This window comes from Streptomyces sp. NRRL S-378 (assembly GCF_000720645.1).
GTDB lineage: Bacteria > Actinomycetota > Actinomycetes > Streptomycetales > Streptomycetaceae > Streptomyces.
In genome coordinates, this window is the sequence record NZ_JOBX01000047.1 from 1 (window position 1) to 54,226 (window position 54,226).

A 54,226-nucleotide genomic window follows, 5' to 3' on the forward strand; every position below is an offset into this window, starting at 1 on the left:
GGCCGGGGCAGGGGGCTGCCCCGGTCCGGCCGGCGGCGGGGCCGGGAGGGTCGGGGTCGGTGACGGCGGTGCCTCGGCGACCGAGACGCTGCCGGAGACCTTGCCGTCCGGGCCGATGAAGACGGGGCTGCCGCCCGGGACCAGGCCCAGTTCGCGCGCTCGGCGCTGGAGTGCGTCGGGGGCCGAGTAGGCGTCCACGTCGCGCTGGAGGGCCTGCTCCTCGTCGGTGAGGGCGGTGGTCTCCTTCTTCAGCCGGCTCAGCTGGAAGGAGCCCTCGTTGAGGGCCGAGTTCAGCAGCAGCAGGCTGATCAGACCGCCGGCGAGCAGCGCCACGACCAGCAGGACGAACGGCATCCGCGCCGCCTGCCCGCCGGGCCGCGGGCGGGCCGGGCGGGCGCCGAGGGCCCGGCCGATGCGGGCCGCCTGCCCGCGGGTCAGCGTGGCGACCTTCCCGGCTTTGGTCACAGTCGCGCCTCCCGGATGCGCTCGACCCCCCGGAACCTCGCCGGGGCGGCCCGCCGGTTCTCGGCGATCTCCTCCTCGGTCGGCAGCTCCGCTCCTCGCGTGAGCAGTTTGAGCTTCGGCTGGTACTTCTCCGGCACCACCGGCAGCCCGGGCGGGGCGGTGGAGGTCGCGCCGGCCGAGAAGACCTGCTTGACCAGGCGGTCCTCCAGCGAGTGGTACGAGAGCACCGCGATCCGGCCGCCCACCGCGATGCGGTCGACCGCTGCCGGGATGGCCCGCTCCAGGCCGGAGAGCTCGCCGTTGACCTCGATCCGCAGCGCCTGGAAGGTGCGCTTCGCCGGATTGCCCCCGGTCCGCTTGGCGGCCTGGGGCAGTGCGTCGCGGATGAGCTCGACCAGCCGGGCGCTGTTGCTGAAGGGGGCCTTCTCGCGCTCCCGGACGATCGCGGACACGATCCGCTTGGCCTGCTTCTCCTCGCCGTACTGGCGCAGGATCCGTACGAGCTCGCCCGGCGCGTAGGTGTTGAGGACCTCGGCGGCGCTGATGCCGGTCGTCTGGTCCATGCGCATGTCCAGCGGGGCGTCCTGCGCGTACGCGAAGCCGCGGTCGGCCTCGTCCAGCTGCATGGAGGAGACGCCCAGGTCGAAGAGGATGCCCTGGACGGTGGGGAGTCCCAGGCCGTCGAGCACCTCGGCGAGGTCCGCGTAGATCGCGTGGACGAGGGTGGCCCGGTCGCCGAAGCGGGCGAGGCGTTCGCCGGAGAGCCGCAGGGCTTCCTTGTCGCGGTCGAGGCCGATCAGGCGCGCCTCGGGGAACCGGGTCAGCAGGGCCTCGCTGTGGCCGCCGAGGCCGAGGGTGCAGTCGACGACGACGGCCCCGGGCCTCTCCAGCGCCGGGGCCAACAGGTCCAGGCACCGCTGGAGCATCACCGGGACATGTCGGGACTCGCTAGTCAAAGCGCCCTCTCAGATAACGGCGCGGCAGGCGTACGCACCGCCCGCTCCCCCGGCCGGTGAGCGGAAGAGGGCCGGGCCGTACGTACGCGCCGCGCACGCGGAGTCTTCATCGGTGGCCGGGAGGCCGGTCAGGGCCGGGCTCCGGCCGGTTCGCGTCACTTTAGTGCAACGGTCGCCGCGGTCAACGAACCGGCCCGCGCGCCGTACGCGGCTCTCGGACCGAAGCCGCACATGGTGCCGAACCACTCGGATGGCAGCCCCTCGCCCACCCCTGTGGGTTAGCTCACAACAAGCCCCGTTGACGTTCTTTGTCCACCCTCACGCAGGGCCGGCACCGCCCGTGACCACTAACGTCGTACCCATGACGACTTCCGCATCCCTGCCTGCCGACTCCGCACCCGAGGCATCCGCCGGCGGATCCGTCACCGACCGGCTGGTCGAGGCGAATCAGCGCTACGCCGCCAAGTTCACCGACCCCGGCATGGACGCCAGCCCGGTCCTCAAGGTCGCCATCGTTGCCTGCATGGACGCCCGGCTCGACCTCCACGCCGCGCTCGGCCTGGAACTCGGCGACTGCCACACCATCCGCAACGCGGGCGGCGTGGTCACCGACGACACCATCCGCTCGCTCACCATCAGCCAGCGCGCCCTCGGCACCCGCACGGTGATACTCATCCACCACACCGGATGCGGTCTCGAACGCCTGACCGAGGACTTCCGGCACGAGCTGGAGGACGAGGTCGGCCAGCGTCCCGCCTGGGCCGTCGAGGCCTTCCGGGACGTCGACCAGGACGTCCGCCAGTCCATGCAGCGCGTCCGCACCAACCCGTTCCTGCCCCACAAGGACGATGTGCGAGGCTTCGTCTTCGACGTGCACACCGGACTCCTCCGGGAGATCGATCCCGGCTCCTGAGTGACACAAGGCCCAGGCGCCGTCAAGAATGCGGGGAGACACCACCCGGGAACCCCCGCATTCGGTGTCCGTGTTTCGGGGTGGGCCGGTCATGCGCCAAGGGCGTCGGCCCTGGGAAATGGCCGAGGAGAACCAGGTGACGACGTATGACGACCGAGCGAGCCTCGCAGATCTGACCAGCACGGCGGAGCGGGTCCGCCAGTCGGTCGAGAACGTGATCGAGGGCAAGCCCGAGGTCGTCCGCCTCGCGCTGACCGTGCTCCTCGCCGAAGGGCACCTGCTGATCGAGGACGTGCCCGGCGTCGGCAAGACGATGCTGGCCAAGACGCTGGCCAAGTCCATCGACTGCTCGGTGCAGCGCATCCAGTTCACGCCCGACCTGCTGCCCTCCGACATCACCGGTGTCAGCATCTACGACCAGCAGCGCCGCGAGTTCGAGTTCAAGCCGGGCGCGATCTTCGCGCAGATCGTCATCGGCGACGAGATCAATCGCGCCTCGCCGAAGACCCAGTCGGCGCTGCTGGAGTCGATGGAGGAACGCCAGGTCACCATCGACGGCACCACCTACACCCTGCCGAGCCCCTTCATGGTCGTCGCCACCCAGAACCCGGTGGAGATGGAGGGCACCTACCCGCTGCCCGAGGCCCAGCGCGACCGCTTCATGGCCCGCGTCTCCGTCGGCTACCCCAGCCCCGAGGCCGAGCTGCAGATGCTCGACGTGCACGGCGCCGTCAACCCGCTCGACGACCTCCAGTCCGTCGCGCACGCCCACGACATCGTCAAGCTCATAGAGGCCGTGCGTGAGGTCTACGTCGCCGAGCCCGTCCGGCGCTACGTCGTCGACCTGGTCTCCGCCACCCGCAGCCACCCCGACCTGCGGCTCGGCGCCTCGCCCCGGGCCACCCTGCACCTCCTGCGCGCCGTGAAGGCCTCCGCCGCGCTCTCCGGCCGGGACTACGTCCTGCCCGACGACGTGCAGTCGCTGGCCGCACCGGTCCTCGCGCACCGGCTGCTGCCCACCGCGCAGGCCCAGCTGAACCGCCGCACCTCCGAGCAGGTCGTCGGCGAGATCCTCCAGCGCACCCCCGTCCCGGCCGCGCACGGCCGCGGCGAGATGCCGCCCGCCGCCGGCGTCCGGGGCTTCTGATGAGCGCCGGTGCCGCACACGGCGCCGGCGGCCCGGGAAACGGCGGCGGGCTGCGCGCCTCGCTGTCCGGGCTGACCACCCGCGGCCGTTCGTTCGTGGCCGCCGGGATCGCCGCGGCCGCCTGCGCCTACGTCCTCGGCCAGGGCGCGCTGCTGCGCGTCGGCCTGCTGCTCGCCCTCCTGCCGCTGATGTGCGTCTACGCCCTGCACCGCACCCGCTACCGGGTCTCCGGCAGCCGCCGGCTGTCCCCCGGCCGGGTCCCCGCGGGCGCCGAGGCCCGCGTGCAGCTGCGCATGGACAACGTCTCCCGGCTGCCCACCGGTCTGCTGATGCTCCAGGACCGGGTGCCCTACGTACTGGGCCCGCGCCCCCGCTTCGTCCTGGACCGGGTCGAGCCCGGCGGCCGCCGCGAGGTGTCCTACCGGGTCCGCTCCGACCTGCGCGGCCGCTATCCGCTGGGCCCGCTCCAGCTGCGGCTCACCGACCCCTTCGGACTGGTCGAGCTGACCCGCTCCTTCAGCACCTACGACACCCTCACCGTCATTCCGCGCACCGAGCCCCTGCCCCCGGTCCGGCTGACCGGCGAGTCGAACGGCTACGGCGACGGCAGCCGCCGCTCCCTGGCCCTGGCCGGTGACGACGACGTCATCCCGCGCGGCTACCGGCGCGGCGACGACCTGCGCCGCGTGCACTGGCGCTCCACCGCCCGCTACGGCGAGCTGATGGTCCGCCGCGAGGAACAGCCCCAGCGCAGCAGGGCCACCGTCCTGCTCGACACCCGCCGCCTCGCCTTCGACGGCGCCGGGCCGGACTCCGCCTTCGAATGGGCCGTCTCCGCGGCCGCCTCCAGCCTCGTGCACGTCCTGGAACAGGGCTTCTCGGCACGGCTGCTCACCGACACGGGGAGCGCGGTGCCCGGCGAGGGCGGCGGGGGGTTCTCCACTGGCGGACAGGAATCCGCTGAGGCCGCCGGGCTGATGATGGACACCCTCGCCGTGGTCGGGCACTCCGACGGCGCCGGGCTCTCCCGGGCCTACGACGCCGTACGCGGCGGCGGCTACGGCGAGGGCGGCGGCGACGGGCTCCTCATCGCCTTCTTCGGCGACCTGGACGACGTACAGACCGAACTGGCGGCCAAGATGCGCCAGCGCACCTCGGGCGCGGTGGCCTTCGTCCTGGACACCGGGGCCTGGGGCGGACGGCCTTCGCCCGGGTACGACGTCGTCCCCCTGGAGGAGCGGCTGCGCAGGCTGCGCGACGCGGGCTGGACGGCACTCGCCGCCACCCCCGGGGTCGCCTTCGGCGAACTGTGGCGTCAGGCCGGGACCGCGCGCGTCGGTACGGGAACGAGCGGAGGCCTGGCATGAGCGGACGGGCGAAACTGACGGTGTTCGCGGCACTGGCGACGCTGCTCACCTCGTGGTCGCTGAGCCCGCTGGTGGAGTCGCAGGCCTGGCTGCTCCAGGCCGCGCTGCTGCTCACCGTGCAGAGCGCGGTGGGCGCGGGGGCCCGGCGGGTGCCGCTGGCGCGGTCGCTGACGGTGGCCGCGCAGCTGCTGGTGTCGCTGCTGCTGCTCGCGCTGTTCTTCGCCGGCAAGGTCGAGTCCACCGGCAGCGGGCCGCTGGCCTACTTCGTGACGGACTTCGGCTCGCTGTTCGCACAGGGCGTCCACGACGTGGGCGAGTTCGCGATACCCGCCCCGCTGACCGACGGCATCCAGCTGCTGCTGGTGTCCGGGGTGCTGGTGATCGGCCTGCTGGTGGACCTGCTGGCGGTGACCGCGCGCACGGCCGCGGCGGCCGGTCTGCCACTGCTCGCGCTGTACTCGGTCGCCGCGGGCCTGTCGGGCGGCGGGGACGCCTCCTGGTTCTCCTTCCTGCTGGCCGGCTGCGGCTACCTGATGCTGCTGCTGTCCGAGGGCCGGGACCGGCTCGCCCAGTGGGGACGGGTCTTCGGCGCCGCACCGCGCGGACGCGCGCCGGCCGACTCCGGCATCAGCAGCGGCGGCGTCCGGGCGACGGCCCCGGTGCGGTTCGGCCGGCGGATCGGCGCCCTGGCCCTGGGCATGGCGCTGGTGGTTCCGGCGGCGCTGCCCGCCCTCGACGACGGTCTGCTGGGCGGCCCGAAGGAGGGCGAGGGCAGCGGCGGGTCCGGCGGCACGATCTCGGCCGTCAACCCGCTGGTCTCCCTGCAGAGCAACCTGAACGCGCAGGACAACCGCGTGGTGCTCCGGTACCGCACGGACAACCCGCAGCAGAGCGACCAGTACCTGCGCATCCTGGCCCTGGACGAGTTCAACGGCGCCAAGTGGGAGGCGTCCGGGCGCGCGCTGACCGACGTACCGCAGCAGATGCCGGTCCCGCCCGGTCTCGGTGACCAGGTCCGCCTCGGCGCGACCGAGGTGACCACGAACATCACGGCCTCGGACGGCTACACCCAGCGCTACCTCCCCATGCCGTATCCGGCGACCGCGGTGGACATCCCCGGCAAGTGGCGGTTCGAGCCCGTCGGCCGGACCCTGGTCGGGGACCAGCTGGGCCGCGACAAGTTCCAGACCGTGCAGGGCGCCGAGTACAAGGTGCGCAGCCTGCTGCTGAAGCCCACTGCTCAGCAGCTCCAGAAGGCCCCGGCACCGGACCCGGCGGTCCGCGAGGAGTACACGAGGGTCCCGGACAGCTTGCCGCAGGTGGTCGGCGACACGGCCCGCCAGGTCACGCAGGGGGCGAAGGACGACTACGCGCGCGCGGTGAAGCTGCAGGACTTCTTCGCCGTGAGCGGCGGTTTCCGCTACGACACGCAGACCGCCTCCGGGACGGGGCCGCAGGCCGTCGCCCGCTTCCTCGCGGACAAGGAGGGCTTCTGCATCCACTTCGCGTTCTCGATGGCGGCGATGTCCCGCACCCTGGGCATCCCGGCGCGCGTCGCGGTGGGCTTCACCCCCGGCGAGAAGCAGTCGGACGGCATCGTGAACGTCTCGATGCGGGACGCGCACGCCTGGCCCGAGCTGTACTTCCAGGGCGTGGGCTGGACCCGGTTCGAGCCGACGCCCCGGTCGGGCCTCAACGTGCCGGACTACTCCCGGGCGCCGGCCCCCACGGTCCAGCCGTCCGCGCCGGCGCCGCTGCCCTCGCAGGGTGCGGTGCAGCCGGCTCCGGCTCCTTCGGCGTCCGCCGAGTGCCCGCCCGCGCTCAAGCGGCTCGGCGAGTGCGGGCCGACCGCCCCGCAGCAGAACGCGGCGGCCGGCGCCGGGCCGTCGGTGACGGCGGTCCTCGGCTGGGCGGCGCTGGTGCTCGCGGTGGTGGGCCTGCCGCTGCTCCCGCTGTTGTGGCGCAACCGGCTGCGGGCCCGCCGCCTGGCGTCCGGCGAGGTCCTGGCGGCCTGGCGGGAGCTGGGCGACGCGGCCTGGGACGTGGGCGTCGCCCCGGACGAGGCGCTCTCCCCGCGCCGGGCGGCGAGCCGGGTCGTGGAACTGGGCCGCCTGGAGCCGGACGCCGCCGCGGCGGTGCACCGGGTGGCGGGTGCCGTGGAACGGGCCCTGTACGCGCCGCCGGCCGCGGAGGTCTCGTACGCGGGCCTGGCGGACGACGTACGGCAGGCCCGGGCGGGCCTGCTTGCCTCGGCGGGGCGCCTGCCCCGGCTGCGCGCCCTGCTGCTGCCGCGGTCGGCGGCCCGGATCTCCTGGGCGGTCTCCGCCCGCCGGTCGGCCCTGGCCTCCGCGGTCTCGGCCCGCCTGACGGCCCTCCGCCTCCGCCTCCCCCTGCGGGGCCGCGGCTGACCGCCGCCCTCCCGTCACGTTCGGGCCCCGGCGGCGTGCGAGGCGCGGGGGGCACGGGGGCTGAGCCCCCGCAACGGCGCCGCACCGGCACCGGAAACCGCAGGACCCGCGGACGCGAGGACGCGGCGAGGCCCGATCCCCCCGGGCCCCGCCGCGTCCTCGCTTCTGCTACCGGGTCCCCCGTACCTTCTCCCGGTTCCGGAAGGAGGTACCCGGTCCGCTCCGCAGCCCCGTGTCGGCGGTGCGGACCGGGTCCCCTGTCCGTTGCTCCCAGTCTGACGTCCTCGCAGGTGGGAGCCCATCCGCGGCCGTACTCATTTCCGCGCCTAGGTACGGATACTCAGCGGCCGCGGCGGGCCCCACCAGTTGTACGGGCCGGCGCGCCCGCGCGGCACCGCCGAGTGGGGGGTGCCGCGCGGTTCAGCGGTTGCCGCTGACCCGGCCGCGCAGCAGCAGCGACAGCGCCGAGTGCACGTCGTCGAGGGACCGCTCCCGCTGGAAGGACTGCCAGTCCAGGGCGGCCACCAGCACCATCCCGACCATCGCGGCCGCGGTGAGCTGCACGTCGATCTCGGAGCTGAGCTCCCCGCGTTCGACGCCCTCGCGCAGCACCTTCTCCACGACGGCCACCGCCTCCTGGCGGACCACCATGAGCGTGGACTGCCAGGTGCGGTTGGTCCGCCACAGCTCGGCGACGTACAGCTGGGTGAAGGCCGGGTAGCGGTCGATGAAGACCAGGCCCGCCCGGATCATCGCGTCGAGCGCCTCGACCCGGCTGCCGCCGCGTGCCTCGGTCTCCTCCGCCGCCGCCCGCAGCGACGCCGTCAGCAGCCCGACGCCGTGCCGCAGCAGCTCCTCGAAGAGCTCGTTCTTGCTCGCGAAGTTGTAGTAGACGGTGCCCTTCGCCACGCCCGCCCGCTCGGCGATCTCATCGACCGTGGTCGCGGAGAAGCCCTTCTCCGCGATCAGGGTGACGGCCGCTTCGTAGAGCTTCTGCCGGGTGGCCGCACGACGGCCCCCGCCGGTACCCGTACCGGTGCTGCTGCTGTCCATGGCGCTGATTGTCACAGGTCAACACGTCCCTACAGGCTCAGTTCGGGGTGCAGTCGGTCCATGGTCCACACCTGCTTGCCGCGGGCGGCGAGCGCGGTCAGGGCGAGGGCGCCGACGGTGAAGGCCACCAGGACCAGGCTGCCCTGCCAGACCGGGGTGAGGTCGCCGCCGGTGATGAGGCGGCGCAGGCTCTCCACGACGTACGACATCGGCAGGTACGGGTGGACGGCGTTGAAGAAGTCCGGACTGGTCTGGACGGGGTAGGTGCCGCCGGCCGAAGTCAGCTGGAGCATCAGGACGGCGAGGACGAGGATCCGCCCGGCGGCGCCGAACTTGGCGTTGAGCCACTGGATGATCGCCGCGAAGCAGCCGGTGACCAGCAGCAGGAAGGCGATGGTGAGGGCGGGGTTGGCCATCTTGAGGCCAAGGTCCGGGGCCCAGTGCAGGACGGACATCAGCAGGGTGACCTGGGCGGCGCCGATCCCCATGACGGGCAGCCAGCCGGCGAGGGCGATCCGCCAGGGCGACGCGCCGGCCGACAGGGCCCGCTTGTTCATCGGGGCGATCAGCATGTAGGCGACCATCGCGCCGACCCAGAGGGACAGCGGGATGAAGTAGGGCGCGAAGCCGGTGCCGTAGTTGGGCGCCTTGTGCAGGGACTGGTTGGCGAGCTTGATCGGGTCGGCCATGACCTCGGTGCGGGCGTCCCGCTGCTGCTGGTCGTAGTCGGGGATCTTGCCCACGCCCTCGTGCAGGCCGCCGGCGAGTTCGCCGGTGCCGTCGACGAGCTTGTACATGCCGCCGTCGAGGCGGTGGGCGCCGTCGCCGAGCTTGCCGACGCCGTCGGTGAGGGCGCCGGAGCCGGTGGTGGCGGTGCCGAGGCCGGTGTGCAGCTGGGACATGCCGGTGGCGACCTTGTGGGCGCCGGTGTTGAGTGCGTTGACCTTGGCGACGGCCGCGTCGAGGTCGCTCGCGAGGTGGGGGGCCTTGTCGGCGAGCTCGCGGGCCTTGTTCTCCAGGTCGGTCAGCTGGCTGCGCAGCTTGGCCACGTCACCGCCGGCGTTCTTGGCCAGGGTGCTGACGTCACCGCTGAGTTCGGCGGCCTCGGCCGCGTCGTCGCGGACCTTCTTCAGGTCGGGGCAGGAGGCGAGGTGCGGTTCGCCGCCGGGGGTGACGCAGTGCTTGGTGTAGTAGGCGTCGGCGCCGGTGGAGGCCCGCTTGGCGACGGCCGCGGCGGCGGGCGCCTTCTCCACGAACTTGTCGAGGTGGTTGTTGACGACCTTCGCGCTGTCGGCGACCAGCTCGGCGGTGGCGGCGAGGCTCTTGGGGTCCTTGACGAAGGGGCGGGCCTTGTCGGCAGCGCCGTTGACCTTGTCGGCGAGGACCTGGGTGCCGTTCGCGACGTCCCTGGTACCGGTCTCCAGTTTGCCGGCGGCCGAGTTGAGCTTCTTCAGGCCGCTGTTGAGTTCGCCGCTCTTCTCGCCGGCGGTGTCGAGGCCGTCGGCGAGCTCCTTGGCGCCCTCCTGGGCCTTGCCGGCGCCGTCCTTGAGCTTGTCGGCGCCGTCGGCGGCCTCCGCGGTCTTGTCGTGCAGGTCGGAGAAGCTGACGAAGATCTTGTCGAGGAAGCCGCGGGAGGCGTTGGCGGACGCCGCCGAGCGGACCTCGGAGAAGACGGTGCGCGAGATCGAGCCGACGACGTAGTTGTTGGCGTCGTTGGTGCGGACCTGGAGGGCGCCGGTGGCGGGGTCCTCGCCCGAGCTGGAGGCGATCTTCTCGCTGAAGTCGGCCGGCATGGTCAGGGTCAGGTAGTACGTACCGTCCTCCAGGCCCTTGGCAGCCTTCTCGGGGCTCACCTCCCGCCAGTCGAAGGTCTTGCTGTCGCGCAGCTTCTTGGTGATCTCACCGCCCGCGTCCAGGCGCTTGCCGTCGACGGTCGCCCCCCGGTCGGAGTTGACGAGGGCGACCGGGACCTTGTCGAGGCGGCTGTAGGGGTCCCAGAAGGACCAGAGGTACAGGGCTCCGTAGAGCAGTGGCAGCAGGAGCAGTGCGACGAGGGCGGCCCGGGGCAGCTTCCCCCGCCCGAACCGCTTCAGCTCAAGCGCGGCCAGCTTCGGCGAGCGCATCGTCCGCCCCCTTCGTGTCGTCGTCGTCGGTGTCTTCGGTGGTGCCGGCGTCGGCCTCGCCGGCGCCGTCGGCGGCCGCGTCCTTCTCCGTGCCGGGCGCCTTCTGCGGGTCCGGCTTCGGGGCCGGCTTCGGATCGGGCTTCGGATCGGGCTTCGGGGCCGTCTTCGCGTCCTTCTGCGGGTCCGGCTTCGGGGCCGGCTTCGGATCGGGCTTCGGATCGGGCTTCGGGGCCGTCTTCGCGTCCGTCTTCGGGTCCTCGGCGGCCCCGGTGGCCTCGCCGGCCCCGGTGGCCTCGTCCTCGTCCTCCGGCCGGGCGCCCCACGTGATCTTCGGGGTGGCGACGGCGGCGCCCGACGGTCCGGCTCCCGGTGCGCCGCCGTCCTCCTTCGGGCCGGTCCGCAGGACCACGGCGTCGGCGGGGGCCTCGCTGCACACCGCCACGACGGTGGTGCCCCGGGCCGCGATCGACCGCAGCAGGCTCCAGACCTCGGTGCGTTCGGTGTCCGAGAGCTTGAGGTCGAGGTCGTCGAGGGCGAGCAGCCGCGGGGAGCCGAGCAGGGCGATGGCGACGGAGAGCCGTACGGCCTCCAGGCGTTCCAGGTCCCGGACGGTGGTGCGTTCTCCCTTGGGCAGCGTGGCGAGGTCCAGCCCGGCGGCGTCCAGGGCGGTCGCGATCCGGGCGGCGGCGCTCGCCCGGCGCTCGGCCCGGGGCCGCAGCAGGGCGCGGATCGGGGCGCCGTAGTGGCGCTGGAGCAGGGCGCCCTCGCGCAGCTGCTCGGCGACGGTGAGGGACTGGTCGAGGTCGTTGACCCCGGGAACCGGGCCGAGGGCGGCGATCCGGCGGACCGCGGCCATCTTCTTCGGCAGCCGGTGCCGGCCGATCTCGGCGTGGCCCTCGGTGGGCTTCATGCGCCCGGTGAGGGCCAGGAGCAGGCAGGTCCGGCCGCTGCCGGAGGGGCCTTCGACCGCGATGAGCGAGCCGGGCGCCGCGTCGAGGCCGACCCCCCGGAAGGCCCAGCCGCGCGGGCCCTTGAGTCCGAAGTTCTCGGCCTTGACGGCCGCGCCGTGCGGGCTGTCCACGCCGTCCCCCTTCTTTTTGAACTGACCGGTCAGTTCAAAAACTACCACCTCATTCCGCACCAGGTGCGCAGGAGCGGGCAGTTGCTGTGCATATGACGGCAAAGGCGCAGGTCAGGACGATTGTCAGTGGGGCCCGTCACGATGGGGGCAACGCATCGACAGGAGGTTCGTCATGGCCACACCGTCCCCGTCCCCTGTCCACCCCGTCCTGCGGAAGTCGGCGGCCCCACCGGCCGCCCTCGACCTCCTCGACAAGGCCCGCAGCGGCCTGGCCGAGGCCGCCCGGCTGACCCGGCCCAACGAGCGCTACGCCACGGCCCACCTCTCCGCGCTGCGCACCGCCGCGGCCGTGCTCGCCGCGCGTGCACGGCCCGAGCCGGTGAGCCCCCGGCGGCGGCCCCGGATCCGCAGCGCGTGGGAGGTGCTGCCGGAGCTGGCACCGGAGCTGGCGGAGTGGAGCGCGCTCTTCGCCTCCGGCGCCGCCCGCCGGGCCCGGGCCGAGGCGGGGATAGCGGACGCGGCCAGCGCCCGGGACGCGGACGACCTGCTGCGCGCCGCCTCGATGTTCCTGCGCCTGGTGGAGCGGATGCTCGCCGTACGGGCACCCGCCCAGACCCCGCCCCGGAGTCCGGGGCAGACCCTGCCGCAGCCACGGCCGGAGCGTCCGGACGCGGGATGACCTGCCCGGCTGCGGAAGGCAATAGGGTGGGGCACAGACCGCTCACCCTTACCGCGCCGAGGAGCCATCAGCCGTGTCGGACACTTCCCGCCCCCGTGCCTCCCTCCGCACCGCCGTGGTGTGGGAGGTCCTCAAGGAGGCGCTCGACCGTCGGGTGAAGGCGACCGGACGGGACGTGCTGGACGTGCTCGACACCGGCGGCGGCACCGGCAAGTTCGCCGTGCCGGTGGCCCACCTGGGCCACCGGGTCACCGTGGTCGACCCCAGCCCGAACGCGCTGTTCGGGCTGGAGCGCCGGGTGTCCGAGGCCGGTGTCGCCGACCTGGTCCGCGGCGTCCAGGGCGACGCCCAGGGCCTGTTGGACGTCGTGGAGCGGGACGCGTACGACGTGGTGCTCTGCCACGGCGTCCTGGAGTACGTGGACGACCCGGCCGAGGGCGTGGCCAACGCGGTGGCGGCCCTGCGCCCCGGCGGCACGCTCAGCCTGCTGGCCGCCGGCCTCGGCGGGGCCGTGCTCGCCCGCGCGCTCGCCGGACACTTCACGGAGGCCCGCAACGCGCTCACCGACCCGGCCGGCCGCTGGGGCTCCGGCGACCCGGTGCCGCGCCGGTTCACCGCCGAGCAGCTCTCGGAGCTGGTCGGCGGGGCCGGCCTGACCGTCGGCGCGGTGCACGGCGTGCGGATCTTCGCCGACCTCGTCCCGGGCGTCCTGGTGGACACCGAGCCGGGCGCGGTGGAGGCGCTGCTGCGTCTGGAGGAGGCCGCGGCGGAGCTGCCGGCCTTCCACGCGGTGGCCACGCAACTTCACGTCCTGGGCGAGAAGCAGGCCTGAACTGCGCTCTTCCGCGCACCGAGTCTGCCGCTCACCCTCCGCTCGGCCGGTCCGCCCCGTATGATCGGAAGCAGCGACCGGCATGGTGAACGGGCCATTGGGGAATAACGGCCTCAGTGACCGCTCCCGCGGCGGTACGGTTTTCGCAGTGGTTTTACCAGCTGTGTCTTTCTGTGCTTTGTCATTTTGGAACGTGTGCGTTGAGGGCGGGTGTCACGGGGGCGATTCCCCGCCTATCCTGAAGGGGACCCCTGGTCGCTACCCCCGCGACCGACGGATGAGGAGGACTCCCGTGCCGCTCTCGGAGCACGAGCAGCGAATGCTCGAGCAGATGGAGCGAGCGCTGTACGCCGAAGACCCCAAGTTCGCGACAGCGCTTGAGGGCAGCGGCCTGCGTACGTACACCCGGCGACGGGTCTACCAGGCAGTCGCAGGCATTGTTGTGGGTATCGCGCTCCTCATGACCGGTGTGATCATTCCGAACGTGCTCTGGATCAGCGTGGTGGGCTTCCTCGTCATGCTGGGATGTACGGTCCTGGTGGTCACCGGTTGGCGCAAGGCACCCAAGCCAGGCGAGCAGCCCGTCTCCGGAAGTACCGGCGGTTCGGCCCGCGGCCACAACCGGCAGCGTCGGTCGATGATGAACCGCATCGAGGACCGGTGGCAGCGCCGGCGTGACGAGCAGGGGCAGTAGCAGTAGCCCCGGGATGACGTGAGTGAGGGGACGGCCGCCGCCGCGCGGCCGTCCCCTCACTGTTCTGCACCGCCCTGCGACTCGCCGGTACACCCGTACGGCATGATGATCCGATGAGTGTGCTCCCCCTGGTCTTCACCAGCGGCTGGGCCAGCGGGATCAACGCCTACGCCGTGGTCCTCCTGCTCGGCATCTTCGGCCGTACCGGCCTGACCGACGAGGTCCCCGCGGCCCTCCAGCGCACGGACGTGCTGATCGCCGCCGCCGTGCTCTTCCTCTGCGAGGCGGTCGCCGACAAGATCCCGTACGTCGACTCGATATGGGACGGCGTCCACACCGTGATCCGCCCGCTGACGGGTGCGGTGATCGGCGCCCTGCTGGCCGGACAGAGCGGCTCGCTCTCCGACATCACCGCCGGGGCGATCGGCGGCTCAACGGCACTGGCCAGCCATTTCGTGAAGGCCGGCACCCGGATGGCGATCAACACCTCGCCCGAGCCGTTCACCAACGTGGCGATGAGCATCGCCGAGGACCTCGGGGTGGCGGGCCTCGTCACCTTCGCGATCTTCTACCCCGTCCCCGCCGCGATCATCGCGGGCTCCCTGCTGGTCGTCGGGCTGGCCGTCGTCGCCTTCCTCTGGAGCCGGATCCGCCGCTTCCTGCGCCGGCGCGCCCAGCGCCGCGAGGAGAAGCGGCTGGCCGCCGAGGCCCGCGCGGTCACCGGGGCGCCACCCCACTGACCGCGGGCGCCCGGACGGGGCCATAGGCTCGGCCGCATGGCACGAATTGCGGTGATCGGCGCCGGCATGGGCGCGATGGCGACGGCGGCCCGGCTGGCCGTGGCGGGGCACCAGGTGACGGTGTACGAACGGGGCGCCACCTACGGCGGGGCCGTCGGGTGGTACGAGCGCGAGGGCTTCGCCTTCGACACCGGGCCCGGGCTGCTGCACCTGCCCGCCGTGTACCGGGACCTCTTCGTGAAGACCGGCAAGCGGCCGCTGGAGGACTGCGTCGACATGGCGCAGGTCGACCCCGCCGTCCGGCACGTCCTGCCCGGTCACGGCATCGACGTCACCCTCCCCGGCGCCTCGCACGGCGGTGTCGCCGCCGCCTTCGACGCCGCTTTCGGCCGGGGCGCCGGCGAGCGCTGGAACGGTGTGCTGGGCCGGGCCCGCGACGCCTGGGACGCCACCCGCCGCCCGCTGCTGGAGGAGCCCCTGCGGGACGGGGCCCGGCGGACGCTGGGCGGCGACCCGTACCCGGCCCTGCGGCGCAGCGGCCTGCTCCGCCGCCGTACGCCGACCCTCGCCGAGGTGGCCGGACGGGAACTGGGCGGCCCGCTCGCGGAGGTGCTGACCGGCGTGGTCCGCGGCTACGGCCTCGACCCCGCCACCGCACCCGGTTCGGCGGCCGTGCTCCCGTACATGGAGCAGACCTTCGGCAGCTGGTACGTGCGCGGCGGGATGCGGGCGCTGGCCACCGCCGTGTACGAGCGCTGCCTGGAGCGGAAGGTCGCCTTCGTCTTCGGTGCGGAGGTGCGGGAGGTGCTGGTCCGGGGCGGCCGGGCGGCCGGCCTGCTGCTGGCCGACGGCACCGAGGCGGCGGCCGACTCCGTCGTCTGCGGGATCGACCCGCGGCGGCTGCCGGCCGGCTCGCTGCCGTGGCCCGCCGAGGCGGTCCCGGCCCGCGGCGACGGCGTGCCCGGCCGGATCACGCTGCTGCTCGCGCTGCGCGGCGCGCGTCCTGCGGGGACCGTCCACCGCACCCTGGTGCACGCCGCCGGGGCCCAGGTCACCGTCATGCGGCCGGACGACCCCGCCACCCGGCCCGACGCGGAGCACGAGGCGGTCACCGTGAGCGCCGTGGACGGCCCGGGGACCTCCGAGCCCGGGGAGCTGCTGAACCTCGCGGAGAAGGCCGTACAGGGGCTGCGGGAGCGGCTGTTGTGGCAGGAGGTGCGCACCCCGGCCGACGTGGAGGCCGCGACCGGTGCGGTCGGCGGCGCGGTGCCGCCGCCCGCCCTCGCCGGCGCGGGGGGCCGGCTGCTGTACCCGGCCAACTCCACGGCCCTGCCCGGGTTGTACCTGGCGGGTGGCTGGGCCCATCCCGGCGGCGGGCTCGCGCACGCCGGGATGACCGGAGCCCTGGTGGCCGGGCTGATCGTGGAGGGCGCGGACTTCCGCGGCTCCCAGTGACCGGGCCGCGGCCCCGGCCGGGGCGGCCCGTGGCCGCGGGACCGCCCGTGGCCGCGCGGCCGGCTCAGTAGCGGTACTGCTCGTACCCGCCCTGCTGGTACGGGTACTGCTGCTGCGGCGGCTCGCCCTGCCCGTCCGCCGGATAGGGCTGGCCGCCCCCCTCGGTGGACCGCTGCTGCGGGACCCAGACGCCACCGGGCGGGGTGTCCGTGGAGTACTGCTGCTGCCCGTAGTCGGTGTACGGGGTGTAGTCGTAGGGCTGGGGCGGGACGACGCCGCCGCCGGTGCCGATGTACGGGTCCGAGTAGGCGGCGTAGACCTGCTGCTGGTCTCCCGTCGGGTAGCCGCCGGAGTAGCCGTAACCGCCCTGGTTCTGCTGGTCGTAGTACGCCGCGTACTGGTGGGCGTCCTGCTCGGCGGTGGTGAACGGCGAGGCGAAGGCCGCGGTCTGGCCGACCTCCGGGGCGGGCGTCGAGAAGCTCTGTATCCCGTAGGACCCGGTGTCCTCGGGCACCGGCTCCGGGCTGTAGACCTCCTCGGCCGCGGGCCGCGACGGCCGCCGCTCGTCCGGGGCCCCGTCCGCGTCGTCGTACTCCAGGGCGGTGACCTGGAGCGCCGGTTCCGCCGTCGCGGTCCCGGACCGGCGGCGTCCCGTCTTCCGTACGGGCTCCCCGCCGCGGCGCAGGGCCCAGCCGGCGACGAAGCCCTTGCGGAAGGAGAGCGTCACCAGGGTCTGGCCCACGGCGAACGCGGCGGCGCCGGCGCCGATGACCGGCACCGAGGGCAGTATCACCCCGGCGACCACGCCGAGGAAGCCGGCGAAGGCGAGCAGGCGCCAGCGAAGCCGGGCCTTGTACTGCATCAGTACCTCGGCAAGCAGCCACAACGCGACGATTCCGAACGCGATGTAGAGGACCGTCATACCCATGCAAGGCCCCTCTCGGTACGGCCGTCACACGGGTACGGCCGGTCAGGCCCGCTGGTGCAGGCCCAGGTTCTCGTAGATCTCGAGAGTCGCCGTGGAGTTGTTCAGCGTGATGAAGTGCAGTCCTGGTACACCTTCGGACAGCAGCCGCGCGCAGAACTCCGTGGCGAACTCGATGCCAATGGAGCGTACAGCGGCCGGGTCGTCCTTGACCGCGAGCATGCGCTCTTTCACGTCCGAGGGGAAGACCGCGGTGCTCAGCTGGGGCAGTCGGTCGAGCTGCTTGATACCCACAACAGGCATGACCTCGGGGATGATCGGGGTCTCGCAGCCCGCCTTCTCGACGCTGTCGCGCAGCCGCAGATAATTCTCGGGATCGAAGAACATCTGGGTGATCGCATAGTCGGCCCCCGCGCGGCACTTGTCCACGAAGTGCCGGATGTCCGTATCCCAGTCCGTCGAGCGCGGGTGCATCTCGGGGAAGGCCGCGACGCCGACGCAGAAGTCCCCGGACTCCTTGAGCAGCCGCACCAGGTCGGCGGCGTAGTGCACGCCCTCGGGGTGCGGCACCCAGTCGGCCATCGGGTCGCCCGGCGGATCGCCGCGCAGGGCGAGCATGTTGCGGATGCCGGCGTCGGCGAACTGGCCGATGACGTGGCGCAGCTCGGCGATGGAGTGGTCCACGGCGGTGAGGTGCGCGACCGGGGTCAGCGTGGTGTCCGCGGCGATCTCCTGGGTGGCCTTGACGGTGCCGCCGCGGGTGGAGCCGCCGGCTCCGTAGGTCACGGAGACGAAGCTCGGGGATACCGCCTCGACCCGGCGCAGGGCGTTCCAGAGGTTGCGTTCGCCCTTCTCGGTCTTGGGGGCCCAGAACTCGAAGGAGTACGAGCGCCCGGACGCGAGGAGGTCACGGACCGTGTGTGCGCGGTCCGACCAGGTGGAAGCGGTACCAGAGGCCATGTGGGCAGGTTAGACGCGGCCCGGCACTCCCCGAAGCGGCGTCCGCCTTTTGGACACGTTTTTGGACACCTGCGGCCTCACCTCTGGCCGGGAAGGGCCTGTACGGGCTTCGACGGCGCGGAATGCCACGGGCGTCCGGTCGGACGGGGCCGGGGGTGGAGCGCGGGGGCCGGGGGCGGGGCCGGCACTCAGCCGAGGCGGGCCCGGACCCGCTTGGCGAGGTCCGCGGCGGCCGCACCGGGGTCGGAGGCCTCGGTGATCGCGCGGACGACCACGACGCGGGTGGCGCCGGCGTCGAGCACCTCGTCCAGGTTCCCGGCGTCGATGCCGCCGATGGCGAACCAGGGCCGGTCCTGTTCCAGGGAGGCCGCGTAGCGGACCAGGTCCAGGCCGGGGGCGTGGCGGCCGGGCTTGGTGGGGGTGGGCCAGCAGGGCCCGGTGCAGAAGTAGTCCACGCCCGGTTCGGCGGCGGCCGCGGCGACCTCGTCCTCCGCGTGGCAGGAGCGGCCGATGAGCACCTGCCCGCCGAGGATGGCGCGGGCCGCGGGAACCGGGATGTCGCCCTGTCCCAGGTGCAGGACGTCGGAGCCGATGGCGTGGGCGACGTCGGCGCGGTCGTTCACGGCGAGGAGCCTGCCGTGGCGGCGCGCGGCCTCGGCGAACACCTGGAGGTGTTCCAGTTCCTCGGCCGCCTCCATGCCCTTGTCGCGGAGCTGGACGATGTCCACGCCCCCGGCCAGGACGGCGTCGAGGAACTCGGGGAGGTCACCCTGGCGCTTGCGGGCGTCCGTGCACAGGTAGAGCCGGGCGTCGGACAGCTGCATGGGTGTACCCCCCGTGATGGAGGCGGTGTACGGGCGCGGGGGCCCGTACACCGCGGTGGAGCTACTGCGGATCAGGTCAGAGGGCGAGCGCCTGAGCGCGGCGCTTCACCTCCGTGCCGCGATTCTCGCTCAGCGCCTGGGCGGGGGTGCCCGGCAGGGTCGGGTCGGGGGTGAAGAGCCACTCCAGCATCTCCTCGTCGGAGAAGCCGTCGTCGCGCAGGACGGTCAGGAGGCCGACGAGGCCCTTGACCACCTTGTCGCCGTCGATGAACGGCGCCGGAACCTGCAGGGCCCGGTTCTCGCCACGGCGGACGGCGATGAGCTGCCCTTCCTTGACCATCTGGCGGACCCGCGTCACCTCGACGTTCAGCATCTCCGCGATGTCGGGGAGGTACAGCCAGTCGGGGACGAGGGAATCGATCTTTGCGTCAATCTCGGTCACGGACCAAGCCTGCCACCTCCCACCGACAGCCGGTAGCCGGGCGGCCCGTCCGTGGCACGCCGCCCGGGCCGGCCGGGCCGGGCGGGCCGGGCGGCTACGCGGTGGCCGATTTCAGCGGGGTGCCCGGGTCGGCGACCCTGGCCGGGTCCACCGGGACGCCGGTCTCGATCAGCTTGCGGCCCTGCGCCAGGTCGCGGGGGCGGCCGACCGCGAGGACCGCGGCCAGGGCGCCGTCCCGCAGCCAGCACACCGACCAGGTCTCCTGGTCCGGGTCGCCGCGCCGGACGAGGGTGTCGGCCCCGCCGTGGTGGCCGGCGTACTGCACGAAGCGCCCGAACTGCTCGGACCAGAAGTACGGCACCGGGTCGTAGACCGCGGTGGGTTCCCCGGCCAGGATGTTCGCCGCGACGGCCCGCGGGCCTTGGAGGGCGTTGTCCCAGTGGTGGACCAGCAGCCGCGCCCCGTACCGCCCGGACGGGAAGGAGGCGCAGTCGCCGACCGCGTAGACCCCCGGCAGGGAGGTCAGCAGGTGGGCGTCCGCGGTGACCGAGCCGTCCGCTCCGCGTTCCACGCCGGATCCGGCCAGCCATTGCGTGGCGGGGCGCGCGCCGATCCCCACGACCACCGCGTCGGCGGGCAGGGTCCTGCCGTCGGCCAGGAGGACCCTGCCCTCCTCCACGGCGGCCACCCTCGCGCCGGTGATCAGTTCGGCGCCGGCCTGCCCGTACCAGCGCGCCATGGGCTCCGCGACCTCGGCGGGCAGGGCGCCCGCCAGCACCCGGTCGGCCGCCTCCACGACGGTCACCGCGCAGCCGGCCTCCCGGGCGGCGGTGGCGAACTCGGCGCCGATCCAGCCCGCGCCGACGACCACGACCCGGGAGGCGGCCGTCAGGACCGGCCGCAGCCGCGCCGCGTCGTCCAGCGTGCGCAGCAGGTGGACGCCCGGTACGCCCTCGGCGCCGGGGAGGGTCAGCGGCTGCGCGCCGGTCGCCAGGACGAGGACCCCGTACGGGACCGGTCCCGCCTCGGTGTCCAGCTCGTGGTCGGCGGCCCGCAGTCCGCTGACCTCGGTACCGAGGCGGAGTTCGATGTCCAGGCCTTCGAAGTCCACGTCGAAGGCGGAGTCCTCGGCCTTGCCGAGCAGGACCGCCTTGGACAGCGGGGGGCGGTCGTAGGGCTGGTGGGGTTCGGCTCCCAGCAGGGTCACGGGGCCGGTGAAGCCCTGCTCGCGCAGGGCGACCGCGGTCTGCACCCCGGCCATTCCGGCGCCGACGATCACGACGCCGCGCTGATTGTGTTCCGTCTGCTCGCTCACCCGGCCACCCTAATCATCTGACGCTCCGTCAGGAACAGGTGCCGCCTTACCCGCCGTCCACGGCCGGGATAGTCTGGCAACCGTACCTATCGCGGGAGTCCGGCGCACCGGGCTGAGAGGGAGGCTGGCCGGCCTCCGACCGTACGAACCTGATCCGGGTCATGCCGGCGAAGGGAGGGGCTGGACGCCCATGCACTCGTCTCGAAAGGGATCCGACGTCCTCGTCATCGGGGGCGGCATCATCGGCCTGGTCACCGCCTGGCGGGCCGCGGCCCGCGGACTGAGCACCGTACTCGCCGACCCGGCACCCGGCGGCGGCGCCGCCCAGGTAGCAGCCGGCATGCTCGCCCCGGTCACCGAACTGCACTACGGCGAGGAAGCCCTCCTCGGCCTCGGCCTCGCCTCCGCCGAACGCTATCCGCAGTTCGCGGCCGAGCTCACCGACACGAGCGGCGGCATGGACATCGGCTACCGCGCCTGCGGCACCCTTGCCGTCGCACTCGATGCAGACGACCGCCTCCACCTGCGCGAACTGCACGCCCTCCAACGCCGCTGCGGCCTGGAGTCCGAATGGCTCACCGGCCGCGAGTGCCGCCGCCTGGAACCCATGCTCGCCCCGGGCGTCCGCGGCGGACTGCGCGTCGACGGCGACCACCAGGTGGACCCGCGCCGCCTCGCCGCCGCGTTGCTGTCCGCCTGCGAGGGCGCCGGGGTGACCGTCCACCGGGCGGCCGCCGAACAGCTGCTCACCGCCGCGGACCGGGCGACCGGCGCCCTCCTCGACGACGGCACGGAGCTGCACGCCGACCAGGTGGTCCTGGCCGCGGGTTCGCTCAGCGGCAGGCTGGCGGGCGTACCCGCCGAGGTGCTGCCGCCCGTGCGGCCGGTCAAGGGGCAGGTGCTGCGGCTCGCCGTGCCCCCCGCCTACGCGCCGTTCCTCTCGCGCACCGTACGGGCGGTCGTCCGCGGCAGCCACGTCTACCTCGTGCCCCGCGAGAACGGCGAACTCGTCATCGGCGCCACCAGCGAGGAACTCGGCTGGGACACCACCGTCACCGCGGGCGGGGTCTACGAACTCCTGCGCGACGCCCACGAACTGGTACCCGGCATCACCGAACTCCCGCTCACCGAGACGCGGGCGGGACTGCGCCCCGGCTCGCCCGACAACGCCCCCCTGCTGGGCCCGACCGACCTGCCCGGCCTGCACCTGGCCACCGGGCACTACCGCAACGGGGTGCTGCTGACCCCGCTCACCGGCGAGGTGATGGCGGAGCTGCTGGTCACCGGCGAACTGCCCGAGATCGCACGCCCCTTCGCCCCCCGCCGCTTCTCCGCCGCACGTCAGGAGTCGTACGCATGACCATCTCCGTCAACGGCGAGCCGCGCGAGGTCGCGGCCGGCGCCACGCTCGACAGCGTCGTGGCCACCCTGACCGCGGCCACCTCCGGGGTGGCCGCCGCGCTCAACGAGACCGTGGTCCCGCGCGGCCAGTGGCCGGCCACCCCCGTGGGCGACGGCGACCGCGTGGAGATCCTCACCGCGGTCCAGGGAGGCTGACCGGCATGGCCGACGACCTCTTCACCCTGGGCGACCGGACCTTCTCCTCCCGCCTGATCATGGGCACGGGGGGCGCCCCGAGCCTGGACGTGCTGGAACGCGCCCTGGTCGCGTCCGGCACCGAACTCACCACCGTGGCCATGCGGCGCCTGGACCCGACGGTGCAGGGCTCCGTCCTCTCCGTCCTGACCGGGCTCGGCATCTCGGTCCTGCCGAACACCGCGGGCTGCTTCACCGCGGGCGAGGCCGTCCTCACGGCCCGGCTCGCACGGGAGGCCCTCGGCACCGACTGGATCAAGCTGGAGGTGGTCGCGGACGAGCGGACCCTCCTGCCCGACGGCGTCGAACTGCTGGACGCCGCCGAGGTCCTGGTGGACGAGGGCTTCACCGTCCTCCCGTACACCAACGACGACCCCGTGCTCGCGCGCAAGCTGGAGGACGTGGGCTGTGCGGCGATCATGCCGCTCGGCTCCCCCATCGGATCCGGGATGGGCATCCGCAACCCGCACAACTTCGAGCTCATCACGGAGCGGGCGGGGGTCCCGGTGATCCTGGACGCGGGAGCGGGCACCGCCTCGGACGCCGCACTGGCGATGGAACTGGGCTGCGCGGCGGTGATGCTGGCCTCGGCCGTGACCCGGGCGCAGGAGCCGGTCCTGATGGCGTCCGCCATGCGGGACGCCGTCTCGGCGGGCCGCCTGGCCTTCCGGGCGGGCCGCATCCCCCAGCGCCGCTTCGCCGAGGCCTCCTCCCCCGCGGAGGGCCGGGCCGCCCTGGACCCGGAACGCCCGGCGTTCTGAGGACGCGGGCCGGGGTTTCCGGCGGTCCTCGTAGTTCCGGGGCGGGACGGGCGGTCAAGGGTGGCCGAAGGCCATCGCGCAGCGACGCGAGGAACGAGCGCCCTTGAGGGACCGGCACGCACCGGAAAACGATCGGAGGGACGGGAAAACCCCCTACGCGTCACTGACTACCGAATGCTCGGATTCCGATCCCCGGAACGCCCTACCCCTTCACCCCCCGCCCTCCGGGAATTCGGCTTTTCCGGACCCTCGCCGCCCCTTCCGCCACCGCTGCCCCAGGACTCCGCTCCCCCACCCCGCCGCCGCACCCTCCACCCCCGACCGTGCTGGTCACGGCCGGTTTTCGATGGGTGGGCAACCGCCGGGTCGGTGCGGGGGCGCCGAGGGGCGGAGGCCCCGCCCCGCCCCCTCCCCACGTCACAGCTGCGCTGCAAGGCGACCCGCCCCCGCCGGGGTCCCGGCGTCGGCTCGTAGAATCGGCGGGTGGATACGACCCTGGAAGACCCGCTCGTCGGGCGCGTGCTCGACGACCGCTACCGCATCGATGCCCGCATCGCGGCCGGCGGCATGGCCACGGTCTACCGGGCCGTCGACACCCGCCTGGACCGGATCCTCGCCCTGAAGGTGATGCATCCGGCGCTCGCCTCCGACGCCGCCTTCGTCGACCGGTTCATCCGCGAGGCGAAGTCCGTGGCGCGGCTCGCGCACCCCAACGTGGTCGCCGTGTTCGACCAGGGCACGGACGGACCGTACGTCTACCTGGCCATGGAGTACGTTTCCGGCTGCACCCTGCGCGACGTGCTGCGCGAGCGCGGCGCGCTCCAGCCCCGGGCGGCCCTCGACATCCTCGAACCCGTCCTCGCCGCCCTCGGCGCCGCCCACCGGGCCGGCTTCGTGCACCGCGACATGAAGCCCGAGAACGTCCTGATCGGCGACGACGGCCGGGTCAAGGTCGCCGACTTCGGCCTGGTCCGGTCCGTCGACTCGGTCACCAACACCACCGGATCGGTCCTCGGCACCGTCTCCTACCTGGCCCCCGAGCAGATCGAGAGCGGGATCGCCGACACCCGCGCGGACGTCTACGCCTGCGGTGTCGTCCTGTACGAGATGCTCACCGGCTCCAAGCCCCACCTGGGCGACTCCCCCGCGCAGGTGCTCTACCAGCACTTGCACGAGGACGTCCCGCCCCCGTCCTTCGCCGTCCCCGGACTGCCGGCCGGTCTCGACGGGCTCGTGGCGTCCGCCACCGCCCGCAATCCCGACCAGCGCCCCTACGACGCGGCCGCCCTGCTCGGCCTCACCCGTGAGGCCCGCGGCGGACTCACCGCCGTCGAGCTGGACGCCGTGCCGCCGCAGGCGCACGCCGTGGAGCGGTCGTCCGCCGAGGACCGCACCGGCGTGATCCCGCGCCCGGTGACCGCGGAGCCCGTGAACCTCACCTCGCGGTTCGAGACGCCCCCGCTGGACCCGCCCAGCCCGCCCGTGCGCCGCGCGGCGCCCGCCCGGCGGCCTCGCCGCGGCGTGCTGCTGGTGGTCGTCGGCGTGCTGCTGGCACTGGGGATCGGTACGGGTGTCTGGTACATCAATTCCGGCCAGTTCACCAAGGTCCCCAATCTGCTCGGCAAGACCGAGGAGCAGGCCCGCACCCAGCTGTCCGAGGCCGGGCTCGGCGTGAAGGGCGTCGACCGCAAGTTCAGCGACGCCTTCGAGCGCGGGACGGTGATGAACACCGATCCCGCGGGCGGCCGCCGGATCCGCGGCAACGGCGCTGTGACGATCACGATCTCCCGCGGCCCCGAGGTCGTGTCCGTGCCGAACCTCAAGGGCAGGCCCCTGGAGGAGGCCAAGGAGGAGCTCACCAGGACCGGGCTGGCCCCCGGGATCGTCACGCAGGCCTTCAGCCAGGACGTCGCCCAGGGCTCGGTGATCAGCACCAACCCGGCGGGCGGTGAGAAGCGGGCCCCCGACACGGCGGTCTCGTTCGTCGTCAGCAAGGGCCGGCCGGTGCCGGTGCCCGGTGTGACGGGTCTGCCCTTCGAGCAGGCGAAGGCCACTCTGGAGGGTCTGGGCCTCAAGGTGGCGACGGCCCCCGAGCAGGTGAACGCGCCGTCGGACCCCGGTACGGTCGCCAACCAGTCGATCGGCGCCGGGACCCAGGCGGCGGCCGGGGACACGGTCACGCTGACCGTGTCGAAGGGCCCGCGCCAGCTCCCGGTCCCCAACGTGGTCGGCCAGGACGTGGACACGGCCCGCAGGAACCTGGAGGCGGCGGGCTTCAAGGTGAAGGTGGACCGCCCGCTGATCTCCTTCAGCAGGACCGTGGACGCGCAGTCGGTGCTGGGGGGGCAGACCGCGGCCGAGGGCCTGACGATCACCATCCGGATCAAGGGGCTGTAAGCGCACGTGGTACGCAATCCGGTGGGCGGGCACGTCCCCGTCGCGGGCGGGCTGGCCTCGGTCGGGCTGACGTACGCCCGGGAGATGGGCGCCGAGGCCGTCCAGGTCTTCGTCGCCAATCCGCGCGGCTGGGCCACCCCGGTCGGCAGTCCGGCGCAGGACGAGCGGTTCCGCGAGGAGTGCGCGCGGGAGGACATCCCGGCGTACGTGCACGCGCCGTACCTGATCAACTTCGGCTCGCACACCGCCGCCACCGTGGAGAAGTCGGTGGAGTCCCTGCGCCACTCGCTGCGCCGGGCGCGGCAGATCGGTGCGCTCGGGGTGGTCGTCCACACCGGCTCGGCGACCGGCGGGCGCCCGCGGGAGGTGGCGTACGCGCAGGTCAGGGAGTACATGCTGCCGCTGCTGGACGAGCTGACGCATGACGACGACCCGTTCCTGCTGCTGGAGTCGACGGCCGGGCAGGGCTCCTCGCTGTGCTCGCTCGCCGAGGACTTCGGCCCGTACTTCGATGCGCTGGACCACCATCCGAAGCTGGGGATCTGCCTGGACACGTGCCACATCTTCGCGGCCGGTCACGACCTGGCGGAGCCGGGCGGGACGAAGGTGACGCTGGACCTGCTGGTGGACACGGTGGGCGAGGGCCGGCTGAAGCTGGTCCACGCGAACGACTCCAAGGAGGGCGTGGGCGCGCACAAGGACCGGCACGCGAACGTCGGGCAGGGCCACATCGGCCGGGACGCCTTCGCCGAGCTGTTCACGCATCCGGCGATGGACGGCGTTCCGCTGGTCATCGAGACGCCCGGCGGCAAGGAGGGGCACGCGGCGGACGTGGCGCTGCTGAAGGAGCTGCGCGGCCAGCAGTGATCGACCGGCCCTGGCCGTCGGCGCCGGTCCGCACACGGCCGTCCGGGTGACTGTCGCCGCGGGCACTCTTCCGGTCGCCGTCACGGAGCCGGCGGGCAGGCAGCCCTACAACTCGGGGCCCTCCCCCGGCTCCTCCTGGTACGAGTAGCGCTGCTCGCGCCAGGGGTCGCCGATGTTGTGGTAGCCGCGCTCCTCCCAGAAGCCGCGGCGGTCGGCGGTCATGTACTCGATGCCGCGGACCCACTTGGGGCCCTTCCAGGCGTACAGGTGCGGGACCACGAGCCGGACCGGGAAACCGTGCTCGGCGGTGAGCAGTTCGCCGCCCTGGTGGGTGGCGAAGACGGTCCGGTCGGAGGCGAAGTCGGCCAGCCGCAGGTTGGAGCTGAAGCCGTACTCGGCCCACACCATCACGTGCGTGACCTGCGGAGCGGGAGGCGCCAGGGCGAGCACTTCGCGGGCGAGCACACCGCCCCATTCGGCGCCCTGCATGCTGAACTTCGTGACGCAGTGCAGGTCCGCCACGACGGAGGAGAACGGCAGGGCCGTGAACTCCTCGTGGTTCCAGCAGTGCTTGTCGCCGTCGGCGGTCGCGCCGAAGACGCGGAACTCCCAGCGGTCCGGCTTGAACTTGGGCACGGGACCGTAGTGGGTGACGGGCCAGCCCTTCTGCAGCCTCTGCCCCGGTGGAAGCTCCAGCTGCTCTGCTCCCGGAGATTCCCGGCTTTCCGGCTGACCCATGACTCCATGGTGACAGACTGGGCAGGGTGGTCATGACCAGGTCTGGGCCGATTCGGGCAAGTCACGGCAACTCCCACTAAGGAGGCACTTACTGGACGGCCCCCAGTGGCGGTGCAAGGATGCGCGCAACTGCCCCGTCACATAGCTGACATTGCCTGGAAGGAGCCTCTGCGATGCAGGGCGACCCCGAGGTCCTTGAGTTTCTGAACGAGCAGCTGACCGGCGAGCTGACGGCCATCAACCAGTACTGGCTGCACTACCGCATCCAGGACAACAAGGGCTGGACCAAGCTCGCCAAGTACACGCGTGAAGAGTCCATCGACGAGATGAAGCACGCGGACAAGATCACCGAGCGGATCCTGATGCTCGACGGTCTGCCGAACTACCAGCGTCTCTTCCACGTGCGCGTCGGGCAGACGATCACCGAGATGTTCCAGGCGGACCGCCAGGTCGAGGTCGAGGCCATCGACCGGCTGAAGCGGGGTATCGAGGTCATGCGCGGGAAGGGCGACATCACGTCGGCCCGGCTCTTCGAGGAGATCCTGGAGGACGAGGAGCACCACATCGACTACCTCGACACCCAGCTGGAGCTCATCGAGTCCCTGGGCGAGGCGCTCTACATCGCGCAGCTCATCGAGCAGCCGAGCTGACCTCTCCGGCGAGCCGCTGCGGGGCCGCCTGCGGTCCCCGGACAGCCCGCGGGCCGCTTCTACGCCGCTTCCGCCAGCTCGGGCGAGCGTTCCGGCTGCGGGTCCGCGGCGAGCACGGACACCGCGTCGCCCTTCTCCAGAAGCTCCCTGCGCGGACAGGCCCCGCGGCCGAGGATGCCCTGGATGGTGCGCACGCAGGAACCGCAGTCGGTGCCGGCCTTGGTGGCCGAGGCGATCTGGCGGGGCGTGCAGGCCCCGGCAGCCGCGTGTTCCTTGACCTGCTTGTCGGTGATCCCGAAGCAAGAGCAGACGTACACGCGGTTCACCTCCTGGCGCTGAGTGGTCCTGAGTGGTGCGGCGAGCCATCCCCTATTCGGTGAGGCTTACCTAACCGTACCCAAAGTTAGGGTGGCCTAAAAGCCCCGGGTACGACAGTGGGGCGCGGATCACATCGATCCGCGCCCCACGGTCGTAGGAACGCACCTACTGATCGCGACGACTAGTCGCGGTAGAGCTCCGCGACCAGGAAGGCCAGGTCCAGCGACTGGCTGCGGTTGAGCCGCGGGTCGCAGGCCGTCTCGTAGCGCTGGTGCAGGTCGTCGACGAAGATCTCGTCGCCGCCGCCCACGCACTCGGTGACGTCGTCACCGGTGAGCTCGACGTGGATGCCGCCCGGGTGGGTGCCGAGGCCCTTGTGGACCTCGAAGAAGCCCTTGACCTCGTCGAGCACGTCGTCGAAACGGCGCGTCTTGTGGCCCGAGGCCGCCTCGAAGGTGTTGCCGTGCATCGGGTCGGTGACCCAGCCGACGATCGCACCGGAGGCGGTGACCTTCTCGACCAGCTCGGGGAGCTTGTCGCGGACCTTGTCGGCGCCCATGCGGACGACGAAGGTCAGCCGGCCCGGCTCGCGCTCGGGGTCCAGGCGGTCGATGTACGTCAGCGCCTCGTCCACCGTGGTGGTGGGGCCGAGCTTGATGCCGATCGGATTGGCGATCTGCGAGCAGAACTCGATGTGCGCGTGGTCCAGCTGGCGGGTGCGCTCACCGATCCACACCATGTGGCCTGAGGTGTCGTACAGCTTGCCGGTGCGCGAGTCCGTGCGCGTCAGCGCGCCCTCGTAGTCGAGCAGCAGCGCCTCGTGGGAGGCGTAGAACTCGACCGCCTTGAACTCGGCCGGGTCGGTGCCACAGGCCTTCATGAAGTTCAGCGCGTTGTCGATCTCCCGGGCCAGCTGCTCGTACCGCTGACCGGACGGGGAGGACTTCACGAAGTCCTGGTTCCAGGCGTGCACCTGGCGCAGGTCGGCGTAACCACCGGTGGTGAAGGCGCGCACCAGGTTGAGCGTGGAGGCGGAGGCGTTGTACATGCGCTTCAGCCGCTCGGGGTCCGGGACGCGGGCCTCTTCGGTGAAGGCGAAGCCGTTGACGGAGTCACCGCGGTAGGTCGGCAGGGTGACGCCGTCGCGGGTCTCGGTGTCCTTGGAGCGCGGCTTGGAGTACTGGCCGGCGATGCGGCCGACCTTGACGACCGGCACGGAGGCCGCGTACGTCAGTACGGCGCTCATCTGGAGGAGCGTCTTCAGCTTGGCTCGGATGTGGTCGGCGGAGACACCGTCGAAGGCCTCGGCGCAGTCGCCGCCCTGGAGCAGGAACGCCTCGCCCTTGGCGACGGCTCCCAGACGGGCGCGCAGCTGGTCGCACTCACCCGCGAAAACGAGGGGAGGATACGACTCGAGGTCCGCGACGACAGCGCGCAGAGCCTCGGCATCGGGGTACGAAGGCTGCTGCGCCGCGGGAAGGTCTCGCCAGGTCGCCTTGACGGCGGGGGCTTGGTTTTCAGCGTTCACGGTCACCTCGTACACATTACGGCGTAACGGGGGGCATCCGGCCCCCCGCCCACAACGTGAGACGGATTTCTCGAAGGCCGTGGACGTCCGACGGAACGGAATCGATGGTTCGGCCCCGGGTCCGGGACGGATCCGGCGCCGCGGCACCGGACTGGGCTATGGTTCACCGCATGTACGCGCACACGAACCAGAACTGGTGGTGGCCCGCTCCCGGCGGCCCACTTCCTGCGCGTACCTGACGACACCTACACGCGAAGGCCGCCCCGAGGGGCGGCCTTCCGCGTTCCCGGCCCCGGCGCCGGCAGCGAGAGCCGCTCCTCCCCCGACGGAAGGACGCTCCGCCCATGGACACCAGCCGACCGAACCGACCCGACGCACCCGGCCCGCTGGGCCGGCTGCTCGACGGCTCCTGCCCGCCGTTCGCCCTGCTGCGCCGCCGGACCCCCGGCCGCGACCACGACACCGTCGAGGTGCTCCTCGGCCCGGTCCACGAGGCCGCGCGTCTCGCCGACCTGCCCGTCGGCCCGCTGCCCACCCTCGCGCTCGTGCCCTTCCGGCAGATCCGGGAGCGCGGGTTCGACGTGCGCGACGACGGCACGCCGCTGATCGCGCTGGTCGCCGAGGAGGTCTACGAGATCCCGCTCGCCGAGGCGCTGGCCGCGCTGCCGGAACACGCGGTACGGGTCGACGACGGCGGTTTCGACGTCTCCGACGAGGAGTACGCGGACACGGTGGAGCGGGTGATCCGGGACGAGATCGGCCGGGGCGAGGGCGCGAACTTCGTCATCCGGCGCACGTTCGGGGGCCGGATCGACGGCTTCGGCCGGGCGGACGCGCTGGCCCTGTTCCGGCGGCTGCTGGAGGGCGAGCGGGGCGCGTACTGGACGTACGTCGTCCACACCGGCGAGCGCACGCTGGTCGGGGCCAGCCCCGAGGTCCACGTGCGGATGGCCGGGGGCACGGTCGTGATGAACCCGATCAGCGGGACGTACCGCCATCCCGCCACGGGACCGACCGCCGACGCGCTCCTCGCCTTCCTCGGCGACCGCAAGGAGACCGAGGAGCTGTCGATGGTGGTCGACGAGGAACTGAAGATGATGTGCACGGTCGGGGACCGGGGCGGGGTGGTCGTCGGGCCACGGCTGAAGGAGATGTCCCACCTCACGCACACCGAGTACGAGCTGCGCGGACGCTCCTCGCTGGACGTGCGGGAGGTGTTGCGGGAGACGATGTTCGCGGCGACGGTGACGGGCTCGCCGGTGCAGAACGCCTGCCGGGTGATCGAGCGGTACGAGAGCGGTGGGCGCGGTTACTACGCGGGCGCGCTGGCCCTGCTGGGCCTGGACCCCGCGGGGTCGCAGACGCTCGACTCCCCGATCCTGATCCGGACGGCCGACATCGCCCGGGACGGGCGGCTGCGGGTACCGGTGGGCGCCACGCTGGTGCGCCACTCCGATCCGGCGGGCGAGGTCGCGGAGACGCACGCGAAGGCGGCGGGGGTGCTGGCCGCGCTGGGGGTGCGGCCGGCGGCGCCGCGGCCGTCGTCCGGGGGCGCGCGGCTGGCCGACGACCCCCGGGTGCGGGCGGCCCTGGCCGCCCGGCGGGCCGACCTGGCCCCCTTCTGGCTGCGGATGCAGGAGCGGCCCACCGCTCCGACGGGCCGTGCGCTGGTGGTGGACGGCGAGGACACCTTCACGGCGATGCTGGCGCACGTGCTGCGGGTGGCCGGGCCGGAAGTGACCGTACGGCGCTTCGACGAGCCGGGGCTGCGGGAGGCCGCCCTGGCCTGGGAGGGCCCGGTCGTGCTGGGCCCCGGGCCGGGCGACCCGACGGACTCCGCCGACCCGAAGATGCGTCTGCTGCGCGGGCTGGCCGCCGAACTGCTGGCCGGACACCGCCACGGCCTGCTGGGGGTGTGCCTCGGGCACGAGCTGATCGCCGCCGAGCTGGGCCTGCCCCTGGTCCGCAAGGCGGAGCCGGCGCAGGGCGCGCAGACCCGGATCGCACTGTTCGGGGCCGAGGAGGTGGTCGGCTTCTACAACACCTACACCGCGCACTGCGACGACGCTGGGGCGGCCCGGCTGGTGCAGGCGGGCGTGGAGGTGTCCCGCGACCCGGTGACCGGCGAGGTCCACGCGCTCCGCTCGGCCGGCGGCGGCTTCGCGGGCGTGCAGTTCCACCCGGAGTCGGTCCTCACCCTGCACGGCCCGGACCTGCTGCGCGACCTGCTCACCGCCGTCCGCACACCGACCCCGGCCTAGGGGGTGTCCTGTCGGTCGCTGCCCGGGCCCGGCCGACCGACCGGATCAGCTGCCAGGTCAGGACCGGGCCCAGGACCGCCATCCCGTACAGGAAGGCGGTGAGGTGGTCGGCGGCCAGTGCCACTGACACCGGCGCGCCGACGGCGGGGTCGGCGAACGCCAGCCATGGGTCCACCCGCTCTCCCGGCACGGCCCGGAGAGCGGGCCGCAGGGCCCGGACCGCATACACGAGCTGCACCGCGGCCATGGCGAGCAGGAACCACCGGCCCGCAGAAGGAACGTCCACGTACCGAAGCTAGTCCACCGCTCACGCCTCTCGTGCGGCCGTCCGGTGAAGCGCAGGTCAACTCGCGGTGCAGCAGCGGCGTTCAGCCGAAGAAGACGCCGACCTCCTGGTAGAGGGCGGGGTCGACGGTCTTCAGCTTCGCCGTGGCGTCCGCGATCGGCACCCGGACGATGTCCGTGCCCTTCAGCGCGACCATCTTCCCGAAGTCCCCTTCGTGCACGGCGTCGATCGCGTGCAGCCCGAACCGGGTCGCCAGCCACCGGTCGAAGGCGCTCGGGGTGCCGCCGCGCTGGATGTGCCCGAGGACGGTCGTACGGGCTTCCTTGCCGGTGCGCTCCTCGATCTCCTTGGCCAGCCATTCGCCCACGCCGGACAGCCGGACGTGCCCGAAGGAGTCCTTGGTGCCGTCCTTCAGCACCATGTCGCCGTCCTTGGGCATCGCGCCCTCGGCGACCACGACGATCGGGGCGTAGCTCGCCTTGAACCGGGAGGTCACCCAGGCGCACACCTGGTCCACGTCGAAGCGCTGCTCGGGAATGAGGATGACGTTGGCGCCGCCGGCGAGCCCCGAGTGCAGGGCGATCCAGCCGGCGTGCCGGCCCATGACCTCGACGACGAGGACCCGCATGTGCGATTCGGCCGTGGTGTGCAGGCGGTCGATGGCCTCGGTCGCGATGCCGACGGCGGTGTCGAAGCCGAAGGTGTAGTCGGTCGCGGACAGGTCGTTGTCGATGGTCTTCGGCACGCCGACGCAGGGGATGCCGTACTCGTCGTGGAGGCGGGCGGCGACCCCGAGGGTGTCCTCGCCGCCGATCGCGATGAGCGCGTCCACCTCGTACTTGGCCAGGTTGTCCTTGATGTCGCGCACCCCGTTCTCCGTCTTGAACGGGTTGGTGCGCGAGGAACCGAGGATGGTGCCGCCGCGGGGCAGGATGCCGCGGACGGCGGGGATGCCCAGGGGGACCGTGCGCCCCTCGACCACTCCCCGCCAGCCGTCCTTGAACCCGACGAACGCACAGCCGTACTCCTGCTCGCCCTTGCGGACGACGGCCCTGATCACCGCGTTGAGCCCGGGGCAGTCGCCGCCACCGGTCAGCACTCCGACCTTCATTGCATCTCCCTTCGCCATGACGGTCACGCTAGTGGTGACGCAGGTCACAGCAGGGGATCTGAAGGGGGCAATTCCGGTGGATTCGCGGGGCGTTGTGTACGCCCGTTCACTCGTACGGGGACGTAAGTACGATCGACGCCCGCGTGAGCGGCGGTCAGGCGTCGTCGAGGCCCGCCTCTATGGCGTACCGGACGAGCTCCACACGGTTGTGCAACTGCAGCTTGCCCAGGGTGTTCTGGACGTGGTTCTGCACGGTGCGGTGGGAGATGACGAGCCGTTCCGCGATCTGCTTGTACGAGAGCCCCTTGGCCACAAGCCGCAGCACTTCGGTCTCGCGGTCGGTCAGCTGCGGCGCCTTCGGCTCGTCGGAGGCCGTCGGTGCCGGGTCGGTGGCCAGGCGCCGGTACTCGCCGAGGACCAGCCCGGCCAGGCCCGGGGTGAAGACCGGGTCTCCGACGGCGGTGCGGCGGACGGCGTCGATCAGTTCCCCGGCGCCGGCGGACTTCAGCAGGTAGCCGGTAGCGCCGGACTTCACCGCCTCCAGGACGTCCGCGTGCTCACCGCTGGCCGACAGGACCAGGACCCGCAGCGCCGGGTTGGCGCCGACCAGCTCCTTGCAGACCTGCACGCCCGGCATGCCGGGCAGGTTGAGGTCGAGGACCAGGACGTCGGGGTTGACGGCGCGGGCCCGGCGTACCGCTTCGGGGCCGTCGCCGGCCGTGGCCACCACGTCGAGGCCGGCGGCCGCCAGGTCGCGGGCGACCGCGTCGCGCCACATCGGGTGGTCGTCGACGACCATCACCCTCGGCTCGCTCCGGTCCTGCGGCTGCTGCGGGTCGTTCACTTCGGTGTGCTCGCTCACTTCTTGTCCGTCCTGCCCCTGGGTACCTTCAGTTCCACTTCGGTGCCCTGCCCGGGGACGGACACCAGATCGGCGCTGCCGCCGAGGTCGCGCAGCCGGCCGCGGATCGACAGGGCCACGCCCATCCGGCCCTCGCCCTCCGCCTGGTCCAGGCGGCCCGCCGGGATGCCGGGGCCGTCGTCGCGGACGGTCACGATCACCTCGTCGCCCCAGTCCTCGACGAGGATCCACGCCCTGGCTCCGTCCCCGGCGTGCTTGCGCACGTTGTCGAGGGCGGCGCCGACCGCGGCCGCCAGCTCCTTCGCGGCGGGCACGGGCAGCGGTACCGGAGTACCGGGCTCGGCGAAGCTCACCCGGGACCCGGCGTGCGGGGCGAGGAGCGTGCGCAGGTCCAGCTCGCCGTCCTCCGCACCGGGCCCGTCGTCCTCGTAGGCGTCCACCAGCGCGCCGCGCGACTCGTCGCGGGAGATCCGGGAGGGCTGCACCAGGCCGCTGGAGACGAGCGTACGCAGGGCCACCTCCTGCTCCCCCGCCAGCCTGCCGAGCTCCTCCGCCTCGCCGCCCAGTTCGGTGCCGCGGCGCTGGACCATGGCGAGGACCTGGAGGACGCCGTCGTGGATGTCGCGGGCGAGGCGCTCGCGCTCGCGGGTGGCGGCCTCGATCTCCAGGGCGCGGGCGAGGGTGTTCTCGCTGGCCCGGGCGACCTCGACGACGTAGCCGATGGCGACGGAGGCGACCCAGACCAGCAGGACGTTGTGCAGGGTGTCCCGGGTGGGCTGGCCGGTGTGGATCACCATGTTGGCCATGGCCACGAAGGTGGAGGCGAAGCAGGCCCAGCGCCAGCCGCCCTTGATGGCGAAGCCGAGGACCGCGCCCGCCGTCCAGATGGTGGGGAGGGTGGGGCCGCCGGCGGTGATCCGCTCCTGGGTGTCGACGATCGGCGTGAGCAGGATCCCGACGATCGCGACGGTGAGGTCCGCGACCAGGAACCCCTTGGTGCAGCTGGCGGCGTTCGACACCTTGCGGTAGGTGGCGAGGGTCCACACGGCGAGCACGGCGAGGTAGCCGGCCGCGGGCCAGGGGTGCGGGAACTGCTGGTACGCCGAGGCGAACAGCAGCACCGCGTAGACCATGGTCAGCAGCCGGTACGCGGTCAGGGCGCGCCAGAGCGGCTGCTCGACCGACATGCGTACGACGCGTTCGCGTTTCGCCATCTCCCCCACCCCCCCCGACGGGCGGTCCCGCCGCCCGCCGCTACTCGCCCTTGTCCGCCTTGTCGCCCTTGTCGGCCTTCTCCGCCCGGGCCGCCTTCTCGGCGTCCTTGGCCGCCTTCTCGGCGTCGGCGATCTGGCGCTTGGCCGCCGTCGCGTAGATGTCGACGTACTCCTGGCCGGAAAGCTTCATGATCTCGTACATGACCTCGTCGGTCACCGAGCGGAGGATGAAGCGGTCGTTGTCCATGCCGTGGTAGCGGCTGAAGTCCAGCGGCTTGCCGATCCGGATGCCCGGGCGCATGAGCTTGGGGATGACCTTGCCGGGCGGCTGGATCTTCTCCGTGTCGATCATCGCGACGGGGATCACGGGCGCGCCGGTGGCCAGTGCCACGCGGGCGAGGCCGCCGGGCTTGCCGCGGTAGAGGCGGCCGTCGGGTGAACGCGTGCCCTCGGGGTAGATACCGAACAGCTCACCGCGTTCGATGACCTCGATGCCGCTCTTGATGGCGGCCTCGCCGGCGCCGCGGGCGCCGGAGCGGTCCACCGGGAGCTGTCCGACGCCCTTGAAGAACGCGGCGGTCAGCTTGCCCTTGACTCCGGGGGAGGTGAAGTACTCCGCCTTCGCGATGAAGGTCACCTTCCGGTCCAGCACGGCCGGCAGGAAGAAGGAGTCGGAGAAGGACAGGTGGTTGCTCGCGAGGATCGCCGGCCCCTCCGCGGGAATGTTCTCGAGGCCCTCCACCCACGGCCTGAAAGCGAGTTTCAGGGAACCGCCGACGGAGAACTTCATTGCGCCGTAGATCAACTCGAAAGCCTTCCTGTGTCTGTCGAACAGACCTTATCCCGTGCCCCCGCCTGCAGGGGCCCGACGACCCTGGCCGGTGCCACCCCGGTCGCGTACGGTGAAGTCACACAGAGCAACGCACCCGCCCGACGTACGTCATGATCAAGGAGACCCTGGTGCCCGTCCTCCCTGGAGCCGAGCCGTTCCGCCACGAGGGCGGAGAGGTCGGCGTCCTCCTCTGCCACGGCTTCACCGGTTCCCCGCAGTCCCTCCGCCCCTGGGCCGAGTACCTCGCCGGGCGGGGCCTGACGGTGTCGCTGCCGCTGCTGCCCGGGCACGGGACGCGCTGGCAGGACATGCAGCTCACGGGCTGGCAGGACTGGTACGCCGAGGTCGACCGCGCCCTGCGCGAGCTGCTGGACCGGTGCGCGCAGGTGTTCGTCTTCGGGCTGTCGATGGGTGGCGCGCTGACCTTGCGGCTGGCGGCCAAGCACGGGGACGCCATCAGCGGCATCGTGCTGGTCAACCCGGCCAACAAGGTGCACGACCCGCTGGCCTTCGCCCTGCCGGTCGCCCAGCACTTCATCCGCTCGACCCCCGGCATCGCCAGTGACATCGCGAAGCCCGGCTCGGTGGAGGTCGGCTACGACCGGGTCCCGACGCGGGCCGCGCACTCGCTGCGGAAGTTCCTGCAGCTGGTGGACGCCGAGCTGCCGCAGGTGACGCAGCCGCTGCTGCTCCTGCACAGCCCGCAGGACCACGTGGTGCCGCCCGTCGACTCGGCGCGGGTGCTGGCCCGGGTCTCGTCGACGGACGTGACGGAGACCCTGCTGGAACAGAGCTACCACGTCGCGACGTTGGACCATGACGCGGAGCGGATCTTCGCGGACAGTTTTGCGTTCGTCGGCCGACTGGCGGAGAGCGTGGGCAGGGAGGGGGCGGAGGCCGGTGGCTGAGCACGAGGAGCAGTCGGGCGGTATCCCGCCGCTGGACGAGGAAGCGGCGTGGGCCGCGATCGTGGCCGGGTACGGGCAGGAGCCGCCGGACCCGCCGGGGTCCCGGCCGTTCCGGCCCGTCGAGAACCTCCTGCTGCCCGAGGAGGACGTCAAGCCGCTGCCCGCGGAGCCGGGCCGGGACGCCGAGCCCGAGCCCACGTCCGAGCCCGAGCCGCCTGCCGCGCCGGCGCCCGCACTGGGCAGCTCGGTGGTCTTCGCCCCGGGCGTGGGCATGGCGGGCCCGCGTGACCACTCGCTGGCGGAGCCGGACGACGACGACCTGACGCCGGCGGACGAGGGCCATTTCGTCCAGCCCGAGCCGGAGCTCCCGCCGGCGGACACGACGGCGAAGTTCGCGTGGCTCGCGGTGGTCGGCGGCCCGGTGCTCCTGCTGCTGGCGGTGCTGCTGCAGTGGGACATGACCTGGTGGCTGACGACCCTGGGCATCGGCGGCTTCCTGGGCGGCTTCGCGACGCTCGTCGCCCGCATGCAGCACGGCGACGACGAGGACGACGACCCGGGCCGCGGCGCGGTCGTCTGACCGAACCCGGCGGGGCTGCCCTGCGGTCCCGCCCCGTCGGCGCCCGAGACGCGGGGGCCGGGGCAGCGCCCCCGCAACGGCGACGCACCCGGACCCCGGAACTATGCGACGGCCGGCAGCCGCAGCGCCGCCAGCACCGGCAGGTGGTCCGTCGCCGACCGCAGGTCCGCCCCGGACACCCCCGCCAGCCCCGCGGGGACCCCGCAGGCCAGCACCTCCACCCCGGCCGTGGCGAAGACCGCGTCGATCCGCCGGTCGGGCGCCGTCGCCGGGAAGGTCCGCTCCCCGCCCCACGGCGCCACCGACCAGCAGTCCTGCAGCACGGAGGCGAGCCGTCCGAAGGCGGGGCCGTCCGGACCCTCGTTCACGTCCCCCGCGACGATCCCGTACGGGGTGTCCAGCGCGGCCACCCCGTCGAGGACGAGGTCCGCCTGGGCCCGCCGCTGCGCCCGGTCCAGGGACAGGTGCGCCGAGACCACCCCCACGCGCACGCCCCCGATGCGCACGACCGCGGTGGCCAGGCCCCGTCGGTGCAGTCCGGGTGTGTGCGGGAGCAGTACGTCCTGTGTCCGCTCCACGAAGACCCGCAGCGAGCACAACAGGAGCGGTCCGGTCGCCGTCGCACCCCCGCCCAGCACCACCAGGTCGCACTTCCTGGCCAGCCTCGCCGCGTGTTTGCGCCACCGGAAGAACCGCGGCGCCTCCTGTACGAACACCAGGTCCGGCTCACAGGCGCGGATGACCCGGACCAGTGCCTCCTCGTCGTCGCGCAGCGAGCGGATGTTGTAGCCGAGCACCCGGATCACGGCGGAACCGTCCGGCTCCGTACGGGACTTCGGCAGCGAGGGCAGCGACAGCGACTGGTCCATGTACCGCAAGATACGCAGCCGCCCGCCGCTCCCCCAAGGGGCGCGGCGGGCGGTCCGGGTGGAAGGCGTCAGCCCTGGCGGGCCAGGTCGGCCGCGCCGACGAGTCCGGCTTTGCCGCCGAGCTGCGCGGCGAGCACCTGGGCGTGCGGACGCCAGGCGCCGCCCACCAGCCAGCGCTTGAAGGACTTGCGGATCGGGTCGAGGACGAGGTCGCCCTCGTCGGAGACGCCGCCGCCGACGATGAACGCCGACGGGTCGAACAGGGACGCCAGGTCTGCGAGTCCCGCACCGGCCCAGCGGGCCAGTTCACGGAAGGCGTCGATGGCCACCAGGTCGCCCTGACGGGCGGCCTCGCTGATGTGCTTGCCCTCGATGCCCTCGGGGGTGCCGTCGCCGAGCGCGAGCAGGATCGCCGCGTTCTCGGGGGTGGCGTTGGCGCGCTGCTTGGCGTAGCGGACGAGCGCGCGGCCGGAGGCGTACTGCTCCCAGCAGCCCTGGCTGCCGCAGCCGCACAGCAGGCCGTCCGGGACGACCCGGATGTGGCCGAACTCGGCGGCGACGCCGAAGCGTCCGCGCCGCAGCTTGTTGCCGATGATGATGCCGCCGCCCAGGCCGGTGCCGAGCGTGATGCAGATGACGTCGTCGTGGCCCTGGCCGGCGCCGAAGCGGTACTCGCCCCAGGCTGCGCAGTTCGCGTCGTTCTCGACGACGACGGGCAGGCCGATGCGCTGCTCGACCTTGTCCTTGAGCGGCTCGTGGCGCCAGTTGATGTTCGGCGCGAAGAGTACGGTCGCGCGCTTGTCGTCCACGTATCCGGCGGCGCCGATGCCGACGGCTTCGATGGTGTGGTTGCTGCTGACCTCGGAGACGGCGGCGCAGATGGCCTCCGTCACTCCGTCCGCGGTCGGCGGGGTGGGCACCTTGTACGTGTCAAGGATCGTGCCCTCTTCGTCGACCACGCCGGCCGCGATCTTCGTGCCGCCGATGTCGACGCCGATGGTGAGTCCCATTAGTCCCTCGGTTTCCGGTCAAACCCCGCCACGGCCAACGGTACCCGAGGGCGCCGTGGGTTCAGTCGAGATCGATCCGCTCAGCCGGGCCGTCGTCGGGGCCGTCGCGGCGGGGGTCGTGGTCCGCGGGCGCCTGCCGGGGGGTTCCGGTCTCGCCGCGGGTCCAGCGGCCCTCGTGGCCCTCGACGGCGGTGCGGTAGGCGGCGAGGAGCTCGGAGCCGGCGGCCGCGAGGTGGTCGAAGACCTCGGGGTTGCGTTCGATGACTGGCTTCGCCGCGCTCTTGGCCTGGTCGACGATCTGGCGCACCGCGCCCTGGGCGGCGGCGCCGAACAGCGGGTTGTTCAGTCCGGAGACCTTGTCGGCGACGGCCTCGAAGAGCTTGAAGAGCTCCTCGGCGGCGGTCCCGGTGGTGCCGGGGCCCGCCTGGCCCTGCCCGCGCAGGCGCTCCTTCTCGGCGGCGAGGTCCTCGGCACAGGCCTTGGCCCAGGCGTCGTCGGTGGGGCGGTCGGTGGCCTCGCTCATCGCGGACTCTCCTGAGGCGGCTGCTGGGCGTGTGTGCTGTCTACCTTCGACGGTACCCGAACGGGGGTATCCGGTTCAGCGCGTACGGGGCCACAGGCCGGGGTCCGGGGTGAAGCGGATGCGGAGCTCGCCGTCGGTGAGGGCGGCGCCGGAGACGGTGCACCGGCGCAGCGCCGAGGGGAGCGGAACGATCCTCCGGTGCGGGCCCGCGGTGAGCAGCAGCTCGTCGCCGCGGCGGACGAGGTCGAGGTCGCGCTTGTGCGCGCCGGGCAGCGGAACCACCCAGACGAGGACCCCGTCGTCGGCGAGCCGGTCCTCGACGGGCCAGGCCCGGCGCGGGGCGGGCCGGTCCGGGACGAGTCCGCCGGGGGCGGCGAGCCGGTCGAGGTCGTCCTGGCCCTGGGGGTCGGGTCCGAGGTGGGCGAGGGCGACGACGGGGCCGTCGCCGGCCCACTGGGCGGCGTACTTCTCCTGCTGGGCGGCGAGCCCGGCGAGCCAGGGGTCGGCGGAGCCGGGCGGGACCGTCCGGTTGGCGACGACGTCGCGGACGGGCAGCTGCTGGAGGGCGAGGCCCAGCCGTCCCGTCCGGAGCGCGTCGGCGGCGGCCGGTCCGGGCTCGGCGACCAGGCGCACTTCGGTGGTGTCGGCCTCGACGACGGCCTGGACGGCGGCGAGCTCCTCGTCCCAGCGCGCGGCGGCCTCGTAGAGCCACTGCGCGGGCATGGGCACCCCGGCCAGCTGGGCCAGTACGGGCCGCAGGGCGCGGGCGGCCTGCTTCTCGGCGGGGAGCAGACGGGCGAGGTAGCGGCGCAGCTGGGCGGGCAGGGCGAGGGTGGCGACGGCCTGGTGGAGCGGGGGCAGGTCGACGACGACGAGGTCGGTGGCGGGTGCGGCGGCGGCCCGTCGCAGGGCGCGGAGCAGGGCGAACTGTTCGGAGCCGGGCAGTTCGGTGAGTTCCTCGGCGCCCAGCGGCCGGGCTCCGACCAGGGAGAGCAGGGCGGATCCGCGTTCCTGGAGGGCGACGAGTTCGTCGCGGAACTCCTGGCCGGAGTCCACTGCGGCGACCCTCAGGCCGGGCGGGAGCGGGTCGCCGAGGAGTTCGGCGAGCGGGTCGCCCGGGTCGCCGGAGAGCAGCAGCACCTGCCTGCCCCGGCGGGCCGCGGCGAGGGCGGTGGCCGCCGCCACGGTGGTCCGCCCGGCCCCGCCGGGGCCGGTGATGAGCAAGGTGTGCATGTGCGGGTGCTCCGGGTCGGTGGGGTGCGCCGCCGTGCGGGGTCCGCGGCGGGATCCCGTGGGGAGGGGCCGTGTCCGGCGGCCGGGCACGGTACCTCCCCGGGGTCGGTCAGACGGACTCGACGCGCTTCTTCAGGCCCGCCAGTGCGCGGTCGATGATGACCTTCTCGGCCTTGCGCTTGATCATGCCGAGCATGGGGATCTTGACGTCGACGGTCAGCTGGTAGGTGACCTCGGTGCGCTTGCCGCCGTCCACCGGGGCGAGCCGGTAGGAGCCGTCGAGCTGGCGCAGCATCTGGGACTTGTCCAGGGTCCAGCTGACCTCGTCGGTGCCCTTCCAGGTGTAGGCGAGGGTGTGGTCGTCCTTGATCGCGCCCGCGTCGAGCAGCAGCCTGACCTTCTCGGCCCGGCCGTCGGCGTCGGTGGCGAGGACCTCGGCCTCCTTCACCTCGCCGGTCCACTCGGGGTAGCGGGCGAAGTCGGCGATCACGGCCATCACGTCGCCGGGCGCGGCGTCGATCGTGATGCTTGAGCTGGTGTGTTCCGCCATCGCGGTCGCTCCTCCGGAGATTGTTCGAGGATGTGTACGGCCTCCGGCCGCCGCGTGAAGGCTACCGCGCGTGTGGACGCCGCCACTCCAGTGGCTCCCCGGGTCCGCTGCGAGCCGTCCGGAACCGGCCGGTTCCCGGCGCTGTCACCACTCCATGACCCAGGGGCGGCCGGTCGAGGCGAAGTGTCCGACGTTCACGCACTCGGTGGCGCCGATCCGCATGCGGCGGGCGAGCGGCTGGTGGACGTGGCCGAAGAGGGCGTAGCGGGGCCGGGTGCGGCGGATGGCGGCCAGCAGGGCCTCACTGCCGCGTTCGAAGCGGCGTGCGACGGTGTCGTAGCAGAGCTCGGGGACCTCCGGCGGGATGTGCGAGCACAGTACGTCGACCTCGCCGAGGGCCTCGACCTTGGCGGCGTACTCCTCCACGTCCACTTCGTAGGGGGTGCGCATGGGGGAGGGGAGTCCGCCGCCGACGAAGCCGAAGACGCGGCCGGCGATCTCGACCCGCTGTCCGTCGAGGACGGTGAGGCCGTGGCGGTCGGCGTACTCGGGCCACAGGGCCGGGATGTCGACGTTGCCGTAGGTGGCGTAGGTGGGGCGGGGGAAGGCGGCGAACATCTCCGCGTACTGGCGGCGTACCGCGTCCTCGATCATGCGCTCGCGGTCCAGGCCCGCCCACAGGCGCCGGCCGAGGGCGTGGGCCTCCTCGAAACGGCGCTGGGTGCGCAGCTCGACGATGAGGTCGGCGTTGTCGACGCCGAAGAGATCGGGGAAGATCCCGCGCGAGTGGTCGGCGTAGTCGAGGAAGAGGACGAGGTCGCCGAGGCAGATCAGGGCGTCCGCGCCGTCGCCGGCGCGGGCGAGGGCCTCGGTGTTGCCGTGCACGTCGCTCACGACGTGGACCCGTGTGCGGCTCGATCCGCTCGTGCCGTTCTTCCCGTCCCGCATGCTGCCAGCCATGCGGCCAACCCTAGGGGGGCTGGTGAGGACCTGGTAGTGGGCTTGTGAAAGCGGGGCCTACCTGCGGTTACTTCCGAGTCTCCGAGGGGGTCGACTACTGTCGGCGCGTCGGGGCCGGACCGTGCGAGTGCAGAATGTGACGCACGGAACATCTGGCCGGTTCCCTCTATCGGGAACCCACTACCGGTGGGTAACGTCCGGTCGGTCCACATGGTGGCGATGGCGCCCAGAGGAGCAGCAGTCTTGCGCGAGTTCAGCCTTCCGGCCCTGTATGAGGTCCCGTCGGACGGGAATCTGACGGATCTCATCCGCCGCAACGCCGCCCAGCACCCAGACACCGCCGTCATGAGCCGGAAGGCCGACGGCCGGTGGCAGGACGTGACGGCGACCGAGTTCCTGGCCGAGGTGCGCGCCACGGCCAAGGGCCTGATCGCGGCCGGCGTCCGGCCCGGCGACCGGGTCGCCCTGATCTCCCGCACCCGCTACGAGTGGGTGCTGATCGACTTCGCGATCTGGAGCGCGGGCGGCGTCACCGTCCCCGTGTACGAGACCAGCTCCCCCGAGCAGATCCAGTGGATCCTCGGCGACTCCGGCGCGGTGGCCGCCGTCGTGGAGAACGCCGGGCACGGCAAGGCCGTGGCCTCGCTGCGCGACCGCCTGCCGGAGCTGCGCGACGTCTGGGAGATCGAGCAGGGCGCCGTGGAGGCGCTGAAGGCCGCGGGCGCGGCCGTCACCGACGCCGAGGTCGACGAGCGCAGCAGCCTCGCGAACGCCGACGACCCGGCCACCATCGTCTACACCTCGGGCACCACCGGCCGCCCCAAGGGCTGCGTGCTGAGCCACCGCAACTTCTTCGCGGAGTGCGGCAACGCGGTGGAGCGCCTGAAGCCGCTGTTCAAGACCGGCGAGTGCTCGGTGCTGCTGTTCCTGCCGGCCGCGCACGTCTTCGGGCGCCTGGTGGAGGTGGCGGCCGTGCTGGCGCCGATCCGCCTGGGCTGCGTACCGGACATCAAGAACCTCACCGACGAGCTGCAGTCCTTCCGGCCCACGCTGATCCTCGGCGTCCCCAGGGTCTTCGAGAAGGTCTACAACTCGGCGCGCGCCAAGGCGCAGGCCGAGGGCAAGGGCAGGATCTTCGACGCGGCGGCCGACACGGCCATCGCCTACAGCCGGGCGCTGGACACCCCGCGCGGCCCGTCCTTCGGGCTGAAGCTCAAGCACAAGGTCTTCTCGAAGCTCGTCTACAGCAAGCTGCACGCGGTCCTCGGCGGCCGCGGCGAGTTCGCGATCTCCGGCGGTGCCCCGCTGGGCGAGCGGCTGGGCCACTTCTTCCGCGGCATCGGCTTCACGGTCCTGGAGGGCTACGGCCTGACGGAGTCCTGTGCGGCGACGACCTTCAACCCGTGGGACAAGCAGAAGATCGGTACGGTCGGCCAGCCCATGCCGGGCTCCGTGGTGCGCATCGCGGACGACGGCGAGGTGCTGCTGCACGGCGAGCAGATCTTCACGGGGTACTGGAAGAACGAGACGGCGACCGCCGAGGCGCTGACCGACGGCTGGTTCCACACCGGCGACGTCGGCACCCTCGACGAGGACGGCTACCTCACGATCACGGGCCGCAAGAAGGAGCTCATCGTCACGGCGGGCGGCAAGAACGTGGCCCCCGCGGTGATCGAGGACCGGATCCGGGCGCACGCGCTGGTCGCGGAGTGCATGGTGGTCGGCGACGGGCGGCCGTTCGTGGCGGCGCTGGTCACGATCGACGAGGAGTTCCTCGGCCGTTGGGCGGCGGAGAACGGCAAGCCGGCGGGTGTGACGGCGGCGGAGCTGCGCGAGGACGCGGAGCTGATCGCCGCCGTCCAGCAGGCCGTCGACGACGGCAACGCGGCGGTTTCCAAGGCGGAATCGGTGCGGAAATTCCGCATTCTGCCCTCCCAGTTCACGGAGGAGTCCGGTCACATCACGCCGTCGCTGAAGCTCAAGCGCAACGTGGTGGCGAAGGACTACGCGGACGAGATCGAGGCGCTCTACCGCGGCTGACCGCGGCCCCGGCTAGCGGAGGTCCTCGGCGAGGATCCGTGCCATGTTCCGCTCGGCGAGGGCGGTGATGGTGACGAACGGGTTCACGCCGAGCGACCCCGGGACCAGGGAGCCGTCCACCACGTACAGCCCCTGGTACCCCTTGGCCCGCCCGTAGGCGTCGGTCGCGTCCCCGAGGACGCAGCCGCCGAGCGGGTGGTAGGTGAAGTCGTCGGCGAAGGCCCTGTTCCCGCCGAACAGGTCGTAGCGGTAGATGGTGAAGTTGCGCCGGTTGATGCGGTCGAAGAGGTTCTTCGCCGCGTCGACCGCGGGCGTGTTCTGCTCCCGCCGCCAGTTGAGGCGGGCGGAGTCGGTGGCCGCGTCGTAGGTGAAGTGCCCGCGCTCCGGATTCCTGGTGATGGCCAGGTACATCGAGATCCAGTGTTCGAGGCCCATGGGGAGCGGGGCGATCTCGGCGAAGACCGGGTTCGCGGCGTTGTCCCAGTCGTCGATGCCGAGGGCGGGCATGGTGGCCTGGTGGGCGCCGACCGTGTCCCAGAGGTGGTTGGCGCGTGCGGTCATGACGTTGCCGTTGGGTCCCCAGCCGCGCCCGACCTGCTCGCTGAGCGCGGGCAGCGCGCCGGTCTCGCGGGCCCGCAGCAGGATCTCGGTGGTACCGAGGCTGCCGGCGCCGAGGAAGAGTTGCCGGCAGCCGAGTTCGCGGACCTGGGTGACCCTTCCGGTCACGTCGCTGGTCCGTACCGTCAGGACGTACCCCCCGGCCGGGTCGGGCCGTACGCCGACCACGCGCTGCATGGTCTCGATGGTGACGTTGCCGGTGCCGACGGCGGCGGCGAGGTAGGTCTTGTCGAGGCTCTTCTTGCCGTGGTTGTTTCCGTAGATGACCTCCCCGGCCAGTGCCGAGCGGGGCGCGGTGCCCGCCGCCTCGCGCTTCATGTGGCCGAAGTCGTAGACGTTGGGGACGAAGACGGTCTTCAGGCCGGTGTTGTGGGCGTGCTTGCGGGAGATCCGGGCGAACCGGTACCACTCGGTGGACTCGAACCAGGCGGGGTCGATGTCGTTCACGCCGAGCATGGCGCGGGCGCGGGGGTAGTAGGTGCCGTACATCTCGTCGGCGTCGACGCCCGGGAAGACCTCGGTGAAGTACGAGCGCCGGGGGGTGGGCGCCATACCGCCGTTGACGAGCGAACCGCCGCCGACGCCGCGTCCCACGTAGACGGACATGGCGCCGTGGTTGACCCGGTCCAGGACGCCGGGGTACGGGCTGATGTCGCGGTTGACCACGTCGAGCCAGAGGAACTGCGCGAGCGGGGCCTCGGTGCGGGTGCGGAACCACATGGAGCGGTGGTCGGGGGCGGAGGTGGAGGGGAAGACCTTGCCGTCCGGTCCGGGGGTGTCCCAGAGCCGGCCCATTTCGAGGACGACGGTCCGCACGCCCGCCTGCCCCAGCCGCAGGGCGGCGACGGCGGAGCCGTAGCCCGAGCCGACGACGACGGCGGGGGCGTAGGGGGCGGCGGCGGGCTCGACGGCGGCGGCGGAGGCCGCCCCGATCCGGGTGAAACCGAGGGCGGCGGCGGTCGAAAGGGCGCCGAGACCCAGCATGTGACGGCGCGTCAGGTTGGGTGTCATGGCCGCATCATGAGCGGAATCCGGCCGTCCGCCCAGACGCGGTATTGACAGACATCCGAGGAACAGTCAGACATGGCGGCGCCCGCCGGACCGCCCCGCTACAGCAGCTCGCGCAGGCGGTCCGCCAGGAGGTCCCAGCGCCACTTCTCCTCGACCCAGGCGCGGCCGCGTTCGCCCATCCTGGCGCGCAGGTCCGGGTCCTGCAGCAGGGCCGCGATCCGGTCCGCGGCCTCCTCGGGCTCACCGCCCCGCACGACCCAGCCGGTCTCGCCGTCCAGCACCGCGTCCGGCGCTCCGCCCGAGTCGCCCGCGACCACCGGCAGACCCGTCGCCGAGGCCTCCAGGTAGACGATGCCGAGCCCTTCCACGTCGAGGCCACCGCGCCGGGTCCGGCAGGGCATGGCGAAGACGTCGCCCGCGCCGTAGTGCGCGGGCAGCTCGGACCACGGGACCGCCCCGGTGAAGACCACCGACGACGCCACGCCCGTGGCCGCGGCCAGCGCGCGCAGGTCCGCCTCGTACGGGCCGCCGCCGACGATCAGCAGCACGGCGTCGGGGACCGCGGCCAGGATCCGCGGCATGGCCTCGATCAGCGTGTCCTGGCCCTTGCGCGGGACCAGCCGCGACACGCACACCACCACGGGCCGGTCCGTCAGGCCGAGCCGGGCCCGCACCTCGTCGCCGCCCGACGCGGGGTGGAAGGTCTTCTCGTCCACCCCCGGCGGGAGTTGGACCATCCGCGCCGCCGCCCGGTCGGTGACCGCCGAGGCGATCCGGGAGCGCGTGTACTCCCCCAGGTACGTCAGCGTGTCCGTGCCCTCGCCGATCCGCCGCAGCAGTTGCCGCGCGGCCGGCAGCTGGGCCCAGCCCGCCTCGTGCCCGTGGGTGGTCGCCACGATCCGCCGGGCGCCCGCCCGCCGCAGCGCCGGACCCATCAGCCCGAGCGGGGCGGCGGCCCCGAACCACACCGACTCGCAGCCGTGTTCACGCAGCAGGCCCACGGCCCGCCGTGTCACGCGCGGGGTCGGCAGCAGCATCGTCGTACGGTCGCGGACCACCTGGAACGGCTGTTCCGCGTCGAAGGCCGCGGTGGCCTCGCGGCCCTCCGCACTGTGCTTCCACGTGGAGGCGTAGACGACGACCCGGTCGGGATCCAGCCGTAGCGCCATGTTGTGGAGGAAGGCCTGGATGCCGCCCGGACGCGGCGGGAAGTCGTTGGTCACGATCAGGGTCTTGTGCATCGCCTGCCGACAGTACCCGCTCAGCGCAGCTCCTCGCGAAGGGACTCCTGCCAGGCCTTCGTCAGCCCGGCCCCGTCCACCCCGAGGGTCGCCCGCAGCGCGGTCTCCAGCGGTTCGCGGCCGGCCCGCCCGTACAGCTCCACCAGGGCCTCCTCGCCCCACTTCGCCGCGATCAGCCGGCAGGCCAGCCATGCGCCCTCGTACGCCCGCGCCGTCGCCTCCGGGTCACCGCCGAAGGCGAAGTCCTCCGTCCGGGGCAGCTCCCCGGGCAGCGCACCGCGCCGCACCGCCCGGGCGAGCGCCGGGGCGGCCCGTTCGGGGGCCGTGGCGGCGCCCCGGTAGGCCGCCCAGTCCGCGAAGCCCTCGGAGAGCCACAGCGGGGTGGTGGCGGAGGTCGCCGAGCGCGTGGCCACGTGCGTGACCTCGTGGGTCAGGATGATCCGGCGGCCCTCCGCGCCCAGCCCGGCGTACCCCTCAGGATTGACCACGACCCGGTCCGCGGGAGCCGGGCCGGTGCCCACCCGGCCGGTGGTGACGGCGCCCAGCCCCCGGTAGGTGTCGGCGGGGCGGCCCAGCAGCCGTGCCATCGCGTCCAGGGAGCCGGGGACCAGGACGACCACCCGCCCCGCCCAGGGCCCGGGCCAGGCCGCGCTCGCCGCGGGAACCGCCCGGTCGGCCTCGGCCGCGATGTCCCGCAGCGTCCCGGCGCTCTGCCCGGCCCCGCCGAGGACCAGGGAACGCGTACCGGCGGCCACCTGCACCGGGCCCAGGTCCCACAGCTGCGGCAGGGCGCCCGGCGCGGGCCGGTCGCCGGTGACCCGCCAGACCCCGCCCTCCCGGACGAGGTCCACCTCGCGCGCGGACTCCTCGGGCGCCGTGTCGTAGCCGGCCAGCCGGTGGCGCAGCCGGGCCGTGGCGACGGCCCGCGCGCCGTCCCGCCGCACCGAGGAGACCTCGTACGACCGCTCGGCGAAGGGAATCCCGGCGAGCCCCTCGGGGGTCGCCCGCGACCAGTCGGCGACGGCCTTCCGGACGTCGCGCCCGACGGTGTCGGCGGGGCCGGCCGGCCCCGGACCGCATCCGGCGAGCAGCGCGCACAGCAGGAGCACCACGAGCGGCAGGGCGCGCGTCGGACGGCGGACGGGGAGCATCCGCCGATCGTACGCAGGGTGCCGCGGACGGCGGGGGCGGCGGGGGCCGGTCCGCCGCCGGCCGGGTCAGGGGCGGGTCACCGCCGACACCGGCATCATCCCGACCGGGTCGTAGCGCACCCGGGCTCCGGGGTAGGGGGCGTGGACCACCTGGCCGTTGCCCACGTACATGCCGACGTGGCTGGCGTCGGAGCGGTACGTCACCAGGTCGCCCGGGCGGGCCTGCGAGAGCGGCACCTGGCGCCCGGCGTGCCGCTGGGCCTGCGAGGTGCGCGGCAGCGAGACGCCCGCCTGCCGGTAGGACCAGACCATCAGCCCGGAGCAGTCGAAGCCGGAAGGGCCCGTGGAGCCCCACACGTACGGGCGGCCGACGGCGGCCCGGGCCGCCATCACGGCCGCTGCGGCGCGGCCGGAGGAGGGGCCGTCACCGCCCAGCGGACCCAGGTCGGGCAGGGCTTCGTGGCGCCCGCCGGAACGCGAGGAGCGCTCGAAGTCGGCCCGCTCCTCGGACGGCATGGAGTTGAGGAGCCGCTGGGCGGCGGCGAGTTTGGCGGTGACGGCGCGCTTGTGGCGGGCGACGTCGGAGCGCAGGGCGTCGAGTTCGGCGAGTTTGCGGGAGGCCTCCGCACGCACCTGGCCGAGCCGGCGCTGCTCGTGGCGCAGTTCGTCGAGCCGGCGGGCCTGGCGCTCGGTCAGCCGGTCCAGGGCGGCAGCCTGTTCCAGGTAGGAGTCGGGGTCCTGGGCGAGCATCAGTGCGACGGCGGGGTCGATGCCGCCGCTGCGGTACTGGGCCCCGGCGAAGGTGCCGAGGACGCCGCGCATGGTGTTGATGCGCTCCTGGCCGCGGGCGACCGCGTCCTGGGCCCGGTTGACCTCGGTGCGGAGCCTGTCGGCCTTCTCGCCCGCCTCGTTGAAGTGCTCGGTGGCCTGCTCGGCCTCCTCGAAGAGCCGGTCGACCTGGGCGCTCACGCCGGATCTCGTGCCGCCACCGGGCTCGTGCGGGAGGCCGGGGGCCGCGCCCGCGGGTGCGCCCGCCATGGCGACCGCGGCGGTGGCCGCGGCGGCGGTGAGGACGGTGACCTTGGTGTTCCGGTCGAGGCCGCCGAGCCCGGGCCGACGATGGGACGCCATGTGAACCCGCTCCCTTCCGCTGGGCGGGCCCGGGTCCGCCCCCGTGGACGGCCGTGTGCCGGGTTCCGCGCTGGCAGACAGTAGCCGTGCGGCCACGCACCGACCAACGACCGGTGGCGGGGGCACATGCCGACGCCCCGCCGGAGACGCAGGTCACCGGCGGGGCGTGTGGTCGGAGCGGGGCCGTGGAATTCGCCCGGATGGGCGGCGTACGGCGCGTCCGTCGGCCGTCAGCCGATGCGGACGCCGAACTGGAACGGCATGTTGTCCATCGACTCGTACTTGACGCCGCCGCGCGGGTTCGAGGCGTGCAGCGTCATGTTGTTGCCGGCGTAGAGGCCGACGTGGTGCAGGTCCCCGTAGAAGAAGACCAGGTCACCGGGCTGGAGCTGGCTGCGGCCGATGCGGGTGCCGTCGTTGGCCTGGGTGTAGGTGACGCGGCTGATGTTGACGCCGGCCTGCTTGTACGCCCACTGCGTCAGCCCGGAGCAGTCGAAGGAGCTGGGGCCCTCGTGGCCCGAGATGTACGCGCTGCCGACCTTGGTCTTGGCGGCCGCGAGGGCGGCTCCGGCGCGGCCGGAGGCCTTGACGTCGCCGAGGTCGACGCGCTGGCCGTCGGCGCGGCTGGCGCGCGTCTCCTCGTCCTTCAGCGCGGCACGCTCCTGCGCCGTGAGGGTGTTGAGGAGGGCCTGGGCGGCGGCGAGCTTCTCGGACGAGACCTTCTTCTTCTCGGCGAGCTCCTTGCGGGTGGCGTCGAGGTCGGTGAGCTTGCCGGAAGCCTCCTGACGCTGCTGCGCGAGGGTGCGCTGCTTCGCCTGGATCTTCTGGACCGCTTCGACCTGCTTGCCGCTCAGGTGCTCCAGGGAGGAGGCCTTGTCGAGGTAGCTGTCGGGGTCCTCGGAGAGGAGGAGGGCGAGGGAGGGGTCGATGCCGCCGTTGCGGTACTGGGCGCTCGCCATCGAACCGAGCACGCTGCGCAGCTCGTTGAGCTCGCTCTGGCCGCGCGCGACCTGGTCCTGGATCTGCCCGATCTCCTTCTCGAGCGTCGCCTGGCGCTCCTTGGCCCCGTTGAACTTCTCGGTGGCCTGCTCCGCCTCTTCGTAGAGGGCGTCGACCTGGCTCTTGACCTCGTCCTTGCTCGGCTTCGCCGGCGCGGCGGAGGCGCTCTGCGCCGTGAGGGCGACGGCTGCGGCCGCGACGGAGGTGAGCACGGTCACACGAGCGCGGGTCGGCTGCTTGGGTCGACGGTGGGACGCCACGAAGGCGATCTCCTTCTTCCTGGAGCCGCCGAAGAACGCAACTCGGCAGCACCTTCGCTGCCACCCCGAATGAGTGATCCACCGCACGAAGGTTTGAGCAGACCCTAGTGACCCGGCTGTGATCAGTTCAAATCCTGTCGGGAAAAAACTCGGGCCCCGACCAGGTTCTTTACCTTCAGCGCACGCTCCGTGCCGGGTACTTGACGGTGCGTCCTCCACAGAACCCACCAATTCCGGCATTCGCCGCGGGAGTTAGGAAACGCGCGAAAGCCGCTTCAGCAACAAAGCGGACGTTACGGGCCGCGCTCCGGCCTTGGCCACCCCGTCGGCGACCTCCCGGTCCGTGGACACCACGACCACCGGCCGGCCCGGCGGCTCCGCCCGCACCAGCTGCCGGATCAGCTCGTCGGCCGTCACCCCGGCCTTGGAGAACAGCACCCGCACGCCGCGCGGCGGCGCGAGCAGCACCGGGGCCGCCAGCTCCGCACCGTCGAAGACACAGGTCATCTCCGCGCCCGTCTGCGCGGCCAGCATCGACAGCCCGCCCAGCAGTCGCAGCCGCTGCTTCTCCAGCGGCATCGTCGGATAGCCGGTCTTGGTCACGTTGTAGCCGTCGACCACCAGATGGGCCTGGGGCAGCGCCAACAACTGGTCCAGCAGCGCCGGATCGGTCTCCGACAGGGCGCGCGCCGCGATGTCCTTCGGCGTCATCCGGCCCGGCTCCACCGCGTCCACCGTGTCGGCCGGGCGGGTGTTCACCGGCGGCAGCGCCAGCTCGCGGCGCAGCCCCTGCGCCGCGTCCAGCACGGTGTCGAGCAGCAGCCGCAGCCGCATGTCCTCGATGCTGCGCCCCTCGCGGGTGGCCCGGCGCGAGGTCTCCAGCGCCGTCTCCACCTCCGAGAGACGGGACTTGAGCCGCCGGTTCTCGCTCTCGGCGGCCGCCACGCGGGTCGCGGCCTCGCCGCGGATCCCGTCGATCTCGGCGGTCACCTTGCGCAGGGCCGCCTCGCCGCGCTTGACGTCGCTGAGGGCACTGCGCAGCCGGCGCTGAAGCGATTCCGCTTCCTTGCGCGCCGCCTCCAGCTCGGCCCGTACCTGCTCACCGCCCGTGCGCTGCAGCTCCCGTACGTGCTCCAGCTCCTCGCGCAGCCGCTCCAGCTCGCGCCGGCTCTCCTCACCGACCCGCTCGGCGTCGGCGCGCTGCGCCTCCTCGCCCGCGGCGGCCACCAGCTTGACCCATCCCGCGGGCCGCAGGACGAAAGCGGCGGCCGCCACGTCCAGCGGGTCCGCGGCGGCCGGCGGCGCGCCGGACTCCAGCGCGCCGGCCAGGTCCGACTGCGCCTCGCGCAGCTTCTCGGCGACCCTGCTGCGGAACACCGGGTCGGTCTCGACCGCGGCGGCCATGGCGTTGCCCGCGAACTTGGCGCGCCGGGTCGGGGTGAACCGGGCGTACTGGCGCAGCTGCGCCGGCAGGTCCGCGACCGTCAGCGCGCCGAAGGCGTCCGAGACGAGCGCGACGACCCGGCGCCGCACGCCTTCCGGCAGCGGGCGGTCGAGCGCCTCCGCGGCGTCGTCGGCCGCGTCGGCCGGCCCGGCGCCGCTTGCTGGCTCCACAATCCGTCACCCCTACCGTGATGGTCTGCCTGCGGGCGGGGCTCCGTCAGGAGTCCGCGCCCGGCCTGTCCACGAGTTCGATCTGGTCCACCGCGTTGCACCAGCGACAGCGGACAGACTCGATGGTCTCATTGACCACCTCGCGCTCCTCGACCTTGGGCTCCCCGGCAAGGTCCAGGTGGATGTACTCGACGACCTTCGACGAACGGGTGACGTCGAAGCGCGTGAGGTTGCCGCACAGGGTGCAGCGCCACCGCGTGGAGTCGGTCGGCAGGGGAACCGTCATCTGGCTGCTCTCTCCTTCGTAGCTGATTCAATTAAAGCGGTCCGTTCGGCCGTCCGCGTCGGCCTGAGCACCGCAGCTCGTAACCCTACGGCCTGCCACCGCTCCAGGGGGGTCGCGTTGCGTCATGCTCTGTCACATGATCGTAAGGTGGCGGACCGTGCGCGAAACTGCCCGGGGACCGGTGGTCACCCATGCGCTGATCGCGGGCTGTGCGGTGGTGTTCGTCCTGAGTCCCGCGTCGGGGCTCAATCCCGTCTACGGAACCGGCGACGGGCTGCTGGCCGCGGGCACCGCGTACTTCCGGCGCTGGGGCGTGGTCCCGGACGAGCTCTTCACGGACACCCCTCGCGCCTGGCTGACGCCACTGACCGCGCTGTTCGTCCACGGCAGCTGGCTGCACCTGCTCGGGAACATGCTCTTCCTCTTCGTCTTCGGCGCGATGGCCGAGGAGCGGATGGGCCGTACGGCGTTCCTCGTCTTCTACCTCTGTACGGGCTACCTGGCGCTGGCGGCGTACGCGGCGGCCAACGCGGAGTCCGCGCAGACGCTGGTCGGCGCGTCCGGCGCGATCTCGGCCGTCCTGGGCGCCTTCCTCTTCCTGCTCCCGCGGGCGAGGGTGACGAGCCTGTTCCCGTTCCTCTTCTTCCTTCCGCTGCGCTTCCCCGCGTGGATCGTGCTGCTGTTCTGGTTCGCCCTCCAATGGGTTGCGGCGCACCGCGCCGACAGCGGGCCGGGGGTCGCCTATCTGGCCCATCTGGTGGGGTTCTCGCTCGGCTTCCTCTCCGCATGGGCCCGCTATCGGGGTACGACTAGAGTGAGGCGACCAGCGACGGCCACCGAGGGAGACAGCCAGCCGTGATCACCGCGATCGTGCTCATCAAGACCAGCGTGGACCGCATCCCCGAGATCGCCGAGTCCATCGCCGCGCTGGACAGCGTCAGCGAGGTCTACTCCGTCACGGGGACGTACGACCTGATCGCGCTGGTCCGCGTGAACCGCCACGAGAACCTGGCCGACATCATCCCCGGCCGCATCAGCAAGATCCCGGGCGTCGAGGCGACGGACACGCACGTGGCGTTCCGCACGTACTCCCAGCACGACCTGGAAGCGGCGTTCGCCATCGGCCTGGACGCCTAGGCCCCTGCGGTCGGCTCGGCGGTCCGGCCCCGGCGTGGCGCCCTGCGGGCGGCTCGGCGGTCGGCTCTGGCTCCGGCCGGGCGGGCTCGGCGGTCCGGCCTCGGCTCCGGCGCGGTGCCCTGCAGGCGGCTCGGGGGGTCCGGCCTCGGCTCCGGCGTGGTGCCTTGCGGGCGGGCTCGGCGGTCCGGCTCCGGCTCCGGCTCCGGCCGGGCGTGGTCGGTCTGAGTCGGGGAGCGGCTTGCCCTGCGGGCGGCTCGGTGGTGGGGGTCGGGGAGCGGTGCCGGCCCGGGGTGTCTCCTCGGCTC

The 54,226-nt window shown here is 72.9% G+C and carries 52 protein-coding genes and 1 riboswitch; of the genes, 21 read left to right on the forward strand and 31 right to left on the reverse strand.

All coding sequences use genetic code 11. From position 1 onward, the window contains the following. A partial coding sequence (locus tag IH80_RS0127430; RefSeq protein ID WP_030964060.1) for a hypothetical protein occupies positions 1–465 on the reverse strand: 465 nt, incomplete at its 3' end. After that, positions 462–1,391 (reverse strand): 16S rRNA (cytosine(1402)-N(4))-methyltransferase RsmH, encoded by a 930-nt coding sequence (rsmH, locus tag IH80_RS0127435; protein WP_030964061.1) that lies wholly within the window; start codon positions 1,389–1,391, stop codon positions 462–464. The genes rsmH and IH80_RS0127430, both read right to left, overlap by 4 nt. Positions 1,392–1,782: 391 nt before the next feature. Between rsmH and IH80_RS0127440 the strand changes: the two genes are divergently transcribed. From IH80_RS0127440 to IH80_RS0127455, 4 genes are all read left to right on the forward strand, one after another. Next, on the forward strand, positions 1,783–2,334 hold the full coding sequence (locus IH80_RS0127440) for a beta-class carbonic anhydrase (RefSeq protein ID WP_030964062.1): 552 nt from the start codon (positions 1,783–1,785) through the stop codon (positions 2,332–2,334). A gap of 136 nt (positions 2,335–2,470) precedes the next feature. Next, positions 2,471–3,481 carry an AAA family ATPase gene (locus IH80_RS0127445; RefSeq protein WP_037881272.1) on the forward strand — a complete coding sequence of 337 codons (1,011 nt, stop codon included), beginning with the start codon at positions 2,471–2,473 and terminating at the stop codon, positions 3,479–3,481. Then, on the forward strand, positions 3,481–4,848 hold the full coding sequence (locus tag IH80_RS0127450; protein ID WP_037881263.1) for a DUF58 domain-containing protein: 1,368 nt from the start codon (positions 3,481–3,483) through the stop codon (positions 4,846–4,848). Before IH80_RS0127445 ends, IH80_RS0127450 begins: the two co-directional genes overlap by 1 nt. Beyond that, positions 4,845–7,256, forward strand: a complete 2,412-nt coding sequence (locus IH80_RS0127455; RefSeq protein WP_030964066.1) for a DUF3488 and transglutaminase-like domain-containing protein — start codon at positions 4,845–4,847, stop codon at positions 7,254–7,256. The genes IH80_RS0127450 and IH80_RS0127455 overlap by 4 nt, the downstream gene beginning before the upstream one ends. 420 nt (positions 7,257–7,676) lie before the next feature. On the opposite strand, the gene IH80_RS0127460 is transcribed toward IH80_RS0127455, so the two are convergent. The 3 genes from IH80_RS0127460 to IH80_RS47435 are packed head-to-tail and all read right to left on the reverse strand — an operon-like array spanning position 7,677 to position 11,513. Next, entirely contained in the window at positions 7,677–8,309 is a 633-nt protein-coding gene (locus IH80_RS0127460; protein WP_030964068.1) for a TetR/AcrR family transcriptional regulator, read from the reverse strand. Between the two features lie 29 nt (positions 8,310–8,338). Next, positions 8,339–10,432 carry a YhgE/Pip domain-containing protein gene (locus IH80_RS0127465; protein ID WP_030964069.1) on the reverse strand — a complete coding sequence of 698 codons (2,094 nt, stop codon included), beginning with the start codon at positions 10,430–10,432 and terminating at the stop codon, positions 8,339–8,341. After that, positions 10,404–11,513 (reverse strand): ATP-binding cassette domain-containing protein, encoded by a 1,110-nt coding sequence (locus tag IH80_RS47435; RefSeq protein WP_030964070.1) that lies wholly within the window; start codon positions 11,511–11,513, stop codon positions 10,404–10,406. Before IH80_RS47435 ends, IH80_RS0127465 begins: the two co-directional genes overlap by 29 nt. 172 nt (positions 11,514–11,685) lie before the next feature. Between IH80_RS47435 and IH80_RS0127475 the strand changes: the two genes are divergently transcribed. From IH80_RS0127475 to IH80_RS0127495, 5 genes are all read left to right on the forward strand, one after another. Then, the gene (locus tag IH80_RS0127475) at positions 11,686–12,192 is read left to right on the forward strand and encodes an SAV_6107 family HEPN domain-containing protein (protein ID WP_051810020.1); all 507 of its coding nucleotides are present in this window, start codon (positions 11,686–11,688) and stop codon (positions 12,190–12,192) included. Between the two features lie 73 nt (positions 12,193–12,265). Then, positions 12,266–13,024 carry a methyltransferase gene (locus IH80_RS0127480; RefSeq protein WP_030964074.1) on the forward strand — a complete coding sequence of 253 codons (759 nt, stop codon included), beginning with the start codon at positions 12,266–12,268 and terminating at the stop codon, positions 13,022–13,024. 292 nt (positions 13,025–13,316) lie between these two features. Continuing rightward, on the forward strand, positions 13,317–13,718 hold the full coding sequence (locus IH80_RS0127485) for a DUF3040 domain-containing protein (RefSeq protein WP_030663992.1): 402 nt from the start codon (positions 13,317–13,319) through the stop codon (positions 13,716–13,718). Positions 13,719–13,831: 113 nt separating this feature from the next. Next, positions 13,832–14,458 carry a DUF4126 domain-containing protein gene (locus IH80_RS0127490; protein ID WP_030964075.1) on the forward strand — a complete coding sequence of 209 codons (627 nt, stop codon included), beginning with the start codon at positions 13,832–13,834 and terminating at the stop codon, positions 14,456–14,458. A 36-nt stretch (positions 14,459–14,494) separates the two neighbouring features. Beyond that, positions 14,495–15,913 carry a phytoene desaturase family protein gene (locus tag IH80_RS0127495; protein ID WP_199819314.1) on the forward strand — a complete coding sequence of 473 codons (1,419 nt, stop codon included), beginning with the start codon at positions 14,495–14,497 and terminating at the stop codon, positions 15,911–15,913. Between the two features lie 64 nt (positions 15,914–15,977). Here the strand turns inward: IH80_RS0127495 and IH80_RS0127500 are convergent, their stop codons facing one another. The 5 genes from IH80_RS0127500 to IH80_RS0127520 form a co-directional block, all read right to left on the reverse strand. Next, positions 15,978–16,841 (reverse strand): hypothetical protein, encoded by an 864-nt coding sequence (locus tag IH80_RS0127500; protein WP_030964077.1) that lies wholly within the window; start codon positions 16,839–16,841, stop codon positions 15,978–15,980. A gap of 42 nt (positions 16,842–16,883) precedes the next feature. Beyond that, positions 16,884–17,798, reverse strand: coding sequence for a methylenetetrahydrofolate reductase [NAD(P)H] (metF, locus tag IH80_RS0127505; RefSeq protein WP_030964079.1), 915 nt, complete (start codon positions 17,796–17,798; stop codon positions 16,884–16,886). A gap of 188 nt (positions 17,799–17,986) precedes the next feature. Then, positions 17,987–18,622: a thiamine phosphate synthase gene (thiE, locus tag IH80_RS0127510; protein WP_030964080.1), complete on the reverse strand. Its 636-nt coding sequence runs from the start codon at positions 18,620–18,622 to the stop codon at positions 17,987–17,989. 76 nt (positions 18,623–18,698) lie between these two features. After that, positions 18,699–19,064, reverse strand: coding sequence for an Rv2175c family DNA-binding protein (locus IH80_RS0127515; protein WP_030964081.1), 366 nt, complete (start codon positions 19,062–19,064; stop codon positions 18,699–18,701). A 94-nt stretch (positions 19,065–19,158) separates the two neighbouring features. Continuing rightward, on the reverse strand, positions 19,159–20,379 hold the full coding sequence (locus IH80_RS0127520) for an NAD(P)/FAD-dependent oxidoreductase (protein WP_030964082.1): 1,221 nt from the start codon (positions 20,377–20,379) through the stop codon (positions 19,159–19,161). 81 nt (positions 20,380–20,460) lie between these two features. Beyond that, a riboswitch (TPP riboswitch) is annotated at positions 20,461–20,572 on the forward strand. Between IH80_RS0127520 and thiO the strand changes: the two genes are divergently transcribed. The 5 genes from thiO to IH80_RS0127545 all read left to right on the forward strand — a co-directional run bounded on the left by thiO (position 20,570) and on the right by IH80_RS0127545 (position 26,000). Beyond that, positions 20,570–21,739 carry a glycine oxidase ThiO gene (thiO, locus tag IH80_RS0127525; protein ID WP_030964083.1) on the forward strand — a complete coding sequence of 390 codons (1,170 nt, stop codon included), beginning with the start codon at positions 20,570–20,572 and terminating at the stop codon, positions 21,737–21,739. (Overlaps the previous riboswitch by 3 nt.) Further along, entirely contained in the window at positions 21,736–21,936 is a 201-nt protein-coding gene (thiS, locus tag IH80_RS0127530; protein WP_030964085.1) for a sulfur carrier protein ThiS, read from the forward strand. The genes thiO and thiS overlap by 4 nt, the downstream gene beginning before the upstream one ends. Before the next feature lie 5 nt (positions 21,937–21,941). Next, positions 21,942–22,736, forward strand: coding sequence for a thiazole synthase (locus tag IH80_RS0127535; protein ID WP_030964086.1), 795 nt, complete (start codon positions 21,942–21,944; stop codon positions 22,734–22,736). 483 nt (positions 22,737–23,219) lie between these two features. Next, a complete protein-coding gene (gene pknB / locus IH80_RS0127540; protein WP_030964087.1) occupies positions 23,220–25,133 on the forward strand; it encodes a Stk1 family PASTA domain-containing Ser/Thr kinase in 1,914 nt (637 codons plus the stop codon). A 6-nt stretch (positions 25,134–25,139) separates the two neighbouring features. Next, positions 25,140–26,000, forward strand: coding sequence for a deoxyribonuclease IV (locus tag IH80_RS0127545; protein ID WP_030964088.1), 861 nt, complete (start codon positions 25,140–25,142; stop codon positions 25,998–26,000). A 105-nt stretch (positions 26,001–26,105) separates the two neighbouring features. Here the strand turns inward: IH80_RS0127545 and IH80_RS0127550 are convergent, their stop codons facing one another. Then, positions 26,106–26,738 (reverse strand): sulfite oxidase-like oxidoreductase, encoded by a 633-nt coding sequence (locus tag IH80_RS0127550; protein ID WP_030964089.1) that lies wholly within the window; start codon positions 26,736–26,738, stop codon positions 26,106–26,108. 173 nt (positions 26,739–26,911) lie between these two features. On the opposite strand from IH80_RS0127550, the gene bfr reads away from it, so the two are divergent. Further along, positions 26,912–27,388, forward strand: a complete 477-nt coding sequence (gene bfr, locus IH80_RS0127555) for a bacterioferritin (protein WP_030037303.1) — start codon at positions 26,912–26,914, stop codon at positions 27,386–27,388. A 59-nt stretch (positions 27,389–27,447) separates the two neighbouring features. On the opposite strand, the gene IH80_RS0127560 is transcribed toward bfr, so the two are convergent. After that, complete coding sequence (locus tag IH80_RS0127560; protein ID WP_199819315.1) at positions 27,448–27,705, reverse strand: (2Fe-2S)-binding protein; 258 nt, start codon at positions 27,703–27,705, stop codon at positions 27,448–27,450. Positions 27,706–27,887: 182 nt separating this feature from the next. After that, on the reverse strand, positions 27,888–29,249 hold the full coding sequence (locus IH80_RS0127565) for a class II 3-deoxy-7-phosphoheptulonate synthase (RefSeq protein WP_199819316.1): 1,362 nt from the start codon (positions 29,247–29,249) through the stop codon (positions 27,888–27,890). Between the two features lie 329 nt (positions 29,250–29,578). On the opposite strand from IH80_RS0127565, the gene IH80_RS0127570 reads away from it, so the two are divergent. Then, positions 29,579–31,495 carry an anthranilate synthase family protein gene (locus IH80_RS0127570; RefSeq protein WP_051810022.1) on the forward strand — a complete coding sequence of 639 codons (1,917 nt, stop codon included), beginning with the start codon at positions 29,579–29,581 and terminating at the stop codon, positions 31,493–31,495. Here the strand turns inward: IH80_RS0127570 and IH80_RS0127575 are convergent. The 5 genes from IH80_RS0127575 to IH80_RS0127595 form a co-directional block, all read right to left on the reverse strand. Beyond that, complete coding sequence (locus IH80_RS0127575) at positions 31,464–31,781, reverse strand: hypothetical protein (RefSeq protein ID WP_030964094.1); 318 nt, start codon at positions 31,779–31,781, stop codon at positions 31,464–31,466. The two genes, IH80_RS0127570 and IH80_RS0127575, sit on opposite strands and share 32 nt — an antisense overlap. A gap of 82 nt (positions 31,782–31,863) precedes the next feature. Then, positions 31,864–32,892, reverse strand: coding sequence for a 6-phosphofructokinase (locus IH80_RS0127580; protein ID WP_030964095.1), 1,029 nt, complete (start codon positions 32,890–32,892; stop codon positions 31,864–31,866). Positions 32,893–33,046: 154 nt separating this feature from the next. Continuing rightward, positions 33,047–33,691 carry a response regulator gene (locus tag IH80_RS0127585; RefSeq protein WP_051810026.1) on the reverse strand — a complete coding sequence of 215 codons (645 nt, stop codon included), beginning with the start codon at positions 33,689–33,691 and terminating at the stop codon, positions 33,047–33,049. A 59-nt stretch (positions 33,692–33,750) separates the two neighbouring features. After that, positions 33,751–34,968: a MacS family sensor histidine kinase gene (gene macS / locus IH80_RS0127590; RefSeq protein WP_030964098.1), complete on the reverse strand. Its 1,218-nt coding sequence runs from the start codon at positions 34,966–34,968 to the stop codon at positions 33,751–33,753. Between the two features lie 40 nt (positions 34,969–35,008). Further along, positions 35,009–35,758, reverse strand: coding sequence for a lysophospholipid acyltransferase family protein (locus IH80_RS0127595; RefSeq protein ID WP_030964099.1), 750 nt, complete (start codon positions 35,756–35,758; stop codon positions 35,009–35,011). 170 nt (positions 35,759–35,928) lie between these two features. Between IH80_RS0127595 and IH80_RS0127600 the strand changes: the two genes are divergently transcribed. Further along, entirely contained in the window at positions 35,929–36,708 is a 780-nt protein-coding gene (locus tag IH80_RS0127600; RefSeq protein ID WP_030964101.1) for an alpha/beta hydrolase, read from the forward strand. Then, positions 36,701–37,288, forward strand: coding sequence for a hypothetical protein (locus IH80_RS0127605; RefSeq protein ID WP_051810024.1), 588 nt, complete (start codon positions 36,701–36,703; stop codon positions 37,286–37,288). The genes IH80_RS0127600 and IH80_RS0127605 overlap by 8 nt, the downstream gene beginning before the upstream one ends. A gap of 101 nt (positions 37,289–37,389) precedes the next feature. Here IH80_RS0127605 and IH80_RS0127610 read toward each other — a convergent pair whose 3' ends face one another. The 6 genes from IH80_RS0127610 to IH80_RS0127635 all read right to left on the reverse strand — a co-directional run bounded on the left by IH80_RS0127610 (position 37,390) and on the right by IH80_RS0127635 (position 42,433). Further along, positions 37,390–38,157 carry an endonuclease/exonuclease/phosphatase family protein gene (locus IH80_RS0127610; RefSeq protein ID WP_030964103.1) on the reverse strand — a complete coding sequence of 256 codons (768 nt, stop codon included), beginning with the start codon at positions 38,155–38,157 and terminating at the stop codon, positions 37,390–37,392. Positions 38,158–38,225: 68 nt separating this feature from the next. After that, on the reverse strand, positions 38,226–39,167 hold the full coding sequence (locus IH80_RS0127615; RefSeq protein ID WP_030964104.1) for an ROK family glucokinase: 942 nt from the start codon (positions 39,165–39,167) through the stop codon (positions 38,226–38,228). A gap of 61 nt (positions 39,168–39,228) precedes the next feature. Continuing rightward, positions 39,229–39,690: a DUF5304 domain-containing protein gene (locus IH80_RS0127620; protein WP_030964106.1), complete on the reverse strand. Its 462-nt coding sequence runs from the start codon at positions 39,688–39,690 to the stop codon at positions 39,229–39,231. 75 nt (positions 39,691–39,765) lie between these two features. After that, positions 39,766–40,923: an ArsA-related P-loop ATPase gene (locus IH80_RS0127625; protein WP_030964107.1), complete on the reverse strand. Its 1,158-nt coding sequence runs from the start codon at positions 40,921–40,923 to the stop codon at positions 39,766–39,768. Between the two features lie 109 nt (positions 40,924–41,032). Next, complete coding sequence (locus tag IH80_RS0127630; RefSeq protein WP_030765795.1) at positions 41,033–41,473, reverse strand: SRPBCC family protein; 441 nt, start codon at positions 41,471–41,473, stop codon at positions 41,033–41,035. Positions 41,474–41,617: 144 nt separating this feature from the next. Next, a complete protein-coding gene (locus IH80_RS0127635; RefSeq protein ID WP_234432401.1) occupies positions 41,618–42,433 on the reverse strand; it encodes a metallophosphoesterase family protein in 816 nt (271 codons plus the stop codon). Between the two features lie 243 nt (positions 42,434–42,676). On the opposite strand from IH80_RS0127635, the gene IH80_RS0127640 reads away from it, so the two are divergent. Beyond that, positions 42,677–44,473: an AMP-dependent synthetase/ligase gene (locus tag IH80_RS0127640; protein WP_030964113.1), complete on the forward strand. Its 1,797-nt coding sequence runs from the start codon at positions 42,677–42,679 to the stop codon at positions 44,471–44,473. Positions 44,474–44,485: 12 nt separating this feature from the next. Here IH80_RS0127640 and IH80_RS0127645 read toward each other — a convergent pair whose 3' ends face one another. The 7 genes from IH80_RS0127645 to IH80_RS0127675 form a co-directional block, all read right to left on the reverse strand. Next, a complete protein-coding gene (locus IH80_RS0127645; protein WP_030964114.1) occupies positions 44,486–46,102 on the reverse strand; it encodes a GMC oxidoreductase in 1,617 nt (538 codons plus the stop codon). A 98-nt stretch (positions 46,103–46,200) separates the two neighbouring features. Then, positions 46,201–47,343 (reverse strand): glycosyltransferase family 4 protein, encoded by a 1,143-nt coding sequence (locus tag IH80_RS0127650; protein WP_030964115.1) that lies wholly within the window; start codon positions 47,341–47,343, stop codon positions 46,201–46,203. 20 nt (positions 47,344–47,363) lie between these two features. Further along, positions 47,364–48,494, reverse strand: a complete 1,131-nt coding sequence (locus tag IH80_RS0127655) for a hypothetical protein (protein ID WP_030964116.1) — start codon at positions 48,492–48,494, stop codon at positions 47,364–47,366. Between the two features lie 66 nt (positions 48,495–48,560). Beyond that, positions 48,561–49,625: an NlpC/P60 family protein gene (locus IH80_RS0127660; protein ID WP_030964117.1), complete on the reverse strand. Its 1,065-nt coding sequence runs from the start codon at positions 49,623–49,625 to the stop codon at positions 48,561–48,563. 230 nt (positions 49,626–49,855) lie between these two features. Then, positions 49,856–50,884, reverse strand: coding sequence for a C40 family peptidase (locus tag IH80_RS0127665; protein ID WP_030964118.1), 1,029 nt, complete (start codon positions 50,882–50,884; stop codon positions 49,856–49,858). A 252-nt stretch (positions 50,885–51,136) separates the two neighbouring features. Beyond that, on the reverse strand, positions 51,137–52,501 hold the full coding sequence (locus IH80_RS0127670) for an NYN domain-containing protein (RefSeq protein ID WP_030964119.1): 1,365 nt from the start codon (positions 52,499–52,501) through the stop codon (positions 51,137–51,139). A 43-nt stretch (positions 52,502–52,544) separates the two neighbouring features. Then, a complete protein-coding gene (locus IH80_RS0127675) occupies positions 52,545–52,784 on the reverse strand; it encodes a hypothetical protein (RefSeq protein WP_030964121.1) in 240 nt (79 codons plus the stop codon). 124 nt (positions 52,785–52,908) lie between these two features. Here IH80_RS0127675 and IH80_RS0127680 point away from each other — a divergent pair, with 124 nt between their 5' ends. Further along, positions 52,909–53,643, forward strand: a complete 735-nt coding sequence (locus IH80_RS0127680; RefSeq protein WP_030964123.1) for a rhomboid family intramembrane serine protease — start codon at positions 52,909–52,911, stop codon at positions 53,641–53,643. Continuing rightward, on the forward strand, positions 53,640–53,921 hold the full coding sequence (locus tag IH80_RS0127685) for an Lrp/AsnC family transcriptional regulator (RefSeq protein ID WP_030036325.1): 282 nt from the start codon (positions 53,640–53,642) through the stop codon (positions 53,919–53,921). The genes IH80_RS0127680 and IH80_RS0127685 overlap by 4 nt, the downstream gene beginning before the upstream one ends. The last annotated feature ends 305 nt before the right edge of the window (positions 53,922–54,226 follow it).

Coding starts and splice junctions, on each gene's coding strand:
- rsmH (WP_030964061.1), bottom strand. CDS start 1,391: ATGCTCCAGCGGTGCCTGGACCTGTTGGCCCCGGCGCTGGAGAGGCCC.
- IH80_RS0127440 (WP_030964062.1), top strand. CDS start 1,783: ATGACGACTTCCGCATCCCTGCCTGCCGACTCCGCACCCGAGGCATCC.
- IH80_RS0127450 (WP_037881263.1), top strand. CDS start 3,481: ATGAGCGCCGGTGCCGCACACGGCGCCGGCGGCCCGGGAAACGGCGGC.
- IH80_RS0127455 (WP_030964066.1), top strand. CDS start 4,845: ATGAGCGGACGGGCGAAACTGACGGTGTTCGCGGCACTGGCGACGCTG.
- IH80_RS0127460 (WP_030964068.1), bottom strand. CDS start 8,309: ATGGACAGCAGCAGCACCGGTACGGGTACCGGCGGGGGCCGTCGTGCG.
- IH80_RS0127465 (WP_030964069.1), bottom strand. CDS start 10,432: ATGCGCTCGCCGAAGCTGGCCGCGCTTGAGCTGAAGCGGTTCGGGCGG.
- IH80_RS0127475 (WP_051810020.1), top strand. CDS start 11,686: ATGGCCACACCGTCCCCGTCCCCTGTCCACCCCGTCCTGCGGAAGTCG.
- IH80_RS0127490 (WP_030964075.1), top strand. CDS start 13,832: ATGAGTGTGCTCCCCCTGGTCTTCACCAGCGGCTGGGCCAGCGGGATC.
- IH80_RS0127495 (WP_199819314.1), top strand. CDS start 14,495: ATGGCACGAATTGCGGTGATCGGCGCCGGCATGGGCGCGATGGCGACG.
- IH80_RS0127500 (WP_030964077.1), bottom strand. CDS start 16,841: ATGGGTATGACGGTCCTCTACATCGCGTTCGGAATCGTCGCGTTGTGG.
- metF (WP_030964079.1), bottom strand. CDS start 17,798: ATGGCCTCTGGTACCGCTTCCACCTGGTCGGACCGCGCACACACGGTC.
- thiE (WP_030964080.1), bottom strand. CDS start 18,622: ATGCAGCTGTCCGACGCCCGGCTCTACCTGTGCACGGACGCCCGCAAG.
- thiO (WP_030964083.1), top strand. CDS start 20,570: ATGCACTCGTCTCGAAAGGGATCCGACGTCCTCGTCATCGGGGGCGGC.
- thiS (WP_030964085.1), top strand. CDS start 21,736: ATGACCATCTCCGTCAACGGCGAGCCGCGCGAGGTCGCGGCCGGCGCC.
- IH80_RS0127535 (WP_030964086.1), top strand. CDS start 21,942: ATGGCCGACGACCTCTTCACCCTGGGCGACCGGACCTTCTCCTCCCGC.
- IH80_RS0127550 (WP_030964089.1), bottom strand. CDS start 26,738: ATGGGTCAGCCGGAAAGCCGGGAATCTCCGGGAGCAGAGCAGCTGGAG.
- bfr (WP_030037303.1), top strand. CDS start 26,912: ATGCAGGGCGACCCCGAGGTCCTTGAGTTTCTGAACGAGCAGCTGACC.
- IH80_RS0127570 (WP_051810022.1), top strand. CDS start 29,579: ATGGACACCAGCCGACCGAACCGACCCGACGCACCCGGCCCGCTGGGC.
- IH80_RS0127580 (WP_030964095.1), bottom strand. CDS start 32,892: ATGAAGGTCGGAGTGCTGACCGGTGGCGGCGACTGCCCCGGGCTCAAC.
- IH80_RS0127585 (WP_051810026.1), bottom strand. CDS start 33,691: ATGGTCGTCGACGACCACCCGATGTGGCGCGACGCGGTCGCCCGCGAC.
- macS (WP_030964098.1), bottom strand. CDS start 34,968: ATGGCGAAACGCGAACGCGTCGTACGCATGTCGGTCGAGCAGCCGCTC.
- IH80_RS0127595 (WP_030964099.1), bottom strand. CDS start 35,758: ATGAAGTTCTCCGTCGGCGGTTCCCTGAAACTCGCTTTCAGGCCGTGG.
- IH80_RS0127610 (WP_030964103.1), bottom strand. CDS start 38,157: ATGGACCAGTCGCTGTCGCTGCCCTCGCTGCCGAAGTCCCGTACGGAG.
- IH80_RS0127615 (WP_030964104.1), bottom strand. CDS start 39,167: ATGGGACTCACCATCGGCGTCGACATCGGCGGCACGAAGATCGCGGCC.
- IH80_RS0127620 (WP_030964106.1), bottom strand. CDS start 39,690: ATGAGCGAGGCCACCGACCGCCCCACCGACGACGCCTGGGCCAAGGCC.
- IH80_RS0127625 (WP_030964107.1), bottom strand. CDS start 40,923: ATGCACACCTTGCTCATCACCGGCCCCGGCGGGGCCGGGCGGACCACC.
- IH80_RS0127630 (WP_030765795.1), bottom strand. CDS start 41,473: ATGGCGGAACACACCAGCTCAAGCATCACGATCGACGCCGCGCCCGGC.
- IH80_RS0127635 (WP_234432401.1), bottom strand. CDS start 42,433: ATGGCTGGCAGCATGCGGGACGGGAAGAACGGCACGAGCGGATCGAGC.
- IH80_RS0127645 (WP_030964114.1), bottom strand. CDS start 46,102: ATGACACCCAACCTGACGCGCCGTCACATGCTGGGTCTCGGCGCCCTT.
- IH80_RS0127650 (WP_030964115.1), bottom strand. CDS start 47,343: ATGCACAAGACCCTGATCGTGACCAACGACTTCCCGCCGCGTCCGGGC.
- IH80_RS0127655 (WP_030964116.1), bottom strand. CDS start 48,494: ATGCTCCCCGTCCGCCGTCCGACGCGCGCCCTGCCGCTCGTGGTGCTC.
- IH80_RS0127660 (WP_030964117.1), bottom strand. CDS start 49,625: ATGGCGTCCCATCGTCGGCCCGGGCTCGGCGGCCTCGACCGGAACACC.
- IH80_RS0127675 (WP_030964121.1), bottom strand. CDS start 52,784: ATGACGGTTCCCCTGCCGACCGACTCCACGCGGTGGCGCTGCACCCTG.
- IH80_RS0127680 (WP_030964123.1), top strand. CDS start 52,909: ATGCTCTGTCACATGATCGTAAGGTGGCGGACCGTGCGCGAAACTGCC.